The organism is Actinomycetospora atypica (assembly GCF_042653685.1).
Taxonomy (GTDB): Bacteria; Actinomycetota; Actinomycetes; order Mycobacteriales; family Pseudonocardiaceae; genus Actinomycetospora; species Actinomycetospora atypica.
Window position 1 is genome coordinate 223,148 of record NZ_JBHSIV010000003.1, and the last position, 56,847, is coordinate 279,994.

The 56,847-nt window shown below is 74.4% G+C and carries 53 protein-coding genes and 2 tRNA genes (2 of these 55 only partly in view); 30 read left to right on the forward strand and 25 right to left on the reverse strand.

Annotation, left to right across the window (positions count from 1 at the left end):
* The 8 genes from ACFPBZ_RS04300 to lysS all read left to right on the forward strand — a co-directional run.
* Window positions 1-701, forward strand: the final stretch of a protein-coding gene (locus ACFPBZ_RS04300) for an acetolactate synthase large subunit (protein ID WP_378034763.1). Its footprint begins 1,213 nt before the window's first position; the window shows 701 of its 1,914 coding nt (coding positions 1,214-1,914); the start codon falls outside the window, past its left edge; its stop codon occupies window positions 699-701.
* Window positions 698-1,198 (forward strand): acetolactate synthase small subunit, encoded by a 501-nt coding sequence (gene ilvN, locus ACFPBZ_RS04305; RefSeq protein WP_378034764.1) that lies wholly within the window; start codon window positions 698-700, stop codon window positions 1,196-1,198. Before ACFPBZ_RS04300 ends, ilvN begins: the two co-directional genes overlap by 4 nt.
* Window positions 1,199-1,225: 27 nt before the next feature.
* A complete protein-coding gene (ilvC, locus tag ACFPBZ_RS04310; protein ID WP_378034765.1) occupies window positions 1,226-2,230 on the forward strand; it encodes a ketol-acid reductoisomerase in 1,005 nt (334 codons plus the stop codon).
* A 148-nt stretch (window positions 2,231-2,378) separates the two neighbouring features.
* On the forward strand, window positions 2,379-3,962 hold the full coding sequence (gene serA, locus ACFPBZ_RS04315; protein ID WP_378034766.1) for a phosphoglycerate dehydrogenase: 1,584 nt from the start codon (window positions 2,379-2,381) through the stop codon (window positions 3,960-3,962).
* 131 nt (window positions 3,963-4,093) lie between these two features.
* Window positions 4,094-5,140 (forward strand): 3-isopropylmalate dehydrogenase, encoded by a 1,047-nt coding sequence (locus ACFPBZ_RS04320; protein WP_378034767.1) that lies wholly within the window; start codon window positions 4,094-4,096, stop codon window positions 5,138-5,140.
* Window positions 5,141-5,149: 9 nt separating this feature from the next.
* On the forward strand, window positions 5,150-6,130 hold the full coding sequence (locus ACFPBZ_RS04325; RefSeq protein ID WP_378034768.1) for a hypothetical protein: 981 nt from the start codon (window positions 5,150-5,152) through the stop codon (window positions 6,128-6,130).
* Between the two features lie 11 nt (window positions 6,131-6,141).
* Entirely contained in the window at window positions 6,142-6,945 is an 804-nt protein-coding gene (locus tag ACFPBZ_RS04330; protein ID WP_378034769.1) for a fumarylacetoacetate hydrolase family protein, read from the forward strand.
* Window positions 6,942-8,672, forward strand: a complete 1,731-nt coding sequence (lysS, locus tag ACFPBZ_RS04335; protein WP_378034770.1) for a lysine--tRNA ligase — start codon at window positions 6,942-6,944, stop codon at window positions 8,670-8,672. Before ACFPBZ_RS04330 ends, lysS begins: the two co-directional genes overlap by 4 nt.
* 170 nt (window positions 8,673-8,842) lie before the next feature.
* On the opposite strand, the gene ACFPBZ_RS04340 is transcribed toward lysS, so the two are convergent.
* Both ACFPBZ_RS04340 and ACFPBZ_RS04345 read right to left on the reverse strand, forming a co-directional pair.
* Window positions 8,843-9,592, reverse strand: coding sequence for an AIM24 family protein (locus ACFPBZ_RS04340; protein WP_378034771.1), 750 nt, complete (start codon window positions 9,590-9,592; stop codon window positions 8,843-8,845).
* Between the two features lie 132 nt (window positions 9,593-9,724).
* Window positions 9,725-12,169, reverse strand: a complete 2,445-nt coding sequence (locus tag ACFPBZ_RS04345) for a class F sortase (protein WP_378034772.1) — start codon at window positions 12,167-12,169, stop codon at window positions 9,725-9,727.
* Window positions 12,170-12,316: 147 nt separating this feature from the next.
* Here ACFPBZ_RS04345 and ACFPBZ_RS04350 point away from each other — a divergent pair, with 147 nt between their 5' ends.
* Window positions 12,317-13,444, forward strand: coding sequence for a CaiB/BaiF CoA transferase family protein (locus ACFPBZ_RS04350; RefSeq protein WP_378034773.1), 1,128 nt, complete (start codon window positions 12,317-12,319; stop codon window positions 13,442-13,444).
* A gap of 31 nt (window positions 13,445-13,475) precedes the next feature.
* On the opposite strand, the gene ACFPBZ_RS04355 is transcribed toward ACFPBZ_RS04350, so the two are convergent.
* Entirely contained in the window at window positions 13,476-13,757 is a 282-nt protein-coding gene (locus tag ACFPBZ_RS04355; protein WP_378034774.1) for a hypothetical protein, read from the reverse strand.
* Between the two features lie 16 nt (window positions 13,758-13,773).
* A complete protein-coding gene (locus ACFPBZ_RS04360) occupies window positions 13,774-15,435 on the reverse strand; it encodes a sodium:solute symporter family protein (protein WP_378034775.1) in 1,662 nt (553 codons plus the stop codon).
* Between the two features lie 277 nt (window positions 15,436-15,712).
* On the opposite strand from ACFPBZ_RS04360, the gene galT reads away from it, so the two are divergent.
* The 3 genes from galT to ACFPBZ_RS04375 are packed head-to-tail and all read left to right on the forward strand — an operon-like array spanning window position 15,713 to window position 18,803.
* On the forward strand, window positions 15,713-16,705 hold the full coding sequence (gene galT / locus ACFPBZ_RS04365) for a galactose-1-phosphate uridylyltransferase (RefSeq protein ID WP_378034776.1): 993 nt from the start codon (window positions 15,713-15,715) through the stop codon (window positions 16,703-16,705).
* A complete protein-coding gene (gene galK / locus ACFPBZ_RS04370; RefSeq protein ID WP_378034777.1) occupies window positions 16,702-17,829 on the forward strand; it encodes a galactokinase in 1,128 nt (375 codons plus the stop codon). The genes galT and galK overlap by 4 nt, the downstream gene beginning before the upstream one ends.
* 11 nt (window positions 17,830-17,840) lie before the next feature.
* Window positions 17,841-18,803: a LacI family DNA-binding transcriptional regulator gene (locus ACFPBZ_RS04375; protein WP_378034778.1), complete on the forward strand. Its 963-nt coding sequence runs from the start codon at window positions 17,841-17,843 to the stop codon at window positions 18,801-18,803.
* A 35-nt stretch (window positions 18,804-18,838) separates the two neighbouring features.
* Here the strand turns inward: ACFPBZ_RS04375 and ACFPBZ_RS04380 are convergent, their stop codons facing one another.
* Window positions 18,839-20,047 carry an MFS transporter gene (locus tag ACFPBZ_RS04380; RefSeq protein ID WP_378034779.1) on the reverse strand — a complete coding sequence of 403 codons (1,209 nt, stop codon included), beginning with the start codon at window positions 20,045-20,047 and terminating at the stop codon, window positions 18,839-18,841.
* Between the two features lie 72 nt (window positions 20,048-20,119).
* Here ACFPBZ_RS04380 and ACFPBZ_RS04385 point away from each other — a divergent pair, with 72 nt between their 5' ends.
* Window positions 20,120-21,025 (forward strand): LysR family transcriptional regulator, encoded by a 906-nt coding sequence (locus tag ACFPBZ_RS04385; RefSeq protein ID WP_378034780.1) that lies wholly within the window; start codon window positions 20,120-20,122, stop codon window positions 21,023-21,025.
* 10 nt (window positions 21,026-21,035) lie between these two features.
* Here the strand turns inward: ACFPBZ_RS04385 and ileS are convergent, their stop codons facing one another.
* Window positions 21,036-24,179 carry an isoleucine--tRNA ligase gene (gene ileS, locus ACFPBZ_RS04390; protein ID WP_378034781.1) on the reverse strand — a complete coding sequence of 1,048 codons (3,144 nt, stop codon included), beginning with the start codon at window positions 24,177-24,179 and terminating at the stop codon, window positions 21,036-21,038.
* Between the two features lie 185 nt (window positions 24,180-24,364).
* On the opposite strand from ileS, the gene ACFPBZ_RS04395 reads away from it, so the two are divergent.
* Window positions 24,365-24,436 (forward strand) — tRNA-Gln (locus ACFPBZ_RS04395).
* Between the two features lie 53 nt (window positions 24,437-24,489).
* Window positions 24,490-24,562 (forward strand) — tRNA-Glu (locus ACFPBZ_RS04400).
* A 53-nt stretch (window positions 24,563-24,615) separates the two neighbouring features.
* Here ACFPBZ_RS04400 and ACFPBZ_RS04405 read toward each other — a convergent pair.
* Window positions 24,616-25,191, reverse strand: a complete 576-nt coding sequence (locus ACFPBZ_RS04405) for a dimethylsulfonioproprionate lyase family protein (RefSeq protein ID WP_378034782.1) — start codon at window positions 25,189-25,191, stop codon at window positions 24,616-24,618.
* A 100-nt stretch (window positions 25,192-25,291) separates the two neighbouring features.
* On the opposite strand from ACFPBZ_RS04405, the gene ACFPBZ_RS04410 reads away from it, so the two are divergent.
* The gene (locus ACFPBZ_RS04410) at window positions 25,292-26,404 is read left to right on the forward strand and encodes a winged helix DNA-binding domain-containing protein (RefSeq protein WP_378034783.1); all 1,113 of its coding nucleotides are present in this window, start codon (window positions 25,292-25,294) and stop codon (window positions 26,402-26,404) included.
* A gap of 3 nt (window positions 26,405-26,407) precedes the next feature.
* On the opposite strand, the gene ACFPBZ_RS04415 is transcribed toward ACFPBZ_RS04410, so the two are convergent.
* Genes ACFPBZ_RS04415 through ACFPBZ_RS04425 form a run of 3 tightly spaced genes read right to left on the reverse strand, consistent with a single transcriptional unit; the run spans window position 26,408 to window position 28,106 of the window.
* On the reverse strand, window positions 26,408-26,746 hold the full coding sequence (locus tag ACFPBZ_RS04415) for an MmcQ/YjbR family DNA-binding protein (protein WP_378034784.1): 339 nt from the start codon (window positions 26,744-26,746) through the stop codon (window positions 26,408-26,410).
* Window positions 26,743-27,372, reverse strand: coding sequence for a pyridoxamine 5'-phosphate oxidase family protein (locus tag ACFPBZ_RS04420; RefSeq protein WP_378034785.1), 630 nt, complete (start codon window positions 27,370-27,372; stop codon window positions 26,743-26,745). Before ACFPBZ_RS04420 ends, ACFPBZ_RS04415 begins: the two co-directional genes overlap by 4 nt.
* A 29-nt stretch (window positions 27,373-27,401) precedes the next feature.
* Complete coding sequence (locus tag ACFPBZ_RS04425; protein WP_378034786.1) at window positions 27,402-28,106, reverse strand: IclR family transcriptional regulator; 705 nt, start codon at window positions 28,104-28,106, stop codon at window positions 27,402-27,404.
* 56 nt (window positions 28,107-28,162) lie between these two features.
* On the opposite strand from ACFPBZ_RS04425, the gene leuC reads away from it, so the two are divergent.
* Together leuC and leuD are read left to right on the forward strand one after the other, a co-directional pair.
* Window positions 28,163-29,599 carry a 3-isopropylmalate dehydratase large subunit gene (gene leuC, locus ACFPBZ_RS04430; protein ID WP_378034787.1) on the forward strand — a complete coding sequence of 479 codons (1,437 nt, stop codon included), beginning with the start codon at window positions 28,163-28,165 and terminating at the stop codon, window positions 29,597-29,599.
* A 14-nt stretch (window positions 29,600-29,613) separates the two neighbouring features.
* Complete coding sequence (leuD, locus tag ACFPBZ_RS04435) at window positions 29,614-30,201, forward strand: 3-isopropylmalate dehydratase small subunit (protein ID WP_378034788.1); 588 nt, start codon at window positions 29,614-29,616, stop codon at window positions 30,199-30,201.
* A 55-nt stretch (window positions 30,202-30,256) separates the two neighbouring features.
* On the opposite strand, the gene ACFPBZ_RS04440 is transcribed toward leuD, so the two are convergent.
* Window positions 30,257-30,967, reverse strand: a complete 711-nt coding sequence (locus ACFPBZ_RS04440; protein WP_378034789.1) for an SDR family NAD(P)-dependent oxidoreductase — start codon at window positions 30,965-30,967, stop codon at window positions 30,257-30,259.
* A gap of 82 nt (window positions 30,968-31,049) precedes the next feature.
* Here ACFPBZ_RS04440 and ACFPBZ_RS04445 point away from each other — a divergent pair, with 82 nt between their 5' ends.
* Window positions 31,050-31,889, forward strand: coding sequence for a LysR family transcriptional regulator (locus ACFPBZ_RS04445; protein ID WP_378034790.1), 840 nt, complete (start codon window positions 31,050-31,052; stop codon window positions 31,887-31,889).
* A gap of 40 nt (window positions 31,890-31,929) precedes the next feature.
* Here the strand turns inward: ACFPBZ_RS04445 and glxA are convergent, their stop codons facing one another.
* From glxA to cofC, 4 genes are all read right to left on the reverse strand, one after another.
* Complete coding sequence (glxA, locus tag ACFPBZ_RS04450) at window positions 31,930-33,858, reverse strand: radical copper oxidase GlxA (protein ID WP_378034791.1); 1,929 nt, start codon at window positions 33,856-33,858, stop codon at window positions 31,930-31,932.
* A gap of 134 nt (window positions 33,859-33,992) precedes the next feature.
* Entirely contained in the window at window positions 33,993-34,967 is a 975-nt protein-coding gene (locus ACFPBZ_RS04455; protein ID WP_378034792.1) for an NUDIX hydrolase, read from the reverse strand.
* A complete protein-coding gene (locus ACFPBZ_RS04460) occupies window positions 34,964-37,237 on the reverse strand; it encodes an RNA degradosome polyphosphate kinase (protein WP_378034793.1) in 2,274 nt (757 codons plus the stop codon). Before ACFPBZ_RS04460 ends, ACFPBZ_RS04455 begins: the two co-directional genes overlap by 4 nt.
* Before the next feature lie 71 nt (window positions 37,238-37,308).
* Complete coding sequence (gene cofC / locus ACFPBZ_RS04465; protein ID WP_378034794.1) at window positions 37,309-37,995, reverse strand: 2-phospho-L-lactate guanylyltransferase; 687 nt, start codon at window positions 37,993-37,995, stop codon at window positions 37,309-37,311.
* A gap of 140 nt (window positions 37,996-38,135) precedes the next feature.
* Here cofC and ACFPBZ_RS04470 point away from each other — a divergent pair, with 140 nt between their 5' ends.
* From ACFPBZ_RS04470 to ACFPBZ_RS04480, 3 genes are all read left to right on the forward strand, one after another.
* Window positions 38,136-38,873 (forward strand): lysophospholipid acyltransferase family protein, encoded by a 738-nt coding sequence (locus ACFPBZ_RS04470; protein WP_378034795.1) that lies wholly within the window; start codon window positions 38,136-38,138, stop codon window positions 38,871-38,873.
* Complete coding sequence (locus tag ACFPBZ_RS04475) at window positions 38,870-39,868, forward strand: NAD(P)H-dependent glycerol-3-phosphate dehydrogenase (RefSeq protein WP_378034796.1); 999 nt, start codon at window positions 38,870-38,872, stop codon at window positions 39,866-39,868. Before ACFPBZ_RS04470 ends, ACFPBZ_RS04475 begins: the two co-directional genes overlap by 4 nt.
* Before the next feature lie 75 nt (window positions 39,869-39,943).
* Window positions 39,944-40,369 (forward strand): ATP-binding protein, encoded by a 426-nt coding sequence (locus ACFPBZ_RS04480; RefSeq protein ID WP_378034797.1) that lies wholly within the window; start codon window positions 39,944-39,946, stop codon window positions 40,367-40,369.
* 107 nt (window positions 40,370-40,476) lie between these two features.
* Here ACFPBZ_RS04480 and ACFPBZ_RS04485 read toward each other — a convergent pair whose 3' ends face one another.
* The gene (locus ACFPBZ_RS04485) at window positions 40,477-41,130 is read right to left on the reverse strand and encodes a pyridoxamine 5'-phosphate oxidase family protein (RefSeq protein WP_378034798.1); all 654 of its coding nucleotides are present in this window, start codon (window positions 41,128-41,130) and stop codon (window positions 40,477-40,479) included.
* A gap of 68 nt (window positions 41,131-41,198) precedes the next feature.
* Between ACFPBZ_RS04485 and ACFPBZ_RS04490 the strand changes: the two genes are divergently transcribed.
* Window positions 41,199-42,572 carry an aminotransferase-like domain-containing protein gene (locus ACFPBZ_RS04490; protein ID WP_378034799.1) on the forward strand — a complete coding sequence of 458 codons (1,374 nt, stop codon included), beginning with the start codon at window positions 41,199-41,201 and terminating at the stop codon, window positions 42,570-42,572.
* An 11-nt stretch (window positions 42,573-42,583) separates the two neighbouring features.
* Window positions 42,584-43,675 carry a D-alanine--D-alanine ligase family protein gene (locus ACFPBZ_RS04495; RefSeq protein ID WP_378034800.1) on the forward strand — a complete coding sequence of 364 codons (1,092 nt, stop codon included), beginning with the start codon at window positions 42,584-42,586 and terminating at the stop codon, window positions 43,673-43,675.
* Here ACFPBZ_RS04495 and ACFPBZ_RS04500 read toward each other — a convergent pair whose 3' ends face one another.
* Both ACFPBZ_RS04500 and ACFPBZ_RS04505 read right to left on the reverse strand, forming a co-directional pair.
* Window positions 43,676-44,275, reverse strand: a complete 600-nt coding sequence (locus ACFPBZ_RS04500) for a DUF3515 domain-containing protein (RefSeq protein ID WP_378034801.1) — start codon at window positions 44,273-44,275, stop codon at window positions 43,676-43,678.
* 1 nt (window position 44,276) lies between these two features.
* Window positions 44,277-44,510 carry an Lrp/AsnC ligand binding domain-containing protein gene (locus ACFPBZ_RS04505; RefSeq protein WP_378034802.1) on the reverse strand — a complete coding sequence of 78 codons (234 nt, stop codon included), beginning with the start codon at window positions 44,508-44,510 and terminating at the stop codon, window positions 44,277-44,279.
* Window positions 44,511-44,656: 146 nt separating this feature from the next.
* Between ACFPBZ_RS04505 and ACFPBZ_RS04510 the strand changes: the two genes are divergently transcribed.
* Window positions 44,657-45,649: a thiamine-phosphate kinase gene (locus tag ACFPBZ_RS04510; RefSeq protein WP_378034840.1), complete on the forward strand. Its 993-nt coding sequence runs from the start codon at window positions 44,657-44,659 to the stop codon at window positions 45,647-45,649.
* 52 nt (window positions 45,650-45,701) lie between these two features.
* Here the strand turns inward: ACFPBZ_RS04510 and ACFPBZ_RS04515 are convergent, their stop codons facing one another.
* The 5 genes from ACFPBZ_RS04515 to ACFPBZ_RS04535 all read right to left on the reverse strand — a co-directional run bounded on the left by ACFPBZ_RS04515 (window position 45,702) and on the right by ACFPBZ_RS04535 (window position 51,280).
* Window positions 45,702-47,102: a (Fe-S)-binding protein gene (locus ACFPBZ_RS04515; protein ID WP_378034803.1), complete on the reverse strand. Its 1,401-nt coding sequence runs from the start codon at window positions 47,100-47,102 to the stop codon at window positions 45,702-45,704.
* On the reverse strand, window positions 47,099-48,271 hold the full coding sequence (locus tag ACFPBZ_RS04520) for an FAD-binding oxidoreductase (protein ID WP_378034804.1): 1,173 nt from the start codon (window positions 48,269-48,271) through the stop codon (window positions 47,099-47,101). The genes ACFPBZ_RS04515 and ACFPBZ_RS04520 overlap by 4 nt, the downstream gene beginning before the upstream one ends.
* Entirely contained in the window at window positions 48,268-49,680 is a 1,413-nt protein-coding gene (locus ACFPBZ_RS04525) for an FAD-binding oxidoreductase (protein ID WP_378034841.1), read from the reverse strand. The genes ACFPBZ_RS04520 and ACFPBZ_RS04525 overlap by 4 nt, the downstream gene beginning before the upstream one ends.
* Window positions 49,681-49,742: 62 nt before the next feature.
* A complete protein-coding gene (locus ACFPBZ_RS04530) occupies window positions 49,743-50,495 on the reverse strand; it encodes an HAD family hydrolase (protein WP_378034805.1) in 753 nt (250 codons plus the stop codon).
* Window positions 50,492-51,280 carry an IclR family transcriptional regulator gene (locus ACFPBZ_RS04535; RefSeq protein ID WP_378034806.1) on the reverse strand — a complete coding sequence of 263 codons (789 nt, stop codon included), beginning with the start codon at window positions 51,278-51,280 and terminating at the stop codon, window positions 50,492-50,494. Before ACFPBZ_RS04535 ends, ACFPBZ_RS04530 begins: the two co-directional genes overlap by 4 nt.
* Window positions 51,281-51,387: 107 nt before the next feature.
* Between ACFPBZ_RS04535 and ACFPBZ_RS04540 the strand changes: the two genes are divergently transcribed.
* Both ACFPBZ_RS04540 and ACFPBZ_RS04545 read left to right on the forward strand, forming a co-directional pair.
* Entirely contained in the window at window positions 51,388-51,933 is a 546-nt protein-coding gene (locus ACFPBZ_RS04540) for a GNAT family N-acetyltransferase (RefSeq protein WP_378034807.1), read from the forward strand.
* A gap of 24 nt (window positions 51,934-51,957) precedes the next feature.
* Window positions 51,958-52,641, forward strand: a complete 684-nt coding sequence (locus tag ACFPBZ_RS04545) for a uracil-DNA glycosylase (protein WP_378034842.1) — start codon at window positions 51,958-51,960, stop codon at window positions 52,639-52,641.
* Between the two features lie 19 nt (window positions 52,642-52,660).
* Here ACFPBZ_RS04545 and ACFPBZ_RS04550 read toward each other — a convergent pair whose 3' ends face one another.
* Window positions 52,661-53,086 carry a hypothetical protein gene (locus ACFPBZ_RS04550; RefSeq protein WP_378034808.1) on the reverse strand — a complete coding sequence of 142 codons (426 nt, stop codon included), beginning with the start codon at window positions 53,084-53,086 and terminating at the stop codon, window positions 52,661-52,663.
* Between the two features lie 187 nt (window positions 53,087-53,273).
* Between ACFPBZ_RS04550 and ACFPBZ_RS04555 the strand changes: the two genes are divergently transcribed.
* Window positions 53,274-53,441: a DUF397 domain-containing protein gene (locus ACFPBZ_RS04555; RefSeq protein ID WP_378034809.1), complete on the forward strand. Its 168-nt coding sequence runs from the start codon at window positions 53,274-53,276 to the stop codon at window positions 53,439-53,441.
* Window positions 53,442-53,519: 78 nt separating this feature from the next.
* Here the strand turns inward: ACFPBZ_RS04555 and rpmB are convergent, their stop codons facing one another.
* On the reverse strand, window positions 53,520-53,711 hold the full coding sequence (gene rpmB / locus ACFPBZ_RS04560) for a 50S ribosomal protein L28 (protein ID WP_378034810.1): 192 nt from the start codon (window positions 53,709-53,711) through the stop codon (window positions 53,520-53,522).
* 153 nt (window positions 53,712-53,864) lie between these two features.
* Between rpmB and ACFPBZ_RS04565 the strand changes: the two genes are divergently transcribed.
* Entirely contained in the window at window positions 53,865-56,087 is a 2,223-nt protein-coding gene (locus ACFPBZ_RS04565) for an ATP-dependent DNA helicase RecG (protein ID WP_378034811.1), read from the forward strand.
* Between the two features lie 369 nt (window positions 56,088-56,456).
* Window positions 56,457-56,847, forward strand: the beginning of a protein-coding gene (locus ACFPBZ_RS04570; RefSeq protein ID WP_378034812.1) for a C40 family peptidase. It continues 503 nt past the right edge of the window; 391 of the gene's 894 nt are visible here — the first part of the coding sequence; its start codon is at window positions 56,457-56,459; its stop codon lies off the right edge, out of view.

The following is a 56,847-nucleotide window of genomic DNA, read 5'->3' on the forward strand; positions in this document are numbered from 1 at the left end:
CCGACGGCACGCTCTCCCCGGAGTACGTGATCGAGCGGATCGGGAAGATCGCCGGGCCCGACGCGATCTACTCCTCCGGCGTGGGCCAGCACCAGATGTGGGCGGCGCAGTTCATCGCCTACGAGAAGCCGCGGACGTGGCTCAACTCCGGCGGCGCCGGGACCATGGGCTACGGCGTGCCCGCGGCCATGGGCGCCAAGGTCGGGCAGCCCGACACCACGGTGTGGTGCATCGACGGCGACGGCTGCTTCCAGATGACCAACCAGGAGCTCGCGACCTGCGCGATCGAGGGCATCCCGATCAAGGTCGCCGTCATCAACAACGGCAACCTCGGCATGGTCCGGCAGTGGCAGACCCTGTTCTACGGGGAGCGCTACTCCAACACCGAGCTCGGCACGCACAAGCACCGCGTGCCCGACTTCGTGATGCTCGCCGAGGCGCTCGGCTGCGAGGGCCTGCGCTGCGAGTCCAAGGACGACGTCGACCGCGTCATCAACGAGGCGATGGCGATCAACGACCGGCCCGTCGTCATCGACTTCACCGTCGGCGCCGACGCGCAGGTGTGGCCGATGGTCGCCGCCGGCACCGGCAACGACCAGATCATGGCGGCGCGGAACATCCGCCCGCTGTTCGACGACCCGGAGACGGGCGGGGCCGACGAGGTCGTCACGAACATCGAGCGTGAGGACGAGGACCGGTGACCACCCACACGCTCTCGGTCCTCGTCGAGGACAAGCCCGGCGTCCTGGCCCGCATCTCGGGCCTGTTCTCGCGGCGCGGCTACAACATCCAGTCGCTGGCGGTCGGCCCCACCGAGGAGACCGGCATCTCCCGCATGACGATCTGCGTGAGCGTCGACGAGTTCCCCCTCGAGCAGGTGACCAAGCAGCTCAACAAGCTGGTGAACGTCATCAAGATCGTCGAGCTGGAGCCCGCCTCGTCGGTGCAGCGCGAGCTGGTCATGCTCAAGGTGCGCGCCGACGCCACGGTGCGTTCCCAGGTGCTCGAGGTGACCCAGATGTTCCGGGCCAAGGTCGTCGACGTCGCCCCCGACGCCGTCACGATCGAGGCCACCGGCACCGCTGACAAGCTGTCGGCGCTGCGTCGGATGCTCGAGCCTTACGGCATCCGCGAGATCGTCCAGTCCGGCATGGTCGCGCTCGCCCGCGGGCCGCGCGCCATCGCCGCCAACCGATAAGTCGTACCGAGAGGAAACCGCAGTTCCATGAGTGTCGATATCTTCTACGACGCCGACGCCGACCTGTCGATCATCCAGGGCCGCAAGGTCGCCGTGATCGGCTACGGCAGCCAGGGCCACGCGCACGCGCTCTCGCTGCGCGACTCGGGCGTCGACGTCCGGATCGGCCTGCCCGAGTCCTCCAAGTCGCGCGCCGTCGCGGAGGAGGAGGGGCTGCGGGTGCTCACGCCGGCCGAGGCGTCCGCCGAGGCCGACCTGATCATGATCCTCGCGCCCGACACCAAGCAGCGGACGATCTACGCCGAGGACATCGCGCCCAACCTGAACTCGGGCGACGCGATCTTCTTCGGTCACGGCTTCAACATCCGCTACGACCTCATCCAGCCGCCGTCGGACGTCGACGTGGCCATGGTCGCGCCGAAGGGCCCGGGCCACCTCGTCCGCCGCCAGTTCGTCGACGGCAAGGGCGTCCCCTGCCTCATCGCGGTGGAGCAGGACGCCTCGGGCAACGCCCAGGCCCTCGCACTCTCCTACGCGGCGGCCATCGGCGGCGGCCGCGCGGGCGTCATCAAGACGACCTTCACCGAGGAGACCGAGACCGACCTCTTCGGCGAGCAGGCCGTGCTCTGCGGCGGCACCTCGGCGCTGGTCCAGGCCGGGTTCGAGACCCTCGTCGAGGCCGGCTACCAGCCCGAGATCGCCTACTTCGAGTGCCTCCACGAGCTCAAGCTGATCGTGGACCTCATGTGGGAGAAGGGCATCTACGGCCAGCGCTACAGCTGCTCGGACACCGCCGAGTACGGCGACCTCACCCGCGGCCCGCGCATCATCAACTCCGCGGTCAAGGACGAGATGCGCCGCGTGCTCACCGAGATCCAGGACGGGTCCTTCGCCCGCGAGTGGATCGCCGAGGACGACAACGGCCGCCCGAACTTCACCAAGCTCGAGGACGAGGGCAAGGCCCACCAGATCGAGCAGGTCGGCGCCAAGCTCCGCGACCTGATGCCGTTCATCCCGAAGAACAAGCTCTGACGCCTCGGCGTCGCGCGACCGGCGGCGGGCGTCCCCACGAGGGGGCGCCCGCCGTCGTGCGTCCGGGCCGGGACCGACCATTGCTGCCAGCACGTGATCCCGGGCACGATGGCCGACCGTCAGCACCGTCGCCGACCCGGGGAGCAGCATGTCGAAGCCCGTCGTCCTGATGGCCGAGAAGCTCGCCCCGTCGACGCTGGAGGTGTTCGGCGACGAGGTGGAGGTCCGGGACGTCGACGGCACCGACCGGGCCGCGCTCCTCGAGGCCGTGCGGGACGCCGACGCGCTGCTCGTGCGCAGCGCCACGCAGGTCGACGCCGAGGTGTTCGCCGCCCAGCAGCGGCTCACGGTGGTCGGGCGCGCCGGGGTGGGGCTCGACAACGTCGACGTCCCCGCGGCGACGGCGGCCGGCGTGATGGTGGTGAACGCCCCGACCTCGAACATCGTCTCGGCGGCCGAGCACGCCCTCGCGCTCCTGCTCGCGACGGCCCGGCACATCCCCGCCGCCGACGCGAGCCTGCGCCGCGGCGAGTGGGCCCGCTCGAAGTACTCGGGCGTCGAGATCCAGGGCAAGACCGTCGGGGTGATCGGGCTCGGGAAGATCGGCCAGCTCTTCGCCGCCCGGATCAAGGCCTTCGACACCCACGTCATCGCCTACGACCCCTACCTGCCGCAGAGCCGGGCCGCGCAGCTCGGGATCGAGCTCGTTTCCCTCGACGAGCTGCTGGGCCGCGCCGACATGATGACGATCCACCTGCCGAAGACCCCCGAGACCCAGGGCCTGATCGGCAAGGAGGCCCTCGCGCGGACCAAGCGGGGCGTCATCGTCGTGAACGCCGCCCGCGGCGGGCTCGTCGACGAGGACGCGCTCGCCGAGGCGATCCGCTCGGGCCAGGTCGCGGGCGCGGGCGTCGACGTCTACGTCACCGAGCCGACCACGCAGAGCCCGCTCTTCGAGCTCGAGCAGGTCACCGCGACGCCGCACCTCGGCGCGTCGACGGCCGAGGCGCAGGACCGCGCCGGCACCGACGTGGCGCACAGCGTCCTGCGGGCCCTGCGCGGCGACTTCGTGCCCGACGCCGTGAACGTCCAGGGCGGCGCGGTCGGCGAGGAGGTCCGGCCGTGGCTCGGGGTCACCCAGAAGCTGGGGACGCTGCTCTCGACGCTCGTCGGGCAGCCGTCGTCGGTCACGGTGCTGGTCCGTGGCGAGCTCGCGCACGAGGACGTCGCCGTGCTCGAGCTGGCCGCGCTCCGTGGGGTGTTCGGCGGCGTCGTCGACGAACCCGTCACGTTCGTCAACGCCCCGGCCCTCGCCCGGGAGCGCGGGGTCTCGGTGGCTATCGAGACCGCCCCGGAGAGCCCCAACCATCGCAGCGTCGTCACGCTGCGCGCCCTGCAGGACGGCGGGGAGCAGGTCTCGGTGTCGGGCACGCTCACCGGCGCCGACCAGGTGGAGAAGCTCGTCGAGATCAACGGGCGCTCGTTCGACCTGCGCGCCGAGGGCACGGTGCTGCTCTTCGAGTACACCGACCGGCCGGGCGCGATGGGGGCGGTCGGCACCCTGTTGGGTGAGTCCGAGGTCAACATCGAGGCCGCGCAGATGTCCCAGACCCGTGACGGCGCGTCGTCGGTCATGCTCCTGCGCGTCGACCGGACCGTGCCGGACGAGGTGCTGGCGCCGATCGGCGAGGCCATCGGGGCCCGGACCACCCGCCTGATCCCCTTCGACTGACCCGGACAGGCCGACGACACCACCTATGGGGTGATCCGGTGCGTCGTGAGGAGGACACGCGCGGTAGCCTCCACCGAAGGTGAGCCCGGTCGCACCATAGAGGTCGGCCCGTCGGGGGAGGAAGTCCGGACATGCGACTCGCGGTGGTTCCCGGTGACGGCATCGGGCCCGAGGTCATCGGCGAGGCCCTGAAGGTCCTCTCCGAGGTCGCTCCGCAGATCGAGTCCACCCAGTACGACCTCGGCGCCGCGCGGTGGCACTCCACCGGTGAGCTGCTGCCGGAGTCGGTGCTGACCGAGCTCCGCGAGCACGACGCGATCCTGCTCGGCGCGGTCGGCGACCCGTCGGTGCCCAGCGGCATCCTCGAGCGCGGCCTGCTGCTGCGCCTGCGCTTCGAGCTCGACCACCACGTGAACCTGCGTCCGGCCCGGCTCTACCCCGGGGTCCGCGGGCCGCTGTCGGCCCAGGCGGAGATCGACCTCGTCGTGGTCCGCGAGGGCACCGAGGGCCCGTACGCGGGCACCGGTGGCCTGCTCCGCAAGGACACGCCGCAGGAGATCGCCACCGAGGTCAGCATCAACACCGCGTTCGGGGTGGAGCGGGTGGTCCGCGACGCCTTCACCCGCGCCTCGAACCGCCCCCGCCGCAAGCTGACGCTGGTGCACAAGACGAACGTCCTCACCCACGCCGGCTCGCTGTGGTCGCGCGTCGTCGAGGAGGTCTCGCTCGAGCACCCCGAGGTCGCGGTCGACTACCAGCACGTCGACTCCACGACGATCCACCTGGTCATGGACCCGTCGCGCTACGACGTGATCGTCACCGACAACCTGTTCGGCGACATCCTCACCGACCTCGCGGCCGCGGTCACGGGGGGCATCGGGCTCGCGGCGTCGGGCAACCTCGACGTCTCGCGGGCCAACCCGAGCATGTTCGAGCCGGTCCACGGCTCCGCGCCCGACATCGCCGGCAAGGGCATCGCCGACCCGACGGCGGCCGTGCTGTCGGTGGCGCTGATGCTCGACCACCTGGGCGAGCCCGAGCTGGCTCGCCGGATCGAGGCCGCGGTGGCGTTCGACCTCGCCACCCGCGACCACCAGAACCCGGGTGGCACCTCGGCGGTCGGCGACCGCCTCGCCGCCCTGGTCTCCAGCGCCGCCGGGACCCGCTCGCTCGCGTAGCACCGCTCCGTGTCCCGCCGGAACCTCGACGACCTCCTCGCCCTGCTCTGGGGCGTGGGGGGCGTCGTCGTCGCGGGCTACCTCCTCCATCTCGCACTGGGCCCCGGGAGCCTCGAGGGCTCGCGGCTCCCGCTCGTCGGGCTCGCCGCCGTGGCGCTGATCGGGTTCTCGATCGTTGCGGTCCGGCACGCCCGACGGGCCCGCGAGACCCGCGCGGAGCAGGACTCGGGCCCGGTCCACGGGTGGCGCGTCGGACCCCGCACCGGGTCGGCACCGGAGAGCGGGCCGGCACCGGTGACCGGGCCCGCACCGGAGACGATGACTCCGATCGAGCCCCCCGAGCTCTCCCCGTCGGGCCGGGCCGAGCTGGCGCGCATCGTCGGGATCGCGGACCGGGCCGGACTGTTCGCGCCGCGGGCCCCGCGGCCGGTCGACCTGATGGAGACCACGGCCGACCACGGGGAGCCGGTGACCCTGCAGGCGGTCCTGGGCGGCATCGGGGAGGCCGCGTACTGGCGCCCCGGGTTCCGGCCCGAGGACCACCTCGGGGCGCTCGCCTTCCACGACTCCCAGACCGAGCAGTTCGCCGACACCCTCACCGAGCAGGTCGAGGACCTCGCCCGCCTCGTCGGCGACGCCCTGCCCCTGCGGCTCCTCGAGGTCGAGGCCACCCTCGAGGGGCGGACGCACCTGCGCCTGCAGGTGGGCGAGGACGAGCGCACGCTCGACTACCTCGGCCACATCAAGGCCCTGAGCACCGTCCTGCACGCGACGGTGGCGCGGGCCCTGCGCGAGGCGCACCCGGAGGGACCGCGGCTGGCGTGGCTGTGGGCGGACCAGGGGGTGTGGCTCGCGGCGCTGCGCACGACCACCGTCGAGGCCCTCAACGCCGACTTCGGCCGGGCGCTCGAGGACCCCTGGCAGTGGGTCGACGAGCAGCCGCCGACGGCGGCCGGGGACGTGATCCGGCGGCACCGCGGCCGGGGATAGGGTGGGCGACCGTGCGTCTCGCCCGGATCTCCCACGCTGACGGTGTCTCCTTCGTCGCCCTCCAGTCGCCCACCGCCGCCGGGGGTGAGCCGACCGCCGGCGACATCGCCGCGGAGATCGCGGAGCACCCGTTCGGCGACCCGACCTTCACCGGGCGGACCTGGCCGCTCGCCGACGTCCGGCTGCTCGCGCCGATCCTGCCGTCGAAGGTCGTCTGCATCGGGAAGAACTACGCCGAGCACGTCGCCGAGATGGGCGGCGGGGACGCCCCGGCCAACCCGCTGATCTTCATGAAGCCCTCGACGAGCGTCATCGGCCCCGGGCTGCCGATCCAGCGGCCCGCCGACTCCGAGCGGGTCGACTACGAGGGCGAGCTCGCCGTGGTGATCGGCCGGCCGTGCCGCGACGTCCCGGAGGCGCGGGCGAAGGACGTGATCCTGGGCTACACCGTCGCGAACGACGTCACCGCCCGCGACCTGCAGTCGGCCGACGGGCAGTGGACCCGGGCGAAGGGCTACGACTCGTTCTGCCCCCTCGGCCCGTGGATCGAGACCTCGCTCGACCCGTCCGACCTCGCGATCTCCACCGAGCTCGACGGCGCGACCGTGCAGTCGTCGCGCACCAGCATGCTGATCCACGGGATCGAGAAGCAGATCGCCTACATCAGCCGCGTGATGACGCTGCTGCCCGGCGACACCATCCTCACCGGCACCCCGGCCGGGGTCGGGCCCATGGTCGACGGGCAGACCGTCTCGGTGACCGTCGAGGGCATCGGCACGCTGACCAACCCGGTGCGCGACCGGTCGACGTCGTGAGCAGGAAGCGGGGCGGCGAGGCCGAGTCGACGTCGCAGGACTGGGTGGCGACGCTCGCCGACGACGTCGTCGCAGCCCACAAGGAGATCGATGGGGCCGACCCCGACCGGACGATCGTCTGCGCCTCGGGTCTCAGCCCGTCCGGCCCGATCCACCTGGGCAACCTGCGCGAGGTCCTCACCCCGCACCTCGTCGCCGACGAGATCCGCCGCCGCGGCATCGCCTGCGAGCACCTCATCTCGTGGGACGACTTCGACCGCTTCCGCCGCGTCCCCAAGGGCGTCGAGGGGATCGACGACTCGTGGGCCGAGCACATCGGCAAGCCGCTCACGGCCGTCCCCGCGCCGCGCGGCAGCGAGCACCCGAACTGGGCCGAGCACTTCAAGGCCCCGATGATCACGGCGCTGGAGACCCTCGGGGTCCCGTTCCGCGGCATCAGCCAGACGCAGATGTACACCTCGGGCGCGTACGTGGCGCCGACGCTGCTCGCGATGCGCGAGCGCTCGCGGATCGACGCGGTGCTCGGGCGGTTCCGGACGAAGAAGACCCTTCCCGACGATGCCGAGGCCGAGGACGGTCCCGACGACGAGGCCGTCGGGTCGGCCACGGGGGAGTACTTCCCCTACAAGCCGTTCTGCGGGACCTGCGGGCGCGACGACACCACGATCGTCGCCTACGACGACGACTCCACCGAGATGACCTTCACCTGCGCCTGCGGGTCGTCGGAGACGGTGCTGCTCTCGGAGTTCACCCGCGGCAAGCTCGTGTGGAAGGTCGACTGGCCCATGCGGTGGGCCTTCGAGGGCGTCGACTTCGAGCCGAGCGGGGTCGACCACTCCTCGCCGGGCTCCTCCTACGAGGTCGGCGGCCTGCTCGTCTCCGAGATCTTCGGGGGGCGGCAGCCGATCGGCCCGATGTACGCCTTCGTCGGGATCTCCGGGCAGGCGAAGATGTCGTCGTCGAAGGGCGGTGTGCCGACTCCGGCCTCGGCGCTCGAGGTGTTCGAGGTGCCGCTGCTGCGCTGGCTCTACGCGCGGCGCCGGCCCAACCAGGCGATCAAGGTCGCGTTCGACGCCGAGCTGCAGCGGCTCTACGACGAGTGGGACGCGATGACGCGCAAGGTCGCCGCGGGCACCACCGGGGCGATCGAGACCCTCGGGCACACCCGCGCGGTGTCGACCTCCGAGCGGACGCTCCCGACGACGCCGCAGCCGGTCTCGTTCCGCACGCTCACCTCGGTGGTCGACGTGACGACGGGCGACCCGCAGCAGCTGGGCCGCATCCTCACCGGCCTGGTGTCGAGCGACCCGGAGGAGCCGGTCACCCTCGACGACCTGCGCCCGCGCCTCGACTGCGCCGAGCAGTGGGTCGAGCACTACATGCCCGAGGAGGCGCACACCCGGCTGCTGCCCGCGCCCGACACGGCGCTGCTGGGCTCGCTCGACGAGACCGACCGCGAGTCGCTGCGGCTGCTGCTCGACGGGCTCGAGCAGGACTGGTCGCTCGAGGGACTCACGACCCTCGTCTACGGAGTGCCCAAGCAGCAGGCCGGGCTGCCGATGGACACCCAGCCGACCGACGAGCTCAAGGCCGCCCAGCGCCGGTTCTTCGTGCTGCTCTACCGGCTGCTCGTCGGGTCGGACACCGGACCGCGGCTGCCGACGCTGCTGCTCGCCGCGGGCGGTCCCCGGGTCCGTGAGCAGCTCGGGGAGGACGTCGCCCCGTAACGTCCAGAGCGGGATCGTCTAGTGGACGATCTGTCACCCCATCCCGCCGAGGAGCTCCGGGGCGGGCCTCACCGGCTGACGACCGCCTCGTCCGGGACCTCCAGCACGAGGGTGGCGGAGCCCCGTGCGCACTGACCCGTGCCCCGACACGGATCAGTGCTCACGGGTGCTCACCTCAGGAAGCTGCCCAGGACCCCGCCCACTCCACCCACGCCGGCCTCCTGGCCGGACCCGCTCCCGGCGATCGCGTCGACCGGGATCTCCTCGCTCGGCTGGACGATGACGAAGCCGCGCCCGCCGAAGGCCATGGTGAAGGCCTCGCCGGTGGTCTTCCCCATGAGCGTCCGGAGCCCGAACTGCTCGGCGTGGTGCACCCCGACCTGCAGGCCCGCCGACCAGGCGATCGCGGCCTGCGGGTCGGCGTAGGTGGGCGCGTCGACGGTCAGCACGACGGGGGAGCCCTTGCAGGTGATCGCGAGCCGGCCCCGGCCGCGGAACACGCAGTTGAACAGGCCGGCCCCGCCCATCGACCCGGCCCCGGAGACCATCTGGATGTCGTAGGAGAGCGACGAGTCGAAGGCGAGGACGTTCCTGCCGTTGATGGTCAGGGCGTCGTCGGGGCCCTCGAGGTCGATCAGGTGCACGTCGGCGGCCGCGTTCGCGAGGAACACGTCGCCGCGCCCGCTGACCTTCATCAGCGGCACGCCCTCGCCGGTGAGCTTCTGCTTGACGAAGTTCCCGAGGCCGCCGGACCCCGTGGCCTCGAAGCGCACGTCGCCCTGGTAGGCGACCATCGAGCCCTGGCGGGCCATCGCCTCGCCGTTGAGCTCGATCTTGAGCATCTTCGAGTTCTGCAGCCGCAGCCCCGGCTGCGCCGACTCCTGCTCCTGGTTCTCGGGGGCGAAGAGGTTGCTGCGCACGTCGGTCTCCTGATCACTCGCGGTGTCTGTCACCGGGACGGTCGGACGAGATCGATTCTCGTGCGGACCCGCGCGGTCAACGAGGGGGAGAACCCCCGGAGTTCCCGGGGGTGGCCCCCGGGATCCCGGCGCTCAGCGGGGCGACGCGTAGACCACCACGTTGTCCTCGTAGGAGCGGATCGAGCGGTCGAACGCCCCGCCGCAGGTGATCAGGCGCAGGCTCGGGCCGGCGGTGGGGCCGTAGACGGCCTGGGTGGGGAAGGCGTCCTTGTCGACGGTCTCCACCCGGTCGACCGCGAAGCGGGCCACGGTGCCGTCGCTGCGGGGGACGTCGATCGGGTCGCCGGGCTTCAACGTGCGCAGGTTCCAGAAGACGCCGGGGCCGCGGTAGGAGTCGACGTGCCCGACGAGCACCGCCGGGCCCGAGTCGCCGGGGGCCGAGCCGCCCGAGTACCAGCCGACGTCGTCCGGGGTGTCCGGCGCCTGCAGCTCGCCGTCCCGGTCGAGGCCGAGCTTCCCGACGGCGGAGGCGTCGATGCCCGCGTCCGGCACGACGAGGCCGGTGGGGCGGATCGGGCTGGTCGGGGCGCCCCAGGACGGCAGGGCGGGTGCCGCCGGGGCTGCGGACACGGCGGGCGCGGCCGGGGCGGGCGCGGGGCGGGCCTGCAGCGGCACCAGGGCGCCGGCCATGCCGCCGAAGCCCGCGGGGTCGCCGCCGCGGGGGAGCGGCGGGCTGGATCCCGACGACGAGGGCGGTGCGGTGGACGGCCGCGGGGCGGCGGTCGTCGTGGGCGCCGGGGAGGTAGTCGGTGCCGGGGTGGTGGTCGGAGCCGGAGTGGTGCTCGTCGGTGCCGCCGCGGCGGGAGGAGGGGAGGCGGGCGCGGCCGGAGCAGCAGGCGCCGGTGACGCGGGTGCCGGCGGAGCTGCGGGCGCGGGGGAGGCGGGAGCGGCCGGGGCAGGGGCGGCCGGAGCCGCAGGTGCGGCGGGGGCCGGAGCGGCCGGTGCGGGAGCCGCCGGGGCCGGAGCGGCCGGGGCGGGAGCAGCAGGGGCGGCGGGCGCGGCGAAGAGGGCCGCCGCGTCGGGCACCGCGGCGACGCTGAGCGCGCCCTGCGGGTCCCGCGTGACGACGACCGTGTTCACCGACGTGCTCGACACCGGCAGCGTCGTCCGGGCGGTCTCCCCGGAGCTCGTCGTGACGTCCATCGTCCAGGACCGGGCGTCGACCAGGGCGTACGGCGAGCTCGACCCGTAGAAGACGCCGGAGGCGATCGGGCCGCCGCCCTGGGCGACGACGGTCATGGGCCCGACGTTCGCGGCGGCCGACACCACCCGCACGTAGGCCTTGCCAGGAGCGGCGGGCTGCGTGCCGTCGTCGAGGACCTCGGCCTGCACGGTGGCGCCGGGGCCGACGTCGGCGAAGGCCGCGGTCTGGGCCGACCGGACCCCGACCTCGACGTTCGCGGTCAGGGCGGGCGGTGAGCCCGGGTCGGCACCGGCCGGCCGGGCCGCGAGCGTGTAGACGCCGGGGGAGGCGGTGAGGTAGCCCGAGACCGCGCGGTAGCCGACGTCGGAGGCGACCTTCGTCGACGGCAGGCCGGGCCCGCTGACGTACATGTCGACGACACCGGTCGACGGGGAGAGGTGCGCGACGCGCAGGACGCCCTGGTCGCCGCGGGGCGGGGCGGTGAGCTGCGCGGGCAGGAGCGCGGGCGCCGGGCTGGTGACCGCGAGCGGCACGAGGGCGCGCGGCGCCACGACCGGCATCGGCCTCGCGAGCGGGAGCTGCAGCGCGGACGGCACCGAGGACAGCGCCCGCAGGGGGACCAGGCCGCCCGGCGCCGGGGTCACCGCCCGCAGGGGCACGAGGCCGGACGCGGACGCGGCCACCGGGGGCGTGCCGAGCGACGGGACCGACACCGACGGGACCGCGACCGGGCCGACCTGCGCCGACCCCACCGACACCGACGGGGCGCGCACGGCGCCGACCTGAAGGGGCGCGGCCTCCGCGGGCGCGACCCGGACGGCGGGCACCTGCGCGGACCCGAGGTCGATCGACGGTGTGCGGGCCACGCCGAGGTCGGCGGCGGGGACCCGGACGGCCGGGAGCTGCACGGTGGGGGTGGAGACCGACGGGAGCGCCTCGACGGCGGGCGCGGCCTCGAGGGTGCGGCGCAGCACGGTGCCGGACGACTCGCGGGACGACGACCGCGGCGAGTCCGAGGCGGAGGACGAGGAGGCACCGTCGGAGTCGGAGTCGGAGTCGGAGTCGGAGTCGGAGTCGGAGTCGGAGTCGGAATCGGCGTCGGAGGAGGACGAGCCGGAGTCGGAGGACGAGGAGTGGTCGTCCGAGCTGTCGTCCGAGCTGCTCTTGCCGGAGCTGCCGTCGTCCGACCCGGTGACGCGGGAGACGAGGTCGGAGAGCGGCGAGCCGTCGTCGGAGTCCTCGTCGGCGGCGACCGTGACGACCTGGCCGGCGGCGAGGATCGTCGGGGCGGGGGCCTGGTGGCACAACGCGGTGCCGATCCCGAGCGTGGACACGACGGCCAGGACGGTCGCTGCGCTCGTGGACTTCTTCACGCCGTGCTCCCTCGGACGGTGGTGCTGAGCCGAACAGGTGTCCCTCATTCGAGGAACGACGCCGGACGGTTCACGTGACGCGACCACGCGTCGGCACTCCGGTGTGACGTCCGGCGCGCCGCGGCGGGGACGGGCACGATCACCGGCATGGCCGCTCCCCGTGCGCTCCCGCTGGAAGGCGTCGTCGTCGTGTCCTGCGAACAGGCCGTGGCGGCGCCGCTCGCGACCCGTCATCTCGCCGACCTCGGCGCTCGCGTCATCAAGGTGGAGCGCCCGGGCCGCGGCGACTTCGCCCGCGACTACGACACGGTGGTCGGCGGCCTCTCGAGCCACTTCGTCTGGCTCAACCGGTCGAAGGAGTCCGTGACGGCGGACCTCAAGGACCCCGACCAGCTCGCGCGGGTGAAGGAACTGATCGCGGGCGCGGACGTGTTCGTCCAGAACTTCGCGCCCGGGGCGGCCGAGCGGCTGGGCCTCGGCGCCGACGAGCTTCGTCGGGACCACCCGCGCCTGATCCACGCGAGCATCTCTGGCTACGGCTCCACCGGCCCGTACCGCGACGCGAAGGCCTACGACGCGCTGATCCAGGCCGAGACCGGGCTGATGTCGGTGACGGGCACCGAGGAGTACCCGGCGAAGGCCGGCATCCCGGCCGCCGACATCGGGGCCGGGATGTACGCGTTCTCCGGGATCCTCGCGGCGCTCTACGACCGGGAGCGCACCGGCGAGGGCACGACGTTCGAGGTCAGCCTCTTCGACGCCCTGAGCGAGTGGATGGGCTTCCCGCTGCACTACGCGGCGGGCAGCGGGAACGCGCCGGTGCGGGCCGGGACGAGCCACGCCGCCATCGCCCCCTACGGCGCCTTCGCCACGGGCGACGGGCAGGAGGTGGTGCTCTCGATCCAGAACCAGCGGGAGTGGCAGCGCTTCTGCGAGACCGTCCTGCGCGACGCCTCGATCGCCGACGACGAGCGGTTCGCCACCAACTCCGACCGGGTGGCGAACCGCCCGGCCCTCGACGAGGTGATCGACGGGGTGCTGCGCGACCTCACCGGCGACCGGTTCGTCGAGCGCCTCGAGGAGGCGGGGATCGCGAACGCCCGCCGCCGCACGCTCGACCAGGTGCTCGAGCACCCGCAGCACGAGCAGCGGGGGCGGTTCGTCGAGGTCGGCACCCCGAACGGGACCGTCCGCACGCTGCTGCCGCCGATCACCTTCGCCGACGGGCGGGTGCCGCGGATGGACCCGGTGCCCGACGTCGGCCCGGAGGTCTGACCCGCCGGGCCGCGGGCATCGTCGGGAAGGGCTACTCGGCCTCCTCCACCTCGATCCCGAGCGGCCGCGTGCGCGCCCACACCAGGAAGATCACCGAGACGACGACGAGGCCGATGCCGGTCCAGAGGTTGACCGCGGTGCCGGCGGCCCGGGCGAGCTGCTCGGGGCCGTCGAGCAGGCCGCGGATCACGAGGACGACGCCGTAGACGCCGAGCAGGCCGGCGATGACGTAGCGGAGGTCGAACAGCCGGGCCATGCGGCTGCCGGTCACCACGGTGTCCTGCGGCCGGCCGGGCTCGAGGGGCTTGCTCATGGCTGACGCTCCCGGTTCAGGCGAAGAGGATGTTGAGGACGACGGTCAGGACGAGCGCGACGCTGCCGAGCAGCACCGGCTTGCGGTACCAGACCTTCTCCTTGGGCTGGCGCAGCGTCGGGACGACGCCGTCGGCGCCGGGGACGCCGTAGACGATGCCCGCGAGCCGCTCGGGCTCGGGCTTCGCGGTGGCGAGCGAGACGAGCACGGTGACGATCAGGTCCACGAAGAACGCGGCGCCGGCCTGGTAGAAGGTCACCTCGATGTCGGAGCCGAAGGTCAGGGCCCCGGACTGCGCGCCGATGAAGATCAGGGTGCCCGCGACGACGCCCGAGGCCAGGCCCGCGAAGCCGCCCCAGCCCGTGGTGCGCTTCCAGAACATGCCGAGGATGAAGGTCGCGAAGATCGGGGCGTTGAAGATCCCGAACAGCGACTGCAGGTAGGTCATGATGTTGTTGAACGACGAGGCCAGCAGTGCCGTGAAGATCGCGATGACGACGCCGCCGACCGTCACCAGCCGCCCCGCGTTGAGGTAGTACCGGTCACTGCGGCCCTTGGCGAGGTAGGGCTGGATGAGGTCGTAGGTGACGACCGTGTTGAGCGAGCTGACGTTGGCCGCCACGCCCGCCATGAACGAGGCGAACAGGCCGGTGATGGCGATGCCGAGCACGCCCTCGGGCAGGAGCTGGCCCATGAGGGCGGGGATCGCGTCGTTGTACTCGAGGCCGCCGGAGTCGGAGTTGCCGAAGTTCGGGATGGCGATGAGCGCGACGAGGCCGGGGATGATCGTGACGGCCGGGATGAAGAGCTTGGGGAACGCGGCGATGAGCGGGGTGCGCTGGCTCGCGCTTCGGTCCTTGGCCGAGAGGGCGCGCTGGATCTCGGCGAAGTTCGTCGTCCAGTAGCCGAAGGACAGGACGAAGCCGAGGCCCAGGACGATGCCGATCCAGTTCGCGCCGATCGGGTTGGTGACGTCGCCGACGCCGGTGCCCTGCCAGGCGTGCAGGCCGCCCTCCCCGAGGGTGGAGGCCTCGACGCGGCGGGTGAGCTCGCCGAACCCGCCGACCGAGCGCACCGCGACGACCGCGAGCGGGATCAGGCCCGCGAGGATGACGAAGAACTGCAGCACCTCGCCGTAGATCGCCGAGCCGAGCCCGCCGAAGCCGATGTAGACGAGGACGACCGCGGCGGAGACGACGATGCCGAGGAACTGCGGCCAGCCGAGCAGGGCGTTGAGGACGATCGCGAGGGCGTAGAGGTTGACCCCGGCGATGAGCACGCTCGCGACCGCGAAGACGACGGCGTTGAGGACGTGGGTGTAGTTGCCGAACCGCAGGCGCAGGAACTCCGGCACCGACCGGACCTTCGAGCGGTAGTAGAAGGGCATCATCACGATGCCCAGGAAGACCATCGCCGGGATGGCGCCGATCCAGTAGTAGTGCACGGTCGCGACGCCGTACTGCGCGCCGTTCGCGGCCATCCCGATGATCTCGGTGGCGCCCAGGTTGGCGGCGACGAACGCCAGGCCGGTGACCCAGGCGGGGAGCGAGCGCCCGGCGAGCAGGAAGTCGGCGCTGGTGCCGACGGCGCGCCGCGCGACGACGCCGATGCCCAGGACGACCACGAAGTAGAGGGCCAGGAGCGTGTAGTCCAGCCATCCCGGATTCAGGCGCAGCATCGCGACCCCTCGGTGCGAGTCGGGGTTCCGTGAAGGTTCCCGTGAACGTTATCGTAAGCTCGCGCACACTGTGGTACCGCTGGTGGTCGCGCGTCAAGTGGGTGTGAAGTGGCGACGTGGAGGGGCGGTCGATGGAGACGTCGGGCGAGGGCGAGCCGATCCGTACCGGGTCCGATTGTGACGTCGAGTGTCAGCATGGCCGCAGTGCTGACACCGTGATCGAGCCCGAGCGACTCCCCGACGGCCGGGCGATCACCTACTTCTCGGCGGGGACGACGTGAGCGAGCGCCGCTACGACCCCACCCACGACGAGTGGGTCACCTTCGCCACGCACCGGCAGGACCGCACCTACAAGCCGGCCACCGCCGACTGCCCGCTCTGCCCCACGCGCCCGGGCGGACCGGAGACCGAGATCCCGCGCGAGCACTTCGAGATCGCGGTGTTCGACAACCGGTTCCCGTCGCTGTCGACCACCCCGCCCGCGCCCGACGTCGCGGGCACCGACCTCGTGCCGGTCGAGCCCGCCTACGGCCACTGCGAGGTCGTGGTCTTCACCGAGGACCACGACGCCACCCTCGCCTCGGTCGGCGAGGCGCGCATCCGGCTGCTCGTCGACGCCTGGGCGCACCGGTTCGCGGCGCTCGCCGACGACCCGCGCGTGCAGTACGTGCTGCCGTTCGAGAACAAGGGCGAGGCGGTGGGCGTGACGCTGCACCACCCGCACGGCCAGATCTACGCCTACCCCGACGTCCCGCCCCGGCCCGCCCGCGAGCAGCGTGCCGCCGCCGCCCACCGCGGGCGCACCGGTCGCTGCGTGTTCTGCGACGTCGTCGCGCAGGAGATCGGCGGGCCCCGGGTGGTCGTCGAGGGCAGCCACTTCCTCGCCGGGGTCCCGCCGTGGGCGCGCTTCCCCTACGAGGTCGACATCTGGTCGCGCACGCACGTCGGCACGCTGCCCGGGCTCGACGCCGCCGCCCGCGACGACCTCGCCCGCGTCCTGGCCCGCGTGCTGGCCGGGTACGACGCGTTCTTCGGGTTCCGGACGTCCTACCTGCTGGGCATCCACTCCGCGCCGGTCAACGTCGACGACGACGAGCGCGCCCTCGGGCACCTGCACCTCGAGATCTGCCCGCCGCACCGGGGCGGGGGCAAGCTCAAGTACCTCGCGGGCTCGGAGACCTTCGGGGGCGCGTTCCTCACCGACGTCGCCCCCGAGGTCGCCGGCGAGCGGCTCCGCGCCGCCGCGAGCACCGCGGACGTGCCCGCGTGAGCGCCGAGCAGGCCCGGGACGCGTTCCGCGAGGCCCACGGGCGCGACCCCGAGGGCGTCTTCTCCGCGCCCGGCCGGGTCAACCTCGTCGGCGAGCACACCGACCACAACGAGGGCCACGTCCTGCCCTTCGCCATCGACCGCCGCACGTGGGTCGCCGCCGGGCGGCGCGACGACGAGCTGGTCACCGTCCGCTCGGACGACCCGGGCACCGAACCGGTGAGCCTCGTCGTCGGGACCCTCCGCAGCGCCACCGGCTGGGCGGCGTACCCGCTGGGCACGCTGTGGGCGCTGCAGCAGGAGGGCGTTCCCGACGACGAGGGCTGGGACCTCGTCGTGCACGGTGAGGTCCCGCTGGGCGCGGGCCTGTCGTCCTCGGCGGCTCTCGAGAGCGCGGTCGCGCTGGCGGTCGACGAGCTGACCGGCGCCGACCTCGGCCGGCCGGCGCTGGCCCGGGCCGGACGGCGGGCGGAGAACGACGTGGTGGGCGCGCCGGTGGGGATCATGGACCAGGCGGCGTCGCTGCTGTGCCGCGAGGGCTCGGCGCTGCTGCTCGACTGCCGGTCGATGGCCACCGAGGACGTCGCGCTGGGGTTCGAGGAGGCCGGGCTCGTCGTGCTGGTCGTCGACTCGCGCGTGCGCCACGACCTCGCCGACGGCGGGTACGCCGACCGGCGCGCCTCGTGCGTCGCCGCCGCCGAGGCGCTGGGGGTGCCGGCGCTGCGGGACGCGACGCCCGACGCGGTCGAGGCCCTGGCCGACGACACGCTGCGGCGCCGGGCCCGCCACGTGGTCACCGAGGAGGCGCGGGTCCACGAGGTGGTGCGCCTGGTGGGCTCCGGGCGCCCGGTGGCGGTCGGTCCCGTGCTGGCGGCCTCGCACGCCTCGCTGCGCGACGACTTCGCGGTGTCGGTGCCCGAGGTCGACGTGCTCGTCGACGCCGCGGTCGGGGCCGGGGCGGTGGGCGCGCGCATCGTCGGGGGCGGGTTCGGCGGGTCGGTGCTCGCGCTGGTCCCCGCCGAGGCGGTCGACGCCGTGGGCCGGGCGTGCCGGGCGGCGGCGCTCGGGCCCGAGCCGACGGTGCGTGAGGTCGCGCCGGCGGCCGGGGCGCGGCGAGACCTCTAAGGTCGGTCGTCGTGGACTCCGGGTCGTTCGTCCGAGTCACGATCGACGACGTCGCCCGGGCGGCCGGGGTGTCCCGCCAGACCGTCTCGCGGGCGATGAACGGCAAGGGCGACATCAGCGCGGCGACCCGCCGCAAGGTGCTCGCGACGATCGAGGAGCTCGACTACCGGCCCTCGGCGTTCGCGCGCGGCATGCGCACCCAGCGGGCCGGGACCCTCGCGCTGGTGCTGCCCGACATCGCCAACCCGTTCTTCCCCGCCGTCGCCCGCGGGGTGTTCGACGCCGCCGCGGCCCGGGGGCTCGCCGTGGTCGTGCACAACACCGACGCGGACGCCGCCGCGGAGGCCGAGGCGACCCGGGCGATCGTCGACGCCGGCGCGGCGGGCGCGATCGGCTTCTTCGAGGCCCTCGACGACGCGTCGCTGAGCGCGCTCGGCCGGCGGGTGCCGCTGGTGGTCGCCGACCGTCCCTCACCGGACGACCAGGTGGCCTCGGTCCGGTCCGACTTCCCCGCCGGGACCCGCGCCGCGGTGGAGCACCTGTTCGCGGCGGGGCACGCGCGGCTCGGGATGCTCGACGGGGCGGTGCAGAACAAGCCCGAGCGCCGCCGGACGTTCCTCGAGGTCCTGACCGAGCACGGTCACCCCGACCCGGCCGGCCACGTCGTCACCGCCCCGCCGACGGTCGCCGGCGGGACCGCGGGGGTCCGGGACCTGCGGGCCCGCCACCCGGAGATCACCGGGGTGTTCGCGTTCAACGACCTGCTCGCGATCGGGGCCCTGCGCGCGGGGGAGGGGGTCGCGGTGGTCGGCTACGACGACATCATGATGGCCGCCCTGCTCGACCCCCCGCTGACCACGGTGCACACCGACAAGTACGAGCTCGGCCGGACGCTGGTCGAGGTCCTGGGCCGCCGCCTCGACGGCCACCCGCCCGAGCACCGGGTGCTGGCGCCGCGGCTGACGGTGCGCTGAGCGCTCGTGAGCACTAGTCCGTGCCCGGACACGGATTACTGCTCACGAGTGTTCACCTCGACGACGATCATCAGCGCCGTGAGCACGAGGGTCCCGACGGCGATGGTCGACAGGGCCGCGTCGAGGGGGAGCGCGATGGTGAGGAGGCCGACGAGCAGGGCCGGGAGCCCGGCGCCCAGGAAGAAGGCGGAGTAGACGGCGGCGGCCGTGCCACTGGCCCGCCCCGGCGGGGCCGTCGTGGCGACGACGGTGGTCGCCCCGCTGTAGAGGAGCCCGTTGGCGAGCCCCGCGACGACGCAGGCGATCAGCACCGCGACGAGGGAGTTCACGCCCGGCGCGAGGACCACGAGCGACACGGCCAGGGCGACCAGGCCCACGAGCTGGGCGCGGCGGGGCCCGAGGCGGGTCACCGCGGGGACGGTCAGCGTCGAACAGACCAGGAGCGCCGCGGCGAGCCCTCCCGCCGCGAGCGGGTCGCGGAGGCCGAGGAAGCGTTCGGCGACCGAGGAGATCAGCCCGAGGAAGAGGCCGACCACGGCCCAGCCGAGGAAACCGTTCACGGCCGCGACGACGAGGGCCCGCCGAACGGTGCCGGTCATCCCGGTCCCGCCCCCGGGGGCCTCCTCCACGGTCACCGGCCCCGGCGCGGGGTCGCGCACGGTCCTGAGCCCGAGGAACACGACGCCGAGCAGCACGACGGCCACCCCGAAGGGGGCGACGCCGGGACCCGGGCCGAAGCGGGTGAGCGCGCCCCCGAGGACGGGGCCCAGGCCGGTGCCGAGGATGAACACCGCCGCCGACACCAGACCGGCGCGCACCTTGTCCGCGCCGCTGGTCGCCACCGCGACCCCGGCGCCGGTGATGACGGCGAGCGCGAGGCCGTAGGCGACCCGACCGGCGATCAGCCAGCCGGTGCTCGCCGCGAGGGCGAGGGCGACCGAGCCGGCGGCGGCCACGAGGATCCCGCCGCGCATGACCCGCCGCGGCGACAGCCGGTCGCCCAGGGGGCCCAGCAGGAACACCGCGGGCACGCTGACCAGCGGGTACACCGCATAGATGACCGTCAGCGTCGCGTCGCTGAAGCCGAGCTGTGCCTGGTAGGCGGGGTAGAGCGGGCTCGGGATACCGGCGCCGGCCGCGCCCAGGGCGAGCAGCGCGAGCGCCCACCCCCGGGCGGACCGGGACGGCAGCCGGGAGGTCGTCGAGGCCTCCGTCTCGCAGGGCGGGGACGCGGCGGCGCTCATGACCATGACGATGCGTGGGTGCGGGTGTTAGCACCAGCGCACGCTTCTTCACCGAGCACGTAGCATCGCTACGTGATCGACCCGCGCCTGAGGACGCTGCAGCTCGTGGCCCACCACGGCTCGGTCAGCGCGGCGGCCCGGGCGCTGCACTTCACCTCGTCCGCGGTGTCGCAGCAGCTGCGCGGGCTCTCCGACGACCTCGGGGCGACGCTGGTGCGTCAGGTCGGCCGGCGCATGGAGCCCACGGTGGCCGGACGGATCCTGCTGCGGCACACCGAGGCGCTGCACGCCCGCGCCGAACTCGCCCGCGCGGAGCTGGCCGGGGTCCAGGACTCCCCGGGCCGGATCGGGCTGTGCGGGTTCTCCACCGCCGCGGCGAGGTTCCTCGTCCCCACGGCCGCCGCGCTGCGCGAGCAGTTCCCCGGGTCGGTGATCCAGGTGGTGGAGGCGGAACCGGCCCGCTGCATCGACCTGCTGCTCGCGGGCGACTGCGACCTCGCGCTGCTCGTGGTCGACGACCGCGTCCCGCCCGAGACCGACCGGCGCTTCGAGCAGCACACCGTGCTCGACGACCCGCTCGACCTCGCCGTCCCGGTGGGGCACCACCTCACCACCCGGTCCGAGGTGACCCTGCGCGACGCGGCGTCCGAGCCGTTCATCACCTGCCTTCCCGACAGCGCGTACCACCGCCTCACGCTCGCCGCCTGCCAGGCCGCCGGCTTCCGCCCGACGGTCGCCCACTACGCCGACGAGTGGGACACCGGCACCGCGCTGGTCGCCCACGGCTTCGGCATCTTCATGCTGCCCCGGCTCGCCCCGGTGCACCCCGGGACCGACGTGGTGCGCCTGCGCCTCACCGGCACGGCGGCCCCGGTCCGGCGGATCGTCGCCATGACCCGCGCGGGCGGGGCGGCGCAACCCGTGATCGACCATGCGCTGCGGTCGATCACGGGCCTCGCCGGGTCGATCCCGGTGTAGCCGCCCGCCCTCAGGCCGGGACGCGCGCCCACACGGTGAGGCCGAGGTCCCCGGAGGCCTGCGGGGCGAGCCCCTCCGGCCCGTCGCCCTCGGTCACCGCCACCGCGAGGCACTCGGTGGCGAGGGTGTCGGAGCCGTTCCGGATCGCGGTCGCGGTGTCGGCGCGGCCCGCGGTCCACCACAGCTCGATCCGGTCGGACACCTCGAAGCCCAGGCGCTTGCGGGCGTCCTGGACGAAGCGCAGGACGTCGCGCAGCAGACCGGCCTCGCGCAGCTCGTCGGTCAGCTCGGTGTCGAGCCCCACCGACAGCCCGCCCTCCGAGCGCACGGCCCAGCCCTCGCGCGGCGTCTCCGACACCAGGATCTCGTCGCCGGACAGCTCGACCGGCGCCCCGTCGAGGGTCACCGTCAGCACCCCGTCGACCGGGGCGTCGGTGGAGGCCTTCACGGCGTCGGCCACCGTGGGGGTCTGCTTGCCGAACCGCTTGCCCAGCGCGCGGTAGTTGGGCTTGACCTCGATCTCGACGAGGTCGGAGCCCGCGGCCTCGACCCGCGCCACATTGAGCTCCTCGGCGATCTCGGCGAGGAGCTCCCGGCCCTGATCGGTGTCAGCCAGGTCGCCGAACCCGCGGGCCGAGACGACCGCCCGGGAGAGCGGCTGGCGGGTGCGGACCCCGCTGGCGGCGCGGGTGGAACGGCCGAGCTCGACGACGCTGCGGACCAGCGCCATCTGCGACCGCAGCCGCTCCTCCTCGTCGGGAACGTTCCTGACCTCGGGCCACGGCGCGAGGTGCACCGAGTCGGGCGTGCCCTCGGGCAGGCCCACCCCGCCCTCGCCCTGCAGCAGCGTCCAGAGGTAGTCGGTGGTGAACGGCGTGAACGGGGCCATCAGGCGGCTGACCGTCTCGACGCACTCGTGCAGGGTCGCGAGCGCGGCCGGGTCGCCGTTCCAGAAGCGGCGGCGCGAGCGGCGGACGTACCAGTTCGACAGGTCGTCGACGAACGCGACGATCGCGCGGCCCGCGCGGCTGGAGTCGAAGTCGTCGAGCGCGGAGGTCACCTCGGCGACGGTCGCCCGCAGCTCCCCGAGGGCCCACCGGTCCATCGCGGTGCGCTCGGACGGTGCCGGGTCGGACGGCGTCCAGCCGGCGGCGTTCGCGTAGGTGACCAGGAACGAGGCGGTGTTCCAGTAGGTCAGCAGGACCTTCCGGACGATCTCCCGGAGCGTCTCGTGGCCCACGCGCCGGTCGACCCACGGGGAGCCCTGCGCGAGCATCAGCCAGCGCACGGCGTCGGCGCCGTGGGTGGAGAACAGCTCGAACGGGTCGAGGACGTTGCCGAGGTGCTTGCTCATCTTGCGGCCGTGCTCGTCGAGCAGCAGGCCCAGGCACACCACGTTCTCGTAGGACGACCGGTCGAACACCAGCGTCCCGATCGCCATCAGCGAGTAGAACCACCCGCGCGTCTGGTCGATCGCCTCGCAGATGTACTGCGCCGGGTAGGCCGCCTCGAACTCGGCCTCGTTGCGGTGCGGTGCGCCCCACTGGGCGAACGGCATGGCGCCGGAGTCGTACCAGACGTCGATGACGTCGGGGACCCGACGCATCGTCCCCGTACCGCTCGGGGCGGGGAAGGTGACGTCGTCGACGTAGGGGCGGTGCGGGTCGAGGTTCGAGAGGTCCTCGCCGGCGTAGGAGCCGAGCTCGGCGAGCGATCCCACGACGACGATCTCCGCCGGGTCGGCGTCGTTGCGCCAGACCGGCAGCGGCGTGCCCCAGTAGCGCTTGCGCGAGAGCGCCCAGTCGACGTTGTTCTCGAGCCAGGCGCCGTACCGGCCGTGCTTGATGTGCGGCGGGTACCAGTTCGTGCCCTCGTTCTCGGCGAGGAGCCGGTCGCGGATCTCCGTGGTGCGGATGAACCAGCTGGGCAGCGCGTAGTAGATCAGCGGCGTGTGGCAGCGCCAGCAGTGCGGATAGGAGTGCTCGTACTCCTCGGCGCGGAAGAGCACGCCGCGCTCCCGGAGGTCCTCGACGAGCGTGGGGTCGGCGCCCTTGAAGAACAGGCCGCCGACCAGCGGGACCTCGTCGAGGAAGTGCCCGTCGGAGCCGATCGGGTTGACCATCTCCAGGCCCTCGGCGCGCGCGACCTGGTGGTCCTCGGCGCCGAAGGCGGGGGCCATGTGGACGAGGCCGGTGCCGGCGTCGGTGGTGACGTGGTCGCCGTGGACGATGCGGAAGGCGTCGCCGAAGCGCCCGGCCTCGAGCAGCTCGAAGGGCCGCGTGTAGTGCGAGCCGATGAGCTCCTGGCCGGTCAGCCGTGCGCTGATCTCGGCGTCCTCGCCCAGGACGTGCCCGACGAGGTCCTCGGCCAGCACCAGGTCGGGTCCGTCGGTGCGGGCCACCCGGACGTAGGTGACGGTCCGCTCCACGGCGACCGCGGTGTTCGACGGCAGCGTCCAGGGCGTCGTCGTCCAGACCAGCAGGTCGGCCCCGGCCCACGGTCCGTCGGTCAGGGGGAACCGGACGTAGACCGAGGGGTCGACGTCGTCCTCGTAGCCCTGGGCCACCTCGTGGTCGGACAGCGGCGTCTCGTCGCGCGGGCAGTAGGGCGTGACGCGGTGGTCCTCGACCAGCAGGCCCTTGTCGTGGATCTGCTTGAGCGACCACCAGACGCTCTCGACGTAGCGCGGGGCCATGGTCAGGTAGGCCTCGTCGAGGTCGACCCAGTAGCCCATGCGCTCGGTCATCGCGGCGAAGGCGCTGACGTTGCGCAGCGCCGACTCGCGGCAGGCGGCGTTGAACTCGGCGATGCCGTAGCGCTCGATGTCGCTCTTGGACGTGAAGCCGAGCTCCTTCTCCACGGCGAGCTCCACCGGCAGCCCGTGGCAGTCCCAGCCGGCACGACGAGGCACGTGGTACCCGCGCATCGTCCGGAAGCGGGGGAAGAGGTCCTTGAAGGCGCGGGCCTCGACGTGGTGGGTGCCGGGCGTGCCGTTCGCGGTGGGCGGGCCCTCGTAGAAGATCCAGGGCTCGCCCTGGGCCGTCTGCTCGAGCGACCGGCGGAAGACGTCGCGCTTGTCCCAGCGCTCGAGAATCTCCTGCTCGATCGCCGGCAGGTCGACGCTGGCGGGCAGGGGGGCGAAGCTCGGGCTCACGGATGTCCCTCGGTGGAGTGCGCTGGTGACCTGCCAACTTTACAGAGCCGCGTCCGGGCCCCGACCGGGCACGTGACCTGCGCGGATGCCGTGACCCGTGGGGGGTGCTCGAACCCGGTCGGCGGTGTTCGGTACAGTTGTCGGCGTCGCCGGACGGACTGCATGGTCACGCCCGGTGACGGCCATGGGGTATGGTGTAATTGGCAACACGGCTGATTCTGGTTCAGTTGTTCTAGGTTCGAGTCCTGGTACCCCAGCTGCGGGCAACGCCCCGGCGATCTTGTAGGGTTGCCAACGTTGTTCCTCCTAGGGCCCCGTCGTCTAGCGGCCTAGGACGCCGCCCTCTCAAGGCGGTAGCGGGGGTTCGAATCCCCTCGGGGCTACGCAAGCGCCGTGATCCGCACCGGGTCACGGCGCTTCGTCGTTCCCGGGGTCCCTACGGCTCCACGAACACCGACGGGACGTCGACCTCGTCGAACCAGAGGTAGGCCAGCAGCGCCGGCCGCTCGCCCGTCGCCATCGCGTGCGGCTGCCAGGGCGCGTGGTGGATCAGCTCGCCGGCGGGCTCGTCGACCCAGCCCTCGCCGTGGTCCCAGCGGATCGCGCCGAGCGGGAGGTAGTACTCCTCGGCGGGGTGGTGGTGGGCGCGGTAGAGCACCTCCGGACCGAGCAGGACGAGGCCGAGGACCAGGTCCTCGTCGCCGCGCAGGGAGGCGTGTGCGTAGCCCGCGAAGAGCGCCTCGCCGGCGGCGTAGGAGGCCGTCCGGGTCCACGCGGCCCGCGACCCGAGGAGCCCGACGGCCCGGGCGAGCTGCGGGTCGACCTCGTCGGCGACCCGCGCGACGGCCTCGTCGAGGTGCGCCAGGACCGGCAGGTCGGGCGGGGTGTCGGCCAGCTGCGGCGCCCCGCCGAGGCTCGCCACCGCCATCAGCTCGGCCATCGCCGCGCGGCGGCCCAGGGCCGCGACGAAGCGGGCGGTCAGGGCGTCGACGGCCGGGCCGGGGGCGGTCACGGGGTCTCACGGTGACGCGGCACCCGGTGATCCTGGCAGTGCGCGCAAGCCGTCGGGAGGCGGACACGAACGGTCCGCCTCCTGCGGCAGGCTCCTGCCCGTGGAGACCCTCGACGCCCGCGCGCTCAACCGGGCGGCGCTCGCCCGGCAGCTCCTGCTCGAGCGGTCGGACACTGGCGTGCTCGACGCGGTCGCGCACCTCGGCGGGCTGCAGGCCCAGGAGCCGCAGGAGCCGTTCGTCGGGCTGTGGTCGCGGCTGCGCGGGTTCGAGCCGGCAACGCTCGACACGCTGCTCCTCGAGCGGCGGGTGGTCCGCACGCACCTCATGCGCCGCACCGTGCACCTGGTGACGGCGGCCGACGCGCTCGCCTGGCGGGAGCGGCACGAGGCGATGCTCTGCCAGCGGATGCTCGGGGTGTACCGCGGCGACCTCGCGGGGGTCGACCTCGACGAGCTCGCCGCGGCGGGCCGGGAGGTGATCGCCGCCGGCGGGGAGCCGACGATGGCCGAGGTCGGGAAGGCGCTGGTGTCGCGCTGGCCCGACCGGGGCCCGCGCCCGCTCGGCGAGGCGGCCGTCGCGGCGCTCGTCCCGGTGGTGCAGGTGCCGCCGCGGGGGCTGTGGCGCACGGCCGGGGGAGCGCGGTACGCCCTGCTGGAGACGTGGCTGGGGCGGGCGCCCGCGGCATCGTCGGGAACGGGGGCGGGACCCGATCCGGTGGGGCAGGACCTGGTCCGGCGCTACCTCGCGGCCTTCGGGCCGGCCGCCTCGGCCGACCTGCGGGCGTGGTGCGGCCTCGCGGGCCTGCCGGACGCGGTGGCGGCGGTGCGCGGCGAGCTCGTGTCGTTCCGCGACGAGCGCGGACGGGAGCTGCTCGACCTCCCCGACGCGCCCCGGCCCGATCCCGACGTGCCCGCCCCCGTGCGCTTCCTGCCCGCCTTCGACAACGCGGTCCTCGGGTACGACGACCGTCGGCGGATCATCGACGATGCCCACCGCGGGCTCTCGGTGGCGGGCACGCGGTTCGTGCTCGTCGACGGGCGGGTGGCGGGCACCTGGACCGAGCAGCAGGGGGCGGTCACCGTGACGCCGCTGCGGCGGTTCTCCCGCGACGACCGGGCGGCCGTCGCCGAGGAGGGCCGGGCCCTCTCAGGGTTCCTCACCGACGACGACGGCGGCCGGCCGCGGGTGCGGGTCGGGGCGTCCCCCCGCTGAGGGTCACTCGCCGCGGCGCATCCGCCACGCGTCGGTGACGAGCTCGGTGAGCCGCTCGAGGTCGACCGCGGCCAGCCGCACCATGACCAGTGGGGCGTGCTCGTAGGCGGGGGTGGAGAAGAAGAGATCGGGCTCGCCGAGCAGGAGCGCCTGGCGCTCGGCCTCGTCGCCGACGTAGAGCACGGCGACGTCGGTGCGCAGGACCCGGCGGCCGCCGGACCGCTCGGGGTAGGACCAGACGAACCCGTGGCCCAGCACGCGGAAGTCGAAGCCGTCGCTCGGGTTCTCGATGACGTCCTCGAGCCCGAGGGCGATGCGGCGGACGTCGTCGGCGTCGGTCACGGCGGGGTGGTGCCGTACATGATCGCCCGCGTGTTCTCCTCGGTGTAGTAGGCCTCCATCTCCGCCAGGGTCATGTCGTCGGTGGTGCGGGCGGCCATCTGCGCGATGCTCGGCAGGTCGTCGTCGGGCCAGCGTTCGGGGCGCCAGAGGTCGGAGCGCAGGAACGCCTTCGCGCAGTGGGTGAAGACCTCCTCCACGGTGACCTCGAGGACGAGGCCCGGCACGTGCCCGCGGTGGCTCATCGCCTCCGCGTAGGCGGGTTCGGCGACGATGCGGGCGGTCCCGTTGACGCGCAGGGTGTCCGGGCGCCGCGGCACCAGGAAGATGAGCCCGACGTGCGGGTTCTCGAGGATGTTGAGGAACCCGTCGACGCGGCGGTTGCCGGGACGGTCGGGAACGGCGAGCGTGTGGTCGTCGAGCACGAGGACCGACCCCGCCGGGTCGCCCTTGGGGGAGACGTCGACGCGGCCGTCGGCGCCCGCGGTCGCGATCATCTGGAACGGGCTGCGGGCGATGAAGGCCCGGTCGGTGTCGTCGAGCCGGTCCCGCTGCTTGACGACGGCCCGGCGCACGGGCTCGCCGACGACGGCGCGGAGCTGCTCGACGCTGGTGATCTGCTCGGTCACGCGGTCCACGGTAGGGCGGCGGGCAAGGGTCACGCGAGCGCCTGCTCGAGGGCGCGGGCGGCCGCGAGCAGGTCGTTCGCCCACCGGGAGCCGGGCCTGCGCCCGATCCGGTCGACCGGCCCGGAGACCGACACCGCGGCGACCACCGTGCCGTCGGGCCCCCGCACCGGGGCCGACACGCTGGCCACCCCGACCTCGCGCTCCGCGACGCTCTGCGCCCAGCCGCGCCGCCGGACCTCGGCGAGCAGGTCGGGGTCGAAGACGTCCTCGGGCGCGCGGTCCTCGACCAACGGGCCGGTGGCGAAGGCCGCGAGCACCTTGGCCCCCGAGCCGGCGGTGAGCGGCAGGCGCACCCCCACCGGCACGGTGTCGCGCAGCCCGGAGGCGGGCTCGGCCGCGGCCACGCAGATGCGGGAGTCGCCCTCGCGGCGGTAGAGCTGCACGCTCTCGCCGGTCAGGTCCCGCAGGGTGGGCAGGACCTCCTCGGCGGCGGTGAGCAGCGGGTCGTGGTGCCCGTGGGCCATCTCGGCGAGGGCCGGGCCGGGCCGCCACCGCCCGTCAGGGTCGCGCTCGAGCAGCCGGTGGACCTCGAGGCCCACGGCGAGGCGGTGGGCGGTGGCCCGCGGCAGCCCGGTGCGGTCCACGAGCTCGCCCAGCCCGCAGGGGGCGACCGCCGCCGCGCGCAGGACACCCACCGCCTTGTCGAGCACGCCGATTCCGCTATTCTGTCCCACAGAGCGACATCGTAGTCCCACATCGTGGGACGACACCACCACGCAGGCAGGGACTGATGGGACGCACACTCGCGGAGAAGGTCTGGGAGCAGCACGTGGTCCGGGCGGGCGGGGAGGCCCCGGGCGGCAGCAAGGAGCCCGACCTCCTCTACATCGACCTCCACCTCGTGCACGAGGTGACCAGCCCGCAGGCCTTCGACGGGCTCCGGCTTGCTGGCCGCCCGGTGCGCCGCCCCGACCTCACGGTGGCCACCGAGGACCACAACGTCCCGACGATCGGGATCGACCTCCCGATCGCCGACGAGACCTCGGCGACCCAGGTGGCGACGCTGCGGCGCAACGTCGAGGAGTTCGGCGTCCGCCTCTACCCGATGGGCGACCGCAACCAGGGCATCGTCCACATGATCGGCCCGGAGCTGGGGCTCACGCAGCCCGGCACCACCGTGGTCTGCGGCGACTCGCACACCTCCACCCACGGCGCGTTCGGGGCGCTCGCGTTCGGCATCGGGACCTCCGAGGTCGAGCACGTGCTCGCCACCCAGACGCTGCCGCTGCGGCCCTTCAAGACCATGGCGATCGAGATCTCCGGCGACCTGCGCCCGGGCGTGACGGCCAAGGACGTGATCCTCAAGGTCATCTCGCAGATCGGCACCGGCGGCGGCGCGGGCTACGTGCTCGAGTACCGCGGCGAGGCCGTGCGGAACATGTCGATGGAAGCGCGCATGACGATGTGCAACATGTCCATCGAGGCCGGCGGTCGCGCCGGGATGGTGGCGCCCGACGAGACCACGTACGCCTACCTGAAGGGGCGCCCGCACGCCCCGCAGGGCGACGAGTGGGACGCCGCGCTCGAGGCGTGGCGCGAGCTGCGCACCGACGACGACGCCGAGTTCGACGCCGTGGTGCACATCGACGCGGCCGCGCTGACGCCCTTCGTCACCTGGGGCACCAACCCGGGCCAGGGCCTTCCGCTGAGCGAGTCGGTGCCCGACCCCGCCGAGATGGACGACGACGACGCGGCCGCCACGCGCAAGGCGCTGAAGTACATGGGCCTCGAGCCCGGGACGAAGCTCCGCGACGTCGCGGTCGACGTGGTGTTCCTCGGCTCGTGCACCAACGCCCGCATCGAGGACCTCCGCGCCGCCGCCGACGTCCTGCAGGGCCACCACGTCGCCGACGGCGTGCAGATGCTCGTCGTGCCCGGCTCGATGAAGGTCAAGGCGCAGGCCGAGGAGGAGGGCCTCGACGCCGTGTTCACCGGGGCGGGGGCCGAGTGGCGTTCCGCCGGGTGCTCGATGTGCCTCGGCATGAACCCCGACCAGCTCTCCCCGTACCAGCGCTGCGCCTCGACGTCGAACCGCAACTTCGAGGGCCGCCAGGGCCGGAACGGGCGCACCCACCTGGTGTCGCCGCTGGTCGCCGCGGCCACGGCCGTGCGCGGCACGCTGTCCTCGCCCGAGGACCTCTCGCCCACCACCCTGACGATGGCCTGAGGAGGACCGCGACCATGGAGAAGTTCTCCACGCACACCGGCATCGGGACCCCGCTGCGGGTCTCCGACGTCGACACCGACCAGATCATCCCGGCGGTGTACCTCAAGCGGGTCACCCGCACCGGCTTCGAGGACGGGCTGTTCGCCTCCTGGCGCTCCGACCCGTCGTTCGTGCTCAACACCGCGCCCTACGACCGCGGATCGGTGCTCGTCGCGGGCACCGACTTCGGCACCGGCTCGTCCCGGGAGCACGCCGTCTGGGCGCTCCTGGACTACGGCTTCCGCGCGGTGATCTCCCCGCGCTTCGGTGAGATCTTCAAGGGCAACGCGTCGAAGGCCGGGCTGCTCGCGGCCACCGTCGAGCACTCCGACGTCGAGCTGCTCTGGAAGAAGATCGAGTCGCGGCCCGGCATGGAGCTCACCGTCGACCTGCAGTCGAAGACGGTGGTGGCCGAGGACCTGACGGTGCCGTTCACCGTCGACGAGTACACCCGCTGGCGCCTGCTCGAGGGACTCGACGACATCGGGCTGACGCTGCGCCACGAGGAGGACATCACCGCCTACGAGGCGCGGCGGCCCTCCCACAAGCCGACGGTGGGGTGACTTCGTCCTGAGAGCAGTAATCCGTGTCCAGGCACGGATCACTGCTCACAGGTGTTCACCAGGGGATCGGGCCGGCGTCGTCGAAGAAGCCGCCGGTCGGGCCGTCGTCGGGAATGGTCGCCAGCTGCACCGCGACGGCAGCGCCCTGGGCCGGGGTCCGGTGGCCCTGGTGGCCGTTGAGGTCGGTCGCGACGTAGCCGGGGCACGCCAGGTTGATCTTGATGTTCGTGCCCTCCAGCTCGCGGACGTACTGGAGGGTCACGGCGTTGAGGTAGGTCTTCGAGGGGGAGTAGCCGACCGCGATCGGCCCCGCCTGCCCGGCCTGCTGCCGGGTCAGCGACCCGACGGTCGAGGACATCACGACGACGCGGGGTGAGGCCGAGCGACGCAGCAGCGGCAGCATCGCGTTCGTCGTCCGGATGACGCCGAAGACGTTCGTCTCGAGGACCGTCCGCAGGATGTCGAGGTCGATCGTGGTCGGGTCCTGCGGCGCCCCACCGGTGATGCCGGCGTTGTTGACCAGCACGTCGAGCCGGTCGAGCTGCGCGGCGGCCGCGGCGACGCTCGCGTCGTCGGAGACGTCGAGCGGCACCCCGAAGGCGTCGACGCCGTCCGCCTGCAGCTTCGCGACGGCCTCGTCGCGCCGGGCGTCGTCGCGGGCGCCCACCCCAATGCGCCAGCCCAGGGCGCCCAGCCCCGCCGCGATCTCGTAGCCGATGCCCTTGTTCGCCCCGGTGACCAGGGCCGTGGTCTTCTCGCCGTCCATGACCCGATCGTCCGCCCGGCCGCGGATCCTCGTCCAAGACCGTCTCGGTGCGTATCGATACCGCAGGGGTATCAATGACGGGGTGGAGACACGGGAGCTGCGGTACTTCGTCGCGGTCGCGGAGGAGCGGCACTTCGGGCGGGCGGCGGACCGGCTGGGGATCGCCCAGCCGCCGCTGTCGCGCGCGATCCAGCAGCTCGAGCGGCGCGTGGGTGCCCGGCTGCTGGTGCGGACCACCCGGGAGGTCTCGCTGACGGAGGCGGGCGCCGTCCTGCTGGCCGAGGGTCGGGCCGCGCTCGACGCGGTCGACGCCGCGGAGCGCCGCACCCGTCGGGCCGCGGGGGAGGGGCCGGGCCTGGTGCTCGTCTCGAAGGCGGGGGCCTCGGAGGAGCTGCTGGCCAAGCTGCTCGACGCCTACGCCGCGGAACCGGGGGCGCTGCCCGTCGACGTGGAACTCTGCGGCCCGGGCGAGCAGGAGCGGCGGCTGCGCGACGGGCGGGCCGACGTGGCGCTGCTGCACCGGCCGTTCGACTCCACCGCCGGGTTCGACACCGAGGAGCTGGCCTCCGAGCGCCAGGTCGCGGTCCTGCCCGCCGGGCACCCGCTCGCGAACCGGTCGTCGGTGTCCACGGCCGACGTCTCCGCGCTGCCGGATCTGCCGACGCCGCGGTGGCCGCGCAGCGACGGCACCTACACCGACGGTCCGGGGCCGCAGGTCCGCGACGCCGCGCAGCTGCGCCAGCTCGTCGGGCTCGGCCGGGTGGCGGCGATCGTGCCCGAGTCGGCGGTCACGCCCCGGCACGAGGGTCTCGCGACCGTGCCCGTCCGGGACGCGCCGGTGGTGACGACCGTGCTGGCGTGGCCGCCGCACAGCCGCTCGTCAGCCCTCGCCGACCTCGTGAGGTGCGCTACGCGCACGTGAGCAGTAATCCGTGTTCAGACACGGATTACTGCTCACAGGCCTACGGCACCTGCACGACCTTCGCCTCGCTCGGGACGCCCTTGTCGTCGACCAGGAACAGCATGTACGGCCCCGGCGGCACGAACGTCGCCTCCCGCGGCACGGTCACCGACACCCCGTCGGGCGTCTTCTGCATCGGCAGGGCCACCTCGCGCATGTCCGAGGTGGTGACGTGCGTGGCCGTCGCGGTCCGCATGAGGCGGGCCTTCGCGATGCGCGAGCCGTCGGGGGTGGGGATGTCGACGGTCTGCCCGCGGGGCATCGCGGCCGGCGCCGAGGTGATCGTCGGGCGCGGGGCCCCGGTCTCCAGGTACGGCGGGGTGAAGATCTCGAGCCGCTGCTCGAAGGTGCCGGGGACCGTGTTCTTCTCGTCGTCGAACAGGGGGTCCGAGCCCGCCACCAGCACGCGGCCGTCGGGGAGCAGGAGCGCCTCGGTGTGGTAGTCGCGGCCGATGCGCGGGTCGGCCATGGGCCGCAGCTCGTTCGACGCCGGGTCGAGGGTGTAGGCGAGGTGGTTGTTCGTCGCCCCCTTGCCGCGGTAGTCGAGCGACCCGTTGGTGATCAGCGTGGTGTCGTCGGGCAGGTTCACCAGGTTCGGGTACCGGGTGGGCTGCGCGAGGTTCGGGCCCGGGGTGAAGTGCGGCGCCGGGTCCTTGAGGTCGAGGAAGTCGATGCGCGACGACGAGATGGGGCTCTCGCCGACGCCGCCGCCACCGACCACGGCCAGGCGCTGGTCCTGCACGGGGCCGATCCACGACGAGCCGGCGGTCTCCATCAGCTCCGGTTCACGCAGCCCGGGGATCGGGGTGTAGGCGCCGGTGTCGAGGTCCCAGAACCCGGGGACGCGGCCCTGGTCGGCGGGGCCGTACCCGGCGTTCGCGCCGGTGTAGACGATCTGGCGCGGCGTCGCGGTCTCGAAGAGGGCCGGGTACGTGGGGAAGTACTGCTTGAGGACCTCGCGGCGGTCGATCCAGGTGTTCGTCCGCGGGTTGAACTCCTCGGAGAGCCCGTTGAGGACCTGCCCGACGCCGTCCAGGCCGGCCACGGTGAGCACGTTGCCGTCGGAGAGCGGGGTGAGCGTCGGGTACCAGCGCGGCTGGTTCATGTTCGGCAGCTCGGTCCAGACCTCGGTGCCCGGGTCGAACGAGTAGGCCTTGTTGGTGCCCTGGTAGTCCTGCTTGTCCAGGGTCATCGGCTCGCCGAGGCCGTAGACGTTCTTCGCGTCGACGGCGGACAGACCGGAGACGGTGTACTTGTCCCGGTTGCCGTTGACCGCCTGCGGGCCCGGGGCCTCCGACTCGACGAAGACCTTCTCCTCGGAGGCGGTGACCTGGGTCCGGGCGCCTGCGCCCTTCTTCGCGGCCGGCGGGAGCGTCACGTCGTAGGCCGACTTGTACTTCTGCCCGGTCGGGGCGACGAACTCGGTGCCGGCGGGCATGAAGCGCGGACCGTTGGGGTTCTCGTTCTTCACGCGCATCGCGCCGGCGGCGTTGGTGACCGCGCCGTCGAGCTTCTCGTAGCGCTGCGTCCCGCCCGCGAAGAGCACGCGGCCGTCGGGGAGCACGGTCTGGCCGCCGCAGAACATGTCGTCGGGCACGGGGATCATCCGCGACTGCCCGGTGGCGGGGTCGTAGACCAGGCTCTTGAGGGCCTTCGTCGCGAACATGTCCTCCTTGTTGCCGGAGCCGGCGATGAGGAGGACCTTGCCGTTGTTCAGCAGGACCGCGTGGATCGCGTTCACCCGCTGGTCGGCCGGGATCTCGATGGTGTCCCAGTGGCCGTACTGCGCCTTGTACTCGGCGCTGTTGATCAGCTGCTCGTGGCGCCACTCCCGGACGTAGGAGAACGCCGGGGGCACGTTGACGCCGAGGAGCACCGCCGCGGCCACGACGATCAGGGCGATCTGTCGGTACCGACGTGTCGCGCGCAAGCCCACTCTCCACGGGTTCGGGGTCCGGCTCGGCGCCTGGGAACGGGGGAGCGCAGGCAATGCCGATCCGGCGGACGGCCGTGCGTCACGCTAACCGAACCCGATCTCGGGCCCGACGCGGGGTCACGGAACGGTCACACCGCCGGGTCGCGCACGTAGTCGGCGGCCACGAGGCGCCCCTCGTGGAAGGAGAGGACCCAGATGCTGCCCTTGCGCGCCGGGGGCTCGGCGAGCCGCCGGTTGGAGTGCACGTCGGGCCGCGGGCCGTCGTCGGCGGCGAGGTCGCGCACGAGGGTGGGGATGCCGTAGCCCTGGGCGCACACCGCGGTGACCCCGTGCTCGGGCGCGGCGAGGGCCAGCAGGTGCTCGAGGGCGCCCGCCGGGTCGGCCGCGACGGCCTCGTCGGACAGGGTGTCGTCGCGGGTGATCCCGACGCCGAGGCGGTGCGAGCCGGGCTCCAGGGTCTGCAGGCAGCGGGTCTTGCCGACCGCGCGCAGCCGGGTCACCCCGTGCGCGCCCAGCAGGTCGGCGATCCGGCGCGCCTGCTCCCGGCCCTCGTCGTCGAGGGGGCGCTCGTCGTCGGGCCCGGGGTGCCCGCCCCGCCGCCCGGCCTTCGCGTGGCGGACGAGCAGCATCGTCGTGAGGGGGCGGGGGGTGCCGGCGAACGCGTCGAGGACGCCGCGGTCGGTGTCGTAGGTCAGCAGCGACCCCGCGGCGGCGGGCGCGAGCCAGCGGAGCTCGTCGGTCTCGCCGTTGGGGACGAAGGTGCCCCGCCCGGCGCGCGCGTCCCAGTAGTCGACGACCTTGCGGTCCTCGCCGATCGGATAGCGCACCGTCTGCAGGTGACGCCCGAGGGTCGCGGCGTAGCCGGTCTCCTCGGCGATCTCGCGCACGGCGGTGCGGGCCCGCGACTCGCCCTCGTCGACCTTGCCCTTGGGCAGGCTCCAGTCGCCGTGGTGGGGGCGGTGCACGACGGCGACCTCCACCCCGCCGCCCCGGGCGGCCGGACGCCACAGCACCGCACCGGCGGCGTGCACCGACCGCGGGACGTCCTCGTCGGGACCGTCCTGCTCGTCGACGGCCTCGAGTGGGGTCGCGGGTGACGTCACGGCTTGCCCTCGCGGCGCAGCAGCAGCTGGGCCTGGTGGTCGCACACCTTCATCCCGTCGGTCCCCTCCCCGGCCGCCACCGGCCACGGTGTCCACGACCCGTCGGCGTCGAGGCTCCAGCACCGGGTGGTCGGGGCCGTCGCCGAGTCGAGGATCTGGTCGAGCTGGGCGACCAGCCGCGGGTCGGTGACCGGTGTCAGCGCCTCGACCCGGCGGTCGAGGTTGCGGTGCATGATGTCGGCGCTGCCGATCCAGTGCTCGCCCGCCCCCACGAAGTGGAAGATCCGCGAGTGCTCGAGGAAGCGTCCGAGGATCGAGCGCACCCGGATGTTCTCGGAGAGCCCGGGCACCCCGGCCCGCAGGGCACAGATGCCGCGCACGACGAGGTCGATCGGCACCCCGGCCATCGAGGCGCGGTAGAGGGCGTCGATGACCTGCTCGTCGACCAGCCCGTTGACCTTGATGCGGATGCCGCAGCTCTTGCCCTTGACCGCGCGCTTGCGCTCGGTGTCGATCCGCTCGATCAGGCCCCGGCGCACGCCGTAGGGGGCGACCAGCAGCTTGCGGTACTTGCGGCGCCGGGCGTAGCCGGTGAGCACGTTGAACAGGTCGGTGAGGTCGGCGCCGATCGTCTCGTCGGCGGTGAACACGCCGATGTCCTCGTAGAGCCGGGCGGTCTTGGGGTTGTAGTTGCCGGTGCCCAGGTGGCAGTAGCGCTTGATCGCCGAGCCCTCCTGGCGGACCACCAGCGTGGCCTTGGCGTGGGTCTTGAGCCCGACGAGCCCGTAGACCACGTGCACCCCGGCCCGCTCCAGCGCGCGGGCCCAGGTGATGTTCGCGCGCTCGTCGAACCGGGCCTTGATCTCGACGACCGCCACGACCTGCTTGCCGGCCTCGGCCGCGTCGATCAGGGCCTCGACGATCGGGGAGTCGCCCGAGGTCCGGTAGAGCGTCTGCTTGATGGCGAGGACCTTCGGGTCGCTCGCGGCCTGCTCGATGAAGCGGTGGACGCTCGTCGAGAAGGAGTCGTAGGGGTGCTGGACCATCACGTCGCCCTCGCGCAGCGTGGCGAAGACGCTCTTGGGGGTCTCGCCCTCGGAGAACGCCGGGTGGGTGGCCGGGACGAACACCGGGTCCTTGAGCTCCGGGCGGCTCAGCGCGAGCAGCTCCATCAGGCACGACAGGTCGAGCAGCCCGGGCACCTGGACGACGTCGTGCGGGTCGACGTCGAGCTCGCGCAGGAGCAGCTCGAGCATGTGCTCGCTCATCGAGTCGGTGATCTCGAGGCGGACCGGCGGCCCGAAGCGGCGTCGTGCGAGCTCCCGCTCGAGGGCCTGGAGCAGGTCCTCGTCGCGGTCCTCCTCGACGTCGAGGTCGGCGTTGCGGGTCACGCGGAACACGTGGTGCTCGGCGACCTCCATGCCCTCGAAGAGGTGGTCGAGGTGCTCGGCGATGAGGTCCTCGATCGGCAGGAACCAGCAGCGCTGGTCGAGCCGGGCCTCCTCGTCGGGGTCGGCGCCCGGCTCCGGGCCCACCCGCACCAGGCGCGGCACGTTGTTCGGCACCTTGACCCGGGCGAAGTGCTCGGTGCCGGTCTGCGGGTCGCGCACCGCGACGGCGAGGTTGAGCGACTGGTTGGAGATGTAGGGGAAGGGGTGCGCCGGGTCGACGGCGAGCGGGGTGAGCACCGGGAAGACCTGCGCCTCGAACCACGCGGACAGCCGGCCCCGGGCGTCCTCGCTGACCCGGTCCCAGCCGATGAGGTGGACCCCGGCGCCCTCGAGCGCGGGCCCGACGTCGGTCATCCAGATCTTGGCGTGCTTCTCGGCGAGCTCCTGGTTGCGCGTCGCGATGCGGGCGAGCTGCTCACGCGGGGTCAGGCCGTCGGCGCTGCGCACCGAGAGCCCGGTCTCCTCGCGGCGCTTCAGCCCGGCGACCCGGACCATGTAGAACTCGTCGAGGTTCGAGGCGAAGATCGCCAGGAACTTGGCGCGCTCGAGCAGCGGCTGGCTCGTGTCCTCGGCGAGGGCGAGCACGCGGGCGTTGAACTCGAGCCACGACAGCTCGCGGTTGTCGTAGCGGTCGTCGGGGAGATCGGCCCGCTCGTCGTCGGCGGCGGGCGTCGCGGCGGCCGGCGCCCCCGGCATGCGCCCGCGCGAGTCGCTCGTGCGGCCCGTCGTCGCCGGGGCGGGCGGTGGCGGACCGACCTCCGGGACCGCCTCGGTGTCCTCGGGAACCGTGGTCTCCGCCGTGTCGCTCACCCGTCCCATTCTGACGGGCGGGAGCCCACCCGGCGAGCACGGCGTGACGCCGCCCGCACCGGCCGCCCACTGACCGGGCCTCAGCGCGACCCGGCCGCCACCGCGGGCACGGCGGGCCACGCGAGCGTGGCCGGTCCGACCCCGAGGGCCCGGACCTCGGCGAGATCGGCGGGGGTGTCGACGTCGTGGCGCAGCCCCGGCCAGTCGCCGTCGAGGGCCACCGCGCCCGCCGCCCGGTGCGCCGCCGCCGATCCCGGGCCGAACCGCGGGGTGAAGTCGCGGCGCAGGACGAGCAGGGCGGTCCCGGTGCCGGTGTGGTCGGCGACGAAGGCCGCGGGGGCGTCCCGCAGCGCCCGGCCGGCGGCGCGCAGGGCGTCGTCGAGCGCGGCGGGGCGCAGCGCCGGCAGGTCGGCCAGCAGGGCGGCCACCGGCGCGTCGCCGGCCAGCGCGTCGATCCCCGCCCGGATCGCGGCGTTGAGGCCGCGCCCGGGGTCGGCCACCGGCAGCGGCCGGGCCGTGGTGCCGTCGGGGGCCAGCCCGGCCACCCGCGGGTCGGGCGTGACCACGGCCACCCGCGCCACCCCGGAGGCGAGCACCGCGGCGAGCGTGTCCGCGGCGAGGGCGAGCGCGAGGCGCGCGTGCAGCACCGCGGGGTCGTCGGGATCGGCGGCCGCGGCGCTCGCCGGCGCCAGGCGCGTCTTCGCGAGGCGGAGCTCCTTGACCGGGACGACGAGATCGCTCACGCGCACGGTGGGTCCGCCTGCCATGCCCCCATCCTGCTCCCGACCCGGGCGGCCGTGCGTGGCGCGGGCGGACGGGCGGGGTCGTCTGGACGGAGATCACCGGCCACGGAACACTGGGGCGCACCGTCCCCACCGCAGGGGACCGGCGGAGGGAGGCGACCGGCGTGGCGATCGCACGCGGGACCGGCGAGCGACCCGTCGGGGTGCGGGGGCGGCGACGCGAACCGGGCGGGCCGTGGGTGTTCCTCGCCGCGGCGACCTTCTACCCGCTGACCCTGCTGCTCGCCCGCCGCCGCATGGAGGGGCTCGAGCAGGTGCCCGCGCGGGGCGCGGCGCTCGTGGTGGCCAACCACGTGTCCTACCTCGACCCCGTCTACACGGCGGTCTTCGTGCACCGGGCGCGCCGCGTGCCCCGGTTCCTCGCGAAGGACTCGCTCTGGAAGGTGCCCGTCTTCGGCCGGGTCCTGGCCGGCAGCAAGCAGATCCCGGTGGCGCGCGGCTCGCGCGACGCGGGGGCGAGCCTGGCCGCCGCCGAGCGCTCGCTCGACGACGGCGGCGTCGTCGTGATCTACCCGGAGGGCACGATCACCCGCGACGCGGCGGGCTGGCCGATGGAGGCGCGGTCGGGCGCCGCCCGGCTCGCCCTGCTGCACGACGTGCCGGTGATCCCGACGGTGCACTGGGGCACGCTCTCGGTCTACGACCACTACAACAAGCGGTTCCGCCCCTCGCGGCGCAAGGAGGTCGTCCTGCGGGCCGGCCCGCCGGTGGAGCTGGACGACCTGCGGGCCCGGGTCGGCGACGGGCCGCCGGGCGCCCGCCTGATGCGGGAGACCACCGAGCGGCTGATGGACGCCGTGACCGCCCTGCTCGAGGACGTCCGCGGCGAGGTGCGGCCGTGACCCGGTACGCGGTGCTCGGCGCCGGCTCGTGGGGGACCACCTTCGCGAAGGTGCTGGCCGACGCGGGCACCGACGTCACGCTGTGGGCGCGCCGCCAGGAGGTGGCCGACACGATCAGCGCGCAGCACGTCAACCCCGAGTACCTGCCCGACGTCAAGCTCCCCGCCGGGCTGCGCGCCACCCACGACGCCGAGGCCGCCCTCGACGGCGCGTCCACCGTGGTGCTGGCGATCCCGGCGCAGAAGCTGCGCGAGCACCTGGAGGAGTGGCGCGACCACCTGCCGGCCGGGTCGACCGTGGTGAGCCTCGCCAAGGGCGTGGAGATGGGCACCCTCAAGCGGATGAGCGAGGTGATCGCCGACGCGGGCGGGGTGGGGAGCGACCGCATCGCCGTGGTCAGCGGCCCGAACCTCGCCGGGGAGATCGCCGCCGAGCAGCCGACGGCCACCGTCGTCGCCTGCTCCGACCACGCCCGCGCGGTCGCCGTGCAGCACGAGTGCTCCACCGGGTACTTCAAGCCCTACACCAACGTCGACGTCATCGGCTGCGAGCTCGGCGGGGCCTGCAAGAACGTGATCGCGCTCGCCTGCGGGATGGCGTCGGGGCAGGGCTACGGCGACAACACGACGGCCTCGTTGATCACCCGCGGGCTCGCGGAGATCTCCCGGCTCACCGTGGCGCTCGGCGGGCAGGCGATGACCCTCGCGGGGCTCGCCGGGATGGGCGACCTCGTCGCCACCTGCTCCTCGCCGCTCTCGCGCAACCGGCGGTTCGGGGCGTCGCTGGGCGCGGGCCTGTCGGTCGCCGAGGCCGAGGAGGCGAACCACGGGCAGGTCGCCGAGGGCGTGAAGTCGTGCGAGGCGATCGGCGAGCTGGCCGCCCGGCACGGGGTCGACACCCCGATCGTGGACGCGGTGCGCCGCGTGTGCGCCGGGACGGCCTCGGCGCGCGACGTGGGCGACGAGCTCATCAACCGGGAGCGGAAGCCGGAGTGAACTCCGCCCCCTGACCGTGTGCGTTTCGTGTCTGGCCGGGCGAGGAACACCCGGTACGTGGATGTGCTGATGCGGATGGGTCCGGCTCCGCGGACCGGGAGCGGGCCGGTGCTCGCCCTGTCGCGGACCGTGCCGGCGACCAGCGCCGAGGCCTCCGTGCTCCGCCGCTCCTTCCGCGCCTGGATCGACGGGCTGGCCGATGCCGACACCGCCGACGACCTGACGCTCGCCGTCTACGAGGCCCTCGCCAACGTGGTCGACCACGCCTACGTGAGCGCCCCGGAGGCCGGCGAGATGCGGCTCTGGGCCGCTGTCTCCCCGCCGCTGTCCGGGGGGCGCGACCTCGTCGTCACCGTGACCGACGACGGCGCCTGGCGCCCGTCGACCGGGTCGGGCTGGCGCGGTCGCGGGCTCCCGCTGATGCGGACCATCACGTGCGCGACCGTGCACTCCAACGCCGCCGGCACCACGGTGCAGATGCGGCGGCGGGTCGCGCCGTAGGGCCGGGGGAGTGTCAGCGATGGCACGTCGCTGACGCCCGACGTCAGTCCGGCGCCACGCTCGATCGCAGCGCGGTGGCAGCGATGGCACATCGCTGACGCCCGACGTCAGGGACGCGCCACGCTCCATCGCGCCACGTGCTCCGGCACCGGCACGTCCGCCGGCAGCGCCGGGCACGGCTCCGGTGTGCCCAGGACGGTGCGCACCGGGATCACACCGGCCCAGCGGTGGTCGCCCTGTTCCACCAGCTCCGGGTCGCCGGGCGGGCCCTGCCGGACCTTGACGCTCGCCTCCGCGAGGTCGAGGGCGAGGACCGCGGTGGCGGCCGCCTCGCGCCGGTCGGGACGGCGGGCGTGGTCCCACTGCCCCGGGGTCAGGTGTTCGACGACCGCCTCGAGGGCCCGCTCGTGCTCGTCGGGGTCGGTGACCCGCCGGGCCCGGCCGCGGACCACGGCGCTGCGGTAGTTCGCGGAGTGGGAGAACACGCTGCGGGCGAGGACGAGCCCGTCGAGCAGCGTCACCGTCAGGCACACCTCGCGGTCGCGCGCGAGGCTCGCGGCGCCGCTCGAGCCGTGCACGTAGACGACGTCGCCGACCCGGGCATGCATCGTCGGGAGCACCAGGGGCGCGCCGTCGTCGTCGACGAGCCCGAGGTGGCAGAGAAGGGCCTCGTCGAGGACCGCGTGGAGCACGCGCACGTCGTCGGCCTGCCGGTCGCGCTTGCGCCGCAGCTGGGTCCTCGGGGTGGGGGAGAGCGTCACCCGACGATCGTCCGACGCCCGGTGGCATGCTGCGAGGGCCAATCCGCCGTCGATCGGGAAGGCCACTCGTGCTCGTCACCCTCGACCGGGGCGCGCCGGACCCGCTCGCGGTGCAGCTCGCCGACGGGCTGCGGGCCGCGGCCCTCGACGGTCGGCTGCGCGTGGGCGACCGGGTGCCGGCGACCCGGGTGCTGGCCCGCGAGCTCGGGGTCAGCCGCACGGTGACCGCGGCGGCCTACGACCAGCTCGTCGCCGAGGGCTGGCTGGGCGCGCGGCACGGGGCGGGGACGTTCGTGCTGGCGTCGCCCCCGGCCGCGGCTCCGGATGCCAGCGATGGCACATCGCTGACACCCAACGTCAGCGATGTGCCATCGCTGACCGACCTCCGCCCCGGCGCCCCCTGCCTCGAGGTGCTCGACACCGCGTCGTGGCGCCGCGCCTGGCGCCACGCGGGCGACCTGACCCCCGCGGCCCGCCCCGAGCACGCCGGGATCCCCGCCTTCCGGGAGGCCGTCGCCGAGCACCTGCTGCGCCACCGCGGCCTCGTCGGCGCCGACGTCCTCGCGACCGCCGGCACCACCACCGGGTTCGCCGAGATCGTGGCCGTCCTGACCCGCCGGCTCGGGCGCCCGCTGCGGGCCGGGGTCGAGGACCCGGGCTACCGCCGGGCGGTCGGCGTGCTCCGGGCGGCCGGCGCCACGGTGACCGCCCTCGCGGTGGACGCCGACGGCCTCGTCGTCGGGAATCTCCCGCCGGGTCTCGACCTCGTCTACGTGACCCCCGCGCACCAGTACCCCCTCGGCGGGCGGCTGCCGGTCGGGCGCCGCGCCGCGCTGGTGGAGCGGGCCCGGCGGGAGGGGTTCCTCGTGGTCGAGGACGACTACGACGGCGAGCTGCGCTACGACGTCGCCCCGCTGCCGGTGCTCGCGGCGCTCGCGCCCGACGTCGTCGTGCACCTGGGCACCGCCGGGAAGATCGCGACGCCGACGCTCGGGGTGGGCTGGGCGGTGGCGCCACCCGAGCTGTCCGCCGCGGTCCTGACGATGCGCCGGGCCACCGGGATCCGCCCGGCGCCGGCGGGTCAGCACGTGCTCGCCGCGTGGGCCCGCGACGGCGGCCTGGGCCGGCACCTCGCGCGCCTGCGCCGGGAGCTGGGGGTGCGCCGCGCGCTGGTGGTCGACGTGGTGACGGCGGCCGGTCACACGATCCTCGGCGACCGGGCGGGGGCGCACCTGGTGGTGCCGCTGGCGTCCGCGGCCGACGAGCAGGCGGTGGTCGACGCCGCGGCCGGGGCGGGGCTGCTGCTCGACGGGCTGGCCGACCACCACCTCGGCGACCCCGTGCGGCACGGGGTGCTCCTCGCCTGGGCCGCCCCGACCCGGGTCGCGCTGGCGGACGCCCTGGTCCGCCTCGGCGGCGTGCTCGGCGGGGTCGCCCCGTAGGCTCCGGCCGCATGGGGCGACCGACACTGCTGGTCCTGTTCGGTGGGCGGTCGGGGGAGCACGCCGTCTCCTGCGTCTCGGCGGGCGGCATCCTCGACAACCTCGACCGCGACCGGTTCGACGTCGTCGCGGTGGGGATCACCCGCGACGGGGTCTGGCTCGCGGTCGGCGACGACACCGCCCCCTGGCGCCTGCGCGGCCGCGAGATGCCGGAGGTGACCGCCGACTCGGGCACCCCGGTCGCCCTGCTGCCCGACCCCACCCGCCGCGAGCTCATCAGCCTCGCCGACGGCCGCCGCGGCGAGACCGTCGCGACGATCGACGCGGTGTTCCCGGTGCTCCACGGCCCGGCCGGCGAGGACGGCGAGGTCCAGGGCCTGCTCGAGACCGCCGGGATCCCCTACGTCGGGGCCGGGGTCTGCGCGAGCGCCACGTCGATGGACAAGGTCGTCACCAAGCGGATCCTGCGCGACGCGGGCCTGCTCGTCGGGGACGCCGTCGACCTCGACCGGTCGGCCGCCGACCTGTCGCCGGCCCAGCGCGACCGCCTCGGGCTGCCCGTGTTCGTCAAGCCCTGCCGCGCCGGCTCGTCGGTGGGGATCTCGCGGGTCACGGCGTGGGAGGACGTCCCGGCCGCCGTCGCGTTCGCCCGGGAGAGCGACCCCAAGGTGATCGTCGAGGCCGCCGTCGTCGGCCGCGAGATCGAGTGCGGGGTGCTGCAGTTCCCCGACGGCCGCGTCGAGGCGAGCGTCCCCGCCGAGATCCGGCTCACCGGCGCCTCGGACTGGTACGACTTCGACACCAAGTACCTCGACGACGCCTGCGAGCTCGACGTCCCGGCGAAGCTCGACGACGCCCTCGCGGAGTCGGTCCGCGAGCAGGCGGTCCGGGTGTTCCGGACGATGGACTGCTCCGGTCTCGCCCGCGTCGACTTCTTCGTGACCGACGACGGCCGGGTGCTGGTCAACGAGCTGAACACCATGCCGGGGTTCACCGCGACCTCGCTCTACCCGCGGGTGTGGGCCACCACGGGCGTCGACTACCCGACCCTGCTCACCACGCTCGTCGACACCGCCCTCGCCCAGGGCGTCGGGGTGCGCTGATCAGCGGGTGGGGATCGGGGCCGGGGTCGTGTCCCGGCTGACCAGGGTGATCTTGATCCCGCGCGACACGTCCTGGATCGCCCCGGAGCCGACGCCGTCGGGCAGCGTCAGCCCGACGAACACGGCGCGGTCGGCCGTCACCCACGTCGTCGCGCCGGCCCCGGGGATGCGCAGCCAGTCGACGCCGTCGACGTCGAGCAGCGGGGCGGTGGGGCCGAGCTCGGCCGGGGCGGGCAGGCCGCAGCGCAGCACCACGGGCTGGTCCTCGAAACGCCCGGAGGCCTGCTTCTCCCCGCCCCAGGCGACGGTCCCCGCGGGGACGGGGTCGGCGAGCACCCGGCGCGGGAGCAGGCCGTCGCCGGTGTTGATCTCCTGCGGCAGCCCGGAGAGCAGGCGGGCGCAGTCGGCCGACGCCGCCGCCGGCACCGGGATCGCGGCCAGCGCGAGCGGCCCGGTGTCGGGGTCGGGGTCGGTCTGCCGCCCGAGGATCTGGGCCGCCACGAGCACCCCGATCACCAGCAGCACCGGCAGGGCCAGCGCGATCCCGAGGACGATGCGGGGGCCGCGGCGCTCGAGCTCCGGTGCTCGGGAGGGCGTCACCTCAGGCGGACGCGGGGGCGCCGACCACCGGGCACGTCAGCGTGCGCGTGATCCCCGGTACCTTCTGGACGGCCCGGACGGTGTCGCCGAGGGCGTCCGTCGCCACTTGCACGATCACGTCGTACGGCCCCGTCACGTCCTCCGCACGGCTGACTCCGGCGATCCCGGCCACGTCCGACGCGACCGCGGAGGCGCGGCCCACCTCGGTCTGGATCAGGATGTAGGCCTGGGCCACGGACGGGCCTCCTCGGGGAGCGGGTGCACCCGCTCGGAGGAGCGGCTGCGGACGGGGTGTGACAGGACGGGTCGGAACGTACCGCAGGGAGCAGACGGGTGAGCGGGACGGGAGACGCGGCGAAGCGGAGCTCGACCCGGGGGGCCGTGCGGAGCGACACCGGCGGATCCGGCCCCTCCGGTCGACAGGGTACGGAGCGGGTCTCCGACGTCGGGGAGTTCGGGGTCATCGACCGCATCACCGCGGGCAGGCCGCAGCCGGAGGGCACCCTCGTGGGCCCCGGGGACGACGCCGCCGTGCTCGCCGCCCCCGACGGCCGGGTGGTCGCGACCGTCGACACCCTGGTCCAGGGCGTGCACTTCCGCCTCGACTGGTCGGCGCCCGAGCAGGTCGGGCGCAAGGCCGTGGCCGCGAACCTCGCCGACGTCGCCGCCATGGGCGCGGTGCCCACCGGGCTCCTGCTCTCGCTCGCCTGCCCGGCCTCCACCCCGACGGCCGTCGTCGACGGGCTCGCCTCCGGGATCTGGGACGCGGCCGCGGAGGCCGGGGTCGGCGTGGTGGGCGGCGACACGGTCTCGGCCGACCAGATCGTGGTGACCATCACGGCCCTGGGCGACCTCGAGGGGCGCGCCCCGGTGCTGCGCTCGGGCGCGAAGGTGGGCGACGTCGTCGCGGTCCGCGGGGTGCTCGGCTGGTCGGCCGCCGGCATGGAGGTGCTGCGCCGCGGCTTCCGCTCGCCGCTCGCGATGGTCGCCGCGCACCGCACGCCGCGGCCCCCGGTGCGCGAGGGCCCGGTGGCGGCGCGGGCGGGCGCCACCGCCATGGTCGACACCTCCGACGGCCTGCTCGCCGACCTCGGGCACATCGCCGCGGCCTCGCGGGTGGGCATCGACGTCCGCTCGGCGCTCGTCCCCGTGGCGGACAAGCTGCGCGACGTCGCCTCGGCCCTCGGTGCCGACGCCCTGCGCTGGGCCCTCACCGGCGGCGAGGACCACTCCCTCGTCGCCTGCTTTCCCGACGAGGCCGCGGTGCCGGAGGGGTGGACCGTGTTCGGCGACGTCCGCCTGGGCGCCGGGGTGCGCGTGGACGCCGACCGGTGGGGCGGCGCCGGCGACCCCGGCTGGCGGCACTGGAGGTGAACACAGGTGAGCACTGATCCGTGCCTGGACACGGATTACTGCGCACAGGTGCTCACATGCCGGGCGGCCGGACCCCCCGGATCGAGGCGTCGAGCAGCTGCACCGGGTGCAGCATCGGCAGGTCGCCCTCCAGGTACTTGCGGATCTGGAGCAGGCAGCCGGGGTTCGCGGTGACGAGCAGGTCGGCGCCCGTGCCGCGGATGTTGTCGGCCTTGCGGCGCCCGAGGTCGCCCGCCGCTTGCGGCTGGAGCATGTTGTAGATCCCGGCCGAGCCGCAGCAGATCTCCGCCTCCGGGAGCTCCGCGAGCGTCACGCCGGGTATCGAGCGCAGCACGTCGCGGGGCTGGGTGCGGATCTTCTGGGCGTGCCCGAGGTGGCAGGCGTCGTGGTAGACGACCTTCGCCTCGACCGGGTGCCGCGGCGCGCGGGACTCGGCGAGGGCGTCGGCGAGCACCTCGGAGATGTCGCGGACCTTCTCCGAGAACCGCTTCCCCCGCTCGGACCACTGCGGGTCGTCGGCGAGCAGCTCGCCGTACTCCTTCATCGAGGAGCCGCAGCCGGCGACGTTGACCGCGATCTCGTCGACCTCGGCCCGCTCGAACACCGCGATGAGCTCCTTGGCCCGGGTGATCGACTCCTCCTCGCGGCCCGCGTGCAGCCCGAGGGCCCCGCAGCAGCCCTGCTCGCGCGGGGCGATCACCTCGTAGCCCTCGGCAGCCAGCACGCGCGTCGTCGCGAGGTTCACCTGGTGGAAGAACACGTCCTGCACGCAGCCGACGAGCATCCCGACCCGGCCGCGGCGGGCACCGGCGGCGGGGGTGACCACCGGGGTGCGGGAGAAGGCGTCGCGGACGCTGACCGGCGGGAGGAGCGACTCCATGGCGACCAGCCGCTCGAAGCGCTCGGGCAGGCGGGCGAGGAGCTTGTCCATGCCCTTCGGCCGGAGCTTCTGGTAGAGCGCGCCGCCGAGAGTGGCGGCGCGGAGCCGCCGCCGGTAGGGGAACAGCGTGAAGATCGCCTCGCGGAAGAGCCGGTCGGCGCGCCCGCGCGGGACGTTGCGCTCGATCTGCGGGCGGGTGGCCTCGAGCAGCCGGTCGTACTGCACGCCCGAGGGGCACGCCGTCACGCAGGCCATGCAGCCCAGGCACCGGTCCATGTGCGTGGTGAAGGCGCCCTCGAGGGGGATCTCGCCCTTCTCGGCCATCTCCATGAGGTAGATGCGCCCGCGGGGGGAGTCCATCTCCTCGCCCCAGAGCGCGTAGGTGGGGCAGGTCGGCAGGCAGAACCCGCAGTGCACGCAGTCGTCGAGCAGCTCCCGGGCCGGCGGGTGGTGCTCGTCGAAGCTGCCGGTGGTCGCGGCGGCGAGCGCGTCGGTGCGCTCGGGGCCGGGCGCGTTCTCGCCGCGCTGGGAGGTGAAGTCGGGGCCGGGCCCGGTGGTGGGGGTGCTGGTCACGCGGACACTCCAGTCCTCGGGCCGGTGGCGGCGGGGCTCGCGGGGGCGATCACCCAGGGGGCGAGGCGTCCCCGGCCGAGCCGGTGCTCGGGGTCGAACGCGGCGGCGACCGCGCGCAGCAGGGCCGCGCTGCTCGGGGCCGGGCCGAACGCGGGCAGGTCGACCCCCGCGGGGTGCGCCCGCAGGGTCGAGGTCCCGCCGGCCGCCGCGACCCGGCGGTGGACGGCGTCCACAGCGTCGGCGCGGGCGGGGACGGTGAGGGTGGCGACGCCGGTGGCCGGGGCGGCCGTGACATCGCGGGCCCCGGCGTCGGCGGTGAGGCCGGTGAGGACCTCGCCGAGCGCGGTGGGCTTCGTGCCGATGCGGAGCACCGCGCGGTCGGCGGGCCGCTGGTCGACCGCCGCGGCGTGGGCGGCCCACGCGGCGTCGGCGTCGTCGGGGGAGAGGATCTCCGCGTCGGCGCCGAGCAGGCCGGTGAGCCGCTCGGCGCGTCCCTCCACGCCGGCCTCGGTGCCCTCGAGCAGGGCCAGCAGCCGCCCGTCGGACCACTCGAGCGCCGCGGCCTCCACGGGGGTGTCGGTGACGTCGCGGCCCCGGGCTGGCAGGTCGGCGAGGGCGTCGACCGGCAGCGCGATCGTCCGCCGGGCCGGGGGCAGCGGGTGGAGCCGGAGCACCACCTCGGCGAGCAGCCCGAACGTGCCGTACGCGCCGTGGAGCAGCTTCGTCAGGTCGTAGCCCGCGACGTTCTTGATGACGTGGCCGCCGGCGCGGGCGACGGTGCCGTCGGCGAGGACGACGGTGACCCCGATGACGAGGTCGCGCAGCGAGCCGTACCCGAGGGCGAGGGGGCCGGAGTCCGCGGTGGCGAACAGCCCGCCCACGGTGGCCCCGCGGGCGGCCCGGGCGGCGTCGAGGGCGACCCGCTGGTTCTTCCCGGCGAGGGTCTCCTGCAGCGCGGTGAGCGGCGTGCCCGCCCCGACCGACACGGTCATGTCCCCGGGGTTGTGCTGGATGACGCCGTGCAGGCCGGTCACCGACACGGCGGTGGCGTCGGCCGCGACCGGGGAGCCCCAGTCGGCCGCCGTCCCGGCCCCGGTGGCGACGACCGGGCCGGGCGTGTCGAGCACGGCTTCGCGCAGCTCGACCAGGGTGGTGGGTGAGGTGCTCACAGGCGACTGATCACTCCAGCCTCTTCCAGGGGGTGCGGGCGGAACGGGCCGGGCCGCTCGCCGCACATCCGCGGCGTCGGGAAGATCTTGCCGGGGTTGCACAGCCCGTCGGGGTCGAAGCCCGTGCGGACGCGGAGCATCACCGCGAGGTCGTCCTCGGTGAACATCCGCGTCATCGAGCAGGCCTTGTCGGCGCCGATGCCGTGCTCGCCCGAGAGCGACCCGCCGAGCTCGACGCACAGTTCGGCGATCGCGCTCGAGAGCTCCTCGGCCTTGTCGTGCTCGCCCGCGGCCTCCGAGTACAGGACCAGCGGGTGGAGGTTGCCGTCGCCCGCGTGGAACACGTTGGCGACCCGCAGGCCCTTCTCCGAGCCCATGGACGCGATCTGGGAGAGCACCTCGGCGAGGCGGGTCCGCGGGACCACGCCGTCCTGGACGATGTAGTCGGGGCTGATCCGCCCGACGGCCGCGAACGCCGCCTTGCGGCCCTTCCACACCCGTGCCCGCTCCTCGGCGCTGTCGGCCACGTGGATCCGCGTGGCGCCGTGCTCCTCGCAGATGCGGGTGATCTCGGCGAACTGCTCGTCGCACTCCTCGGCGGGGCCGTCGAGCTCGATGATCAGGGCCGAGGGCGACTCCACCGTGTAGCCCGCCCCCACGGCCGCCTCGGCGGCCTCCATCGCGAGCGAGTCCATCATCTCGACGGCCGCCGGCACGATGGCCGCCTCGACGATCGCGCCGACGGTCTCGCCCGCGGCCTCGATCGAGGGGAAGTCGGCGAGCACGGTGCGCACCGCCTCGGCCGTGCGCAGCAGCCGCACGGTGACCTTGGTGCAGATCCCGAGGGTGCCCTCCGAGCCGAGGAAGACCCCGCGCAGGTCGGGTCCCGCCTGCTCCGGGGACGGCCCGCCGAGGGTGACCACGGAGCCGTCGGCGAGCACGACCTCCATCTCGAGCACGTGGTTGGTGGTGAACCCGTACTTCAGGCAGTGCGCCCCGCCGGAGTTCTCGGCGACGTTGCCGCCGATGGTGCAGACCTGCTGGCTCGACGGGTCGGGCGCGTAGTAGAGCCCGTACGGGGCGGCGGCCTTCGAGATGTCGAGGTTGAACACCCCGGGCTCGAGCACCGCGCGGCGGTTCTCGACGTCGATCTCGAGGATCCGGCGCAGCTTCTGCAGCGAGATGACCACGCCGTCGGCCACGGGCAGGGCACCGCCGGACAGGCCGGTGCCGGCGCCGCGGGCGACGAACGGGACGCCGTGGCGCGCGCAGACCTTCACGCAGGCCGCGACCTCCTCGGCGTCGCGGGGCAGCACGACGACCGCGGGCACCTGCCGGAAGCCGGTCAGGCCGTCGCACTCGTAGCTGCGCCGGCCGACCTCGTCGGTGATCACGCACGGGTCGGGCAGGAACTCGGAGAACTCGCGGGCGAGGGCCGTCGATGATGCTGCGGCCGTGGTGGTGGCTGTGGTCACGATGACACGCTCCCTCGGGTGGCTCCCGGATCCTCGCCCGCGCGGCGCACGACCGCCACCAGAGAGGCCGGATCGGACAGGTCCTCGACGACGTGCTCGGCGCCCGACGCCACGAGATCCGCGACCGTCGCGGACCCGGTGGCGACCCCGACGGCGACCGCGCCCGCGGCGTGGGCCGCCTCCACGTCGCGCGGGGTGTCGCCGACGACGACCAGCCCCACGGGTCGCCCGTGCCGCCGCTCGAGCCGGTCGCGGGCGGTGTGGACGAGGGTGGCGCGGGGCCCGGCGAGGTGGCCGTAGACGCCGTCGTCGAGGTCGAACGGGCCGGGGTGCAGGCCCGCGACGGTGAGCTTGAGCTCGGCGCCCGCCCGGACGTTGCCGGTGAGCACGATCTGGTCGACGTCGGGTTCCCGGGCCAGCCGTGCGACCGCGTCGCGCACCCCGGGCAGCACCGTCAGGGTGGCCGCGAGCTCGTCGTCGCGCCCCCGCCACTGCTCGGTGATCGCCGCGATCATCGCGTCGGTGTACTCATCGCCCCGTGCCACGAGCGGTCCCGCCGCCCCGCGCGGCAGCCCGTCGCGGAACGCCTGCGCGACGAGGTGGTCGGTCATCCCGCCCATCGCGACCTCGGGAGGCTCGTGGCCGGTGACGGACAGGAAGGCGCCCCGGAGGACCTCGTAGCCGGCCCGGCCCCCGCGCAGCAGCGTGCCGTCGATGTCCCAGCACACGCCGACCGGCCGGCGGCTCACGCCGGGGCCCCGGCGGGGGAGCGGGTGGACTCCAGGCCGGTCAGCTGGGCGGCGATCCGCCCGGCGGCGTCGCGGAGCAGCCGCCCGACCTCGGGCAACCGGTCGTCCCCGAGGCGGGCCGCCGGGCCGGACACCGAGACCGCGCACGGGGTGGGTGCCGCGGGGACCGGGACCGCGACGCACCGCACCCCGACCTCCTGCTCCCCGTCGTCGACGTGCCAGCCCCGCTCGACCCCGAGCCGGATCTCCCGGTCCAGCAGGACGACGTCGACGATGGTGGCGGGCGTGCGGGGAGCCATCCCGCCGCGGTGGGCGAGCTCGCGGGCGGCGGCGGTCCCGACGACGGCGAGCAGCGCCTTGCCGACGCCGGTGCAGTGCAGGGGCACGTGCGCGCCCACCTCCGTGAACATCCGCATCGGGTGGGGCGAGGGGACCTGCGCGAGGTAGACCGCGGACGCCCCGTCGAGCCCCGCGAGGTTCGCCGACTCCCCGGTCGCGGCGACCAGGTCGGCCAGCACGGGACGCACGCCGTCCCCCAGCACCCGCCCCGCGGCGTCGCCGAGGCGGACCAGGCGGGGGCCGAGGGCGTAGCGGCGCCCGGCCTCGCGGCGGACGTGGCCGAGCTCGACGAGCGTGGAGAGCAGGCGGTGGATGGTGGGGGCCGGGAGCCCCGACGCAGCGGCGAGCCCGCTCAGCGTCGCGCCGCCGCCCGCGTCGGCCAGGTGGTCGAGGAGCTCGAAGGCGCGCTGCAGGGACTGCACGGAGCGGCCCGGGGACTCCGGCACGCGCACCTCCCCGGGAGCTGTCGACGGCGCGGGTCACCACCCGCCCACGCCACGGAGCCCACCATTCCGCATGGCGGAAAGCAAGTTCCGTGGGTAGGAAGGGCGATGTGCCCCAGGGGTTGACGCTCGAGGTCGCGGCGTACGACGACCCGGAGAGCGTGCGGTTCGTCGACGCCGTGCAGGCGTTCTACCGCGAGCGCTACGGCGGGATCGACCGGACGCCGGTCGACCCCGCCGAGTTCGCGGCGCCGCGTGGGGTGTTCCTCCTCGGCCGGCTCCCCGGCGTGGCCGCCGCCGTCTGCTGCGGCGGGTGGCGGCGGCACACCGCCGACACCGTCCCGATCGAGGACGCCGGGGTCCTGCACGCGGGCGACGCCGAGATCAAGCGCATGTGGGTCGACCCGGCCCACCGCCGGCGCGGTCTCGCCTCCGCGCTGCTCGCCGAGCTGGAACGGCGGGCGCTCGCGGCCGGCTGTTCCCGCACGGTCCTCGAGACCGGGAGCCGCCAGCCCGAGGCCGAGGCGCTCTACCGCGCCCGCGGCTACGCACCGATGCCGAACTTCGGCGTGCACCGCGACGAGCGCGACAGCGTCTGCTTCGCCCGCGACCTCGGCCCCCGACCCGCCGGGGACCGGGAGCCCGGCCGCGGCTAGCGTGGCCGACGTGCGGAGGAACGGCTGATGGCGAGGCCCTTGTCCGAGACCGTCGAGGCCGGGTGGGCGCAGGCCCTGGAGCCCGTCGCCGACACCGTCGCCGCGATGGGCGACTACCTGCGCGCCGAGGTCGCGGAGGGCCGCACGTACCTCCCGGCGGGGAAGAACGTGCTCCGCGCCTTCCAGCAGCCGTTCGAGCAGGTGCGGGTGCTCGTCGTCGGGCAGGACCCGTACCCGACGCCCGGCCACGCCGTGGGCCTGTCGTTCTCGGTGGCGCCCGACGTCCGGCCCTTCCCGAAGAGCCTGCAGAACATCTTCAAGGAGTACTCCGAGGACCTCGGGCACCCGATGCCCTCGACGGGCGACCTGACGCCGTGGGCCGACCAGGGCGTCCTGCTGCTCAACCGCGTCCTCACGGTGGCTCCCGGCGCCCCCGGCTCGCACCGCAACAAGGGCTGGGAGAAGGTCACCGAGCAGGCCATCAGCGCGCTGGTCGATCGGGTCGACAGCCCGCTCGTCGCCCTGCTGTGGGGTCGCGACGCCCGCTCGCTCACCGCGCTGCTGGGGGAGGACGTGCCCACGGTCGAGTCGGCGCACCCGAGCCCGATGTCGGCCGCCGGCGGGTTCTTCGGCTCCCGGCCGTTCAGCCGTGTCAACTCCTTCCTCGAGGAGCTGGGCGACGAGCCGGTGGACTGGCGCCTGCCCTGACCGGCGGGCGTCGTCGGCGCTAGCGGCGCGTGCCGAAGCGGCGCCGGGGGCGTCGCTGCGGGGCGAACATGCTCCAGCCGCGGCTGGGGATGGTGTCGGGCCGGTGCCGGCCGCAGCCGTCGCGTCGGCGGCCGCGCACGAGCGCGAGCAGCCGGTCGAACGGGCGGCGCCGCGGGGCGAGCACCGGCAGCGCGGTGTTCGGCGGGGCCGGGCGGTCGAGGGTCGCCACGGGGGCCGGGGCCGCCGCCGGGGCCGCCACTCGGGTGGTGCCGGAGGCCGCGGGCTCCGGAGCCGGCGTCGGGATGACGACGTCGGCGGCGGTGAGGCGCTGGGAGACGACCCGCAGGGGCACCGGGGCCGATCGGCGGTGGACGGTGCGCTGTGCGCGGGGGAGACGGGGCTCAGGCGTGACCGGGTAGCCCGACGAGGCGTCCGGTCGGCTCACCTCGTCCTCCGTTCGTCGCAGTCTCGCAGCAGCGCAGCGTCGCCGATGCTCCCCTAGCTACCGTGCAGGCGCAAGGACGGCCGCATGTGCGTGTGACGGAACGCGCCCGACGACGAGCGGTCGACGACCCCGTGGAAGGGGCCGCCGCATGGTGCCGGAGACCCGGTGGAGCCCGAGCGGACCGGGCGTGGAGACGGCACGGCACCCCGACGGCGGGCTGCTCGTCCGGGCGCGGGGGGACGTCGACGGACCCGTCCTGCACTACACGCGCGCGGAGGCGGACGCCTTCGTCCGCGGCGTCCGCGACGGCGAGTTCGACGACCTCGCGGGGCCGGCCGGGGCGGAGCTGTCCTGAGCCCGACCTGACCCTGGACAGACCTCGGGCCCGGGACGCACGTGGCGTTCCCGGGCCCGGGGCCGTACTGATCAGGGACTAGACGCGGCTGACCTTGCCCGCCTTGAGGCAGGAGGTGCACACGTTCAGCCGCTTCCGGTTACCGGTGCCCACACGGGCGTGCACGGTCTGGATGTTCGGGTTCCACCGACGGTTGGTCCGGCGGTGGGAGTGCGAGACCGACTTCCCGAAACCGGGGCTCTTCGCGCACACGTCGCACACCGCAGCCACTTCGAACACCTCTCGATATCGCCGACATCCGAGCGCACGGGGCAGACACCACCGTGCAGCAGGTCCCCAGCGTAACCGAGCCCCGGAGGCACCCCCGGCGGCGGGGTCGGGAGACCGTCGGACCCCGGTGGCAATCTGGCACCCGTGGTGCACATGGACTCACCCCTGGCCGAGGCGATCGGCGGGCGATCGGCGTCGGCGCTGCGCAAGCACCTCGACATGACCACGGTGGGCGACCTGCTGCGCCACCTGCCGCGCCGGCACGACAAGGTCACCGACGTCGGCAAGATCGACCCGCGCGACCTGACCGTGGGCGACTACGTCACGGTCATCGCCGACGTCCGCACCGCGGGCGGGGAGCGCAAGTTCCGGCGCGGCGGCGGCCGGGGGCAGCTGCACATCACGTCGATGGTGGTGGCCAACGGCCCCCTCGAGTTCAGCGTGACGTTCTTCAACCAGCCCTGGCGGCTGCGCACGATGCCGCCGGGCACGCGGGCGATGTTCGCGGGGAAGCTCGAGCGCTTCCGCGACCGGTGGCAGCTGGGCTCCCCGCGGGCGGTCCGGATCAGCACCGGCGAGGACTCCACGGATCCCGACGACGAGGCCGTGAAGCTCCCGCCGGTGATGCCGTACTACCCGGCGACGAAGGACGTGCAGACCTGGGAGCTGCTCGCCGCGGTGCGCCAGACCCTCGAGGTGCTCGACGACCCGGTCGACCCGGTGCCCGAGGAGATCCGCCGCCGGCACCACCTGGTCGACCTCGGCCGGGCGCTGCGCGACATCCACCTGCCCGCCACCCTCGACGACATCGCGCCGGCACGCCGGCGCCTGACGTGGGACGAGGCGCTCGGGCTGCAGCTCGCCCTGCAGGGGGAGCGGATCGCCGCCGCGGTGCGCCCCGCCCCGCCGTGCCCCCGGCGCGAGGACGGCCTGGCCGCCGCCTTCGACGCCCGGCTGCCGTTCGAGCTCACCGGGGGCCAGCGCCGCGTCGGGGCCGAGCTGTCCGCGGCGCTGTCCTCCGCCACCCCGCTGAACCGGCTGCTGCAGGGCGACGTGGGCTCGGGGAAGACCGTGGTCGCGCTGCGGGCGATGCTCCAGGTGGTCGACGCGGGCCGCCAGGCCGTGCTCCTCGCGCCCACCGAGGTGCTGGCCGCCCAGCACGCCCGCTCCCTGCGGTCGATGCTCGGGCCGCTGGGCCGCCGCGGCGAACCGGCGGGCCTGTTCGACGAGGCCGAGGAGCCGGTCGAGCTCGACACCAGCGAGCAGGCGACGAAGATCGTCCTGCTCACCGGGTCGCTCGCGGCCAAGGAGCGCCGGCAGGCCCTGCTCGACGTGCAGTCGGGCGAGGCGGGCATCGTCGTCGGGACCCACGCGGTGATCCAGGAGTCGGTGGGGTTCGCCGACCTCGGGCTGCTCGTCGTCGACGAGCAGCACCGCTTCGGGGTCCGCCAGCGCGACGAGCTCCGGTCGCGCCCCGGCGAGTTCGCGCCGCACCTGCTGGTGATGACGGCGACGCCCATCCCGCGCACGGTGGCGCTCACCGTCTACGGCGACCTCGAGAACTCGGTGCTCGACGAGCTGCCCGCCGGGCGCAAGCCGATCGACACGCACGCGGTCCCCGGCAACCGGCCGAAGTGGCTGGCACGGGTGTGGGAGCGCGTCCGCGAGGAGGTCGACGCCGGGCACCAGGCCTACGTCGTGTGCCCCCGCATCGGCGACGGGCAGGCCTCCGAGGAGGAGGACCAGGGGGCGGGGGGCGACGAGCGTCGTCCGCCGCTCGCCGTGCTCGAGGTCGCCGAGCTGCTCGCGGCCGGTCCGCTCGCCGGCCTGCGGGTGGAGATCCTGCACGGCCGCCTCCCCCCGGAGGAGAAGGACGACGTGATGCGGCGGTTCTCCGCCGGCGCGATCGACGTCCTGGTCTCCACCACCGTGATCGAGGTCGGCGTCGACGTCCCGAACGCCACCGCCATGGTGGTCCTCGACGCCGAGCGCTTCGGGGTGTCGCAGCTGCACCAGCTCCGCGGGCGGGTCGGGCGGGGCGACACCGCCGCCGCCTGCTTCCTCGTCAGCGAGTACGAGGGCCCGTCGATGGAGCGGCTGCAGCGCATCGCCGAGATCCACGACGGGTTCGCGATGGCCGACCTCGACCTCGAGCTGCGCAGCGAGGGCGACGTGCTCGGCACCGAGCAGGCCGGGCGCCGCCGCTCGCTGCGCTTCCTCTCGGTCCGCCGCCACCTCGAGGAGATCACCGAGGCCCGCGACGTCGCCCGGGCCGTGCTCGCCGACGACCCGACGCTCGACCACCACCCGCGCCTCGTCGGCCTGGTGCGCGCCGTGGTCGGCGACGAGGGCGCGAGCTTCCTCGACAAGCTCTAGTCCGTCGCGGCAGGGCGACGCCGGTCCGTGTGGCCAGGCTCCGGGCGGCCGTCGTCCTGCGGTCGCCGGGGGTGACCGGTCGCCTACCAGGAGGTAGCCGATCGGCGCGCAGCGGCGACCTCCGGGCGCGACACGCACCACCGGGGTGGCCCCGAGGGATCACGGTTCGGTTACGGTCTGGCGGTCGGTCTGCAACAGCGGTCCGATGCGCTCGGCCGTTTCGCCCGGTACCCGTCCGGCGGCTTCCCCGGAGCGCTCACGACGTCCAGGACGGGACGGAGATCGTCGGCCGACCGCACTCCCCAGCGGCAGGTCGACCAGGGACGCGACGCGTCCCCGTCCGGTCGCCGTCGGGCGTGGAGACGACGCATGACCGCTGTTCTCCCGTCGGTCGCGCCCGTTCCCGGTGGACGTCACCGTGCTCCGGACGCGGCGACCACCGGGTCGCTCGGGCCGATCCCCCAGGACCTGACCGGTCGCGGCGCCCACGGCGCCCCCGCCGGACCGGTCGCCGAGCGGATGCCCCGCACCGGCCCGCCGACCCCCCACGGTGGACAGCGCTCCGTCTCCCAGCCCTCGCTGAACCGCGCCGCCCGGACGGCGGGGCTCTCCCTCGCCGCCCTCGGTGCCCTCGCCGGCGCCGGCGGTGCCGCGGCGCACGGCCTCATCCCGGCCGACGAGCCCGCGCAGACCGGTGAGGTCGCCCTCCCCACGAACCTCGCGGCGAGCGCCATGACGCTCCCCGCGGTCGACCGGGCCG

Excerpts from the sequence above, each read along its gene's own strand:
- ACFPBZ_RS04360 (WP_378034775.1), bottom strand. The coding sequence starts at position 15,435 with ATGCTGCGCCTGAATCCGGGATGGCTGGACTACACGCTCCTGGCCCTC.
- ilvC (WP_378034765.1), top strand. The coding sequence starts at position 1,226 with ATGAGTGTCGATATCTTCTACGACGCCGACGCCGACCTGTCGATCATC.
- serA (WP_378034766.1), top strand. The coding sequence starts at position 2,379 with ATGTCGAAGCCCGTCGTCCTGATGGCCGAGAAGCTCGCCCCGTCGACG.
- ACFPBZ_RS04320 (WP_378034767.1), top strand. The coding sequence starts at position 4,094 with ATGCGACTCGCGGTGGTTCCCGGTGACGGCATCGGGCCCGAGGTCATC.
- ACFPBZ_RS04350 (WP_378034773.1), top strand. The coding sequence starts at position 12,317 with ATGGCCGCTCCCCGTGCGCTCCCGCTGGAAGGCGTCGTCGTCGTGTCC.
- ACFPBZ_RS04565 (WP_378034811.1), top strand. The coding sequence starts at position 53,865 with ATGGACTCACCCCTGGCCGAGGCGATCGGCGGGCGATCGGCGTCGGCG.
- ACFPBZ_RS04495 (WP_378034800.1), top strand. The coding sequence starts at position 42,584 with ATGGGGCGACCGACACTGCTGGTCCTGTTCGGTGGGCGGTCGGGGGAG.
- ACFPBZ_RS04440 (WP_378034789.1), bottom strand. The coding sequence starts at position 30,967 with ATGGACGGCGAGAAGACCACGGCCCTGGTCACCGGGGCGAACAAGGGC.
- leuC (WP_378034787.1), top strand. The coding sequence starts at position 28,163 with ATGGGACGCACACTCGCGGAGAAGGTCTGGGAGCAGCACGTGGTCCGG.
- ACFPBZ_RS04480 (WP_378034797.1), top strand. The coding sequence starts at position 39,944 with ATGGGTCCGGCTCCGCGGACCGGGAGCGGGCCGGTGCTCGCCCTGTCG.
- ACFPBZ_RS04380 (WP_378034779.1), bottom strand. The coding sequence starts at position 20,047 with ATGAGCGCCGCCGCGTCCCCGCCCTGCGAGACGGAGGCCTCGACGACC.
- cofC (WP_378034794.1), bottom strand. The coding sequence starts at position 37,995 with ATGGCAGGCGGACCCACCGTGCGCGTGAGCGATCTCGTCGTCCCGGTC.
- leuD (WP_378034788.1), top strand. The coding sequence starts at position 29,614 with ATGGAGAAGTTCTCCACGCACACCGGCATCGGGACCCCGCTGCGGGTC.
- ACFPBZ_RS04460 (WP_378034793.1), bottom strand. The coding sequence starts at position 37,237 with ATGGGACGGGTGAGCGACACGGCGGAGACCACGGTTCCCGAGGACACC.
- ACFPBZ_RS04355 (WP_378034774.1), bottom strand. The coding sequence starts at position 13,757 with ATGAGCAAGCCCCTCGAGCCCGGCCGGCCGCAGGACACCGTGGTGACC.